Source organism: Candidatus Paceibacterota bacterium, from assembly GCA_035452965.1.
GTDB lineage: Bacteria > Verrucomicrobiota > Verrucomicrobiia > Limisphaerales > UBA8199 > UBA8199.
The window spans coordinates 1-45,000 of record DAOTCE010000040.1 but is presented as its reverse complement, the minus strand read 5'-3'; the positions used below and the strand labels follow the sequence as shown (position 1 = coordinate 45,000).

The following is a 45,000-nucleotide window of genomic DNA, read 5'->3' as shown; positions in this document are numbered from 1 at the left end:
ACATGTCAAGGCCAGGTAAGGTTCTTCGCGTTGCATCGAATTGAGCCACATACTCCACCGCTTGTGCAGGCCCCCGTCAATTTCTTTGAGTTTTAATCTTGCGACCGTACTTCCCAGGCGGCACGTTTAACGCGTTGGCTACGCCACAAAAGGGGTCGAATCCTTTTACAGCAAACGTGCACCGTTTACAGCTAGGACTACCAGGGTATCTAATCCTGTTTGCTCCCCTAGCTTTCGTGCCTCAGTGTCAGGAGTTGTCCAGGGACTCGCCTTCGCCACTGGTGTTCCACTTGATATCTACGCATTTCACTGCTACACCAAGTATTCCAGTCCCCCCTCCAACCCTCGAGCAAGGTAGTTTCCAATGCATTTTCCGAGTTGAGCTCGGAGATTTCACATCCGACTTACCCCGCCACCTACGCACCCTTTACGCCCAGTAAATCCGAACAACGCTTGGGACCTCTGTATTACCGCGGCTGCTGGCACAGAGTTAGCCGTCCCTTCCTCTTTCGCTACTATCAGGTTATCATCTTTTAAATAATAACGGTTGATCGCAAATGACAGGGGTTTACGGGCCGAAGCCATTCATCCCCCACGCGGCGTCGCTCCATCAGGCTTTCGCCCATTGTGAAAAATTCTCGACTGCTGCCACCCGTAGGTGTCTGGACCGTGTCTCAGTTCCAGTGTGGCTGGTCGTCCTCTCAGACCAGCTACCCGTCTTAGCCTTGGTGGGCCGTTACCTCACCAACTAGCTGATAGGCCGCGGGTTCATCATGAAGCGCCAGGCCTTACGGTCCCCAGCTTTAAAAACCAGGAGATGCCTCCCAGTTTTCACATCCGGCATTAGCTCGCCTTTCAGCGAGTTATTCCAAACTTCATGGCAGATTACCCACGTATTACGCACCCTTGCGCCGCTCCAACTACGGAATATTGCTACCCCGTAATCGGCGCTCGACTTGCATGTCTTATCCACGCCGCCAGCGTTCGTTCTGAGCCAGAATCAAACTCTCCGTTAAAAAACGTTAGTTGATTTGACTTATGTCCGGTCGTGAGACCGGACGGTCTTAATTCTTTAAAACTCTCCAAACGAGTCTTACTAACATGACTCGCCTGAAGGGGCTCTTAACTTATCGCACAATTCAATTTTCAATGAGCAGCGGGTGTTGCCACCCGTAAATCTCTATCCCGCCTCTCCGGCTGGGCACTCTTACAGCCCACTTTTTCCCCGGATCTGGGGGACAAAAAACCTGAGTGCCGATTTAATCAATCTTAACTCGGCCTCTCAGACCTTTGTTAAATTCGCAGCCATTCTATTCAGGCTGCGCCGGCTGTCAAAGACTTTTTTTATCTTTTTTTTGCCGGGGTTGCACAGTCGCAACTTCCATCAATTTACCAGTGTCAGCGCGGCTGTCAAAAACTATTTTCCACTTTCTTCCAGCCGCCAAAAATCCGGTCTCACAAAGAACGCAGGGGCGTGACAATACCCAACGCCAATATTCGTGCAAGTGTTTTTTTGATTTTTTTTGACTTTTTTTTCAGGGCTACAAACCGGCCCGGGTTCCGCCCCAGGTAACCAAGGGCGGCAACAGGGTTGGGGGCGAGCAAATCGGCCAGGATCCGGCGGTTGGAACGGCTGGAGAAGCCCCCTCTTCGCGAGGTCATCAGAACGGTCGTGTATCGCTTGATTCCAACATCTTCCAAGGCAGCCGCAGTCAGGAGGGTATGGTTGATGGTACCCAAACGATTGGCGGAGACGACGATGACTTCACAGCCGAGCCGGGCGATCAAGTCCCTCACGGTAAAGCCCTCCCCCAGAGGCACAAGCAACCCCCCGATTCCCTCCACCAGGAGACAGTCGCAGCGGCTGGTCATGCGCCGAATGCAGCGCAAGACTTCCGGCAGGCGAACGGTTCGACGATGCCTTCGCGCGGCCACCAAAGGGGCCAGCGGCTCGGCATAAAAGTAAGGCGTGATCTCACCGGGCGTAAGTTCATTTTCCTGAATCGCGCGCAGAAAGGCCGTGTCGGCTCCGCTGCCGGAGCAGAAGGGTTTCATCGCCAGCGCGTGACAGCCGCTCTGGCGCAAGTGGTGCAAGAGCAGTCCCGTCAATAGCGTTTTTCCGACGCCCGTGTCGGTGCCGGTGATGAAGATGATCCGTTGCGCGCAGGTGCGCCTCACAGCGGAGAGTTAATCACAGCCCCGCCCTCACGAACAGAGAGAAAGGGCAGGCTGCCCGCCACAGCAGCGCGTATGCATGCAGGCGCGCGGGATTGGATTGGGTTGCCGGCGTGTTGTCCCGGTGTTGCTAGCATCATTGGAGCATGATTGGAGCATGATTACTCCATGATTGGGCCTTGATTGCCCTGTCCCGGACCTCCTCAGCCCAGGGGCGCTTCCCGTCCACGCCCGGCTGATATTTATAGTTCAACTCCATCCAATTGTCGAATGAAATGTCCTAAGGCAAGTGACCAGGGATTGCTGCTTTGGAACGGCGATGAGGGCGTCCCTTGGAAGGCCCCGAGGAGGCATTTGTTTCCAAGCGGGATACCCCAGAGATACGCCCCTGAAACACCGGAGAGGTAAGGCAGTGGGATCACAGAGGCAGGCCGGACGCCGGCTCCGGCCGAGGGCCACCATCGGCTACTTCCAGTAGAAGCTGAGTATTTGGACCCTGTTTTGATTCTCGCGGCCCAGGATGGCGAAGAAGGTGCGCTTGTAGCCGGCGACTTCGGCGTCCACCTGCACCTGGAAAGTCTTGCTGCGCACATCGCAGAAAGGCTGGAGCTGCCTGACCATTTCGAGGGGGATGTTGGGAACACGGCGGACCTGGTCCACATTGCGGTAGGGGCCCATTAAGCCACTACCGTCGTCCTCACCCGACCGGCCGGAGACGATCGCTTCGGCGATTAGGTTGTCCACGCCCGGGATGAGTTGGAGCACCTCCGGCGAAGCGGTGTTGATGTTGACCTTGCCGCTGGAAAGGGGCGTGAAGAGATTGGTCAGGCCGACGGCGATGGGAGGCGGGGCGTCGGAATACCGGCCAAAGCGATTCCTCTGCTGGCTGTAGTAGGAAGGCTGGTAGTTGGTCGAAGCCAGGCCGTAGTAGATCTCCGGAGTAATGCCTCTGATGAGGAGGAGTTCGGCAAGGTCGTCAATCGGGCCGTCTTTGGCGAGGTAAGGAGGGTCGAACGCCTGGTAGTCCCGGACCTCGGCGCCCTCGGGGTGGGTCTGGTCGTCGCGGTCAATCCAGTCGAAGATGGAGTTTACGATCGGGGTGGCCTCGCCGGGAGCGACGCCCATCAGGTTGAGGGCCTGGGGCAGGATCTGTTGCAAGACAGGCTCGGGGGAGTTGATGTTGAATCTGCTTTCGAGGTCGGTGATGCTCCAGGTGATCGTGCCGCGCCCGAGCGTCAGGGTCTTCTGGACTTCGCCGATGGGATTGTTGGTGGGGCCGAGAAGGCCATAGCCGGTTGCCCAGGGCTGGTCGCGGGAATCATAGGGTTGCATGGGGTTCAGCAGCGAGTTGCCCAGGACCCAGCGGGCATATTCGACACCAGAACGCCCCAGCCATTCCAGCTCCGCTTCGCAGTTGGAGTTCCGGGCCAGCTTGGTCTCCACCTTCATGGAATAGGCAAAACCCGCCGCCAGAATCGTCAGGACCGTGACGGAGATCATGACAATCACCAGGGCGATGCCGGCCTGCGGACCGAAGCGGTAGCGGGGGATAGGGAGCGCACTCGAAGCGCAACGCGCGGCGCGGGGGTCAAAACCCGCGTCCAGGGCACCATCGCCCCAGCAAATGATGGGAGCGATTCTCATGGCCGTCTGACAGGCGCGGTGCGTGGACCCTCACGACCACCAACTGCTGGGGTGCCACCTTGCACAGGGGGGAGGTCAGAGCGGGCCGGGGCGCCGGGCGGGCTGCTGGATACCTGCCAATTGGGCTGCACGGTCACCGACGGCAGGCTGATGATCCGGGTGATTTCCTCGGTGACCCGCGAGGAGTGAGGGTTGTCCGCCAGCCGCAAGGTAAGCATGACCAGCGCGGGCAGTTGGTTGGTCTTCTGCTCCTCCCATTCGTCCACCCAATCCGGCGGGTTCTTATCTGTGGCCCAGAACTGCATTTCGAAGCCCTTGACGTTCTTGGCCAGCACCAGCGGGTATTCCTTCTCATCCCGGTCAAGGTCCATCACCAGCGGGTTCTGCCGCAGAACCAATTGGTTGCCGCCATCCGGCGACGCTTCGACGGAGAAGGTAACGCGGCGGACATCCAGGTCTCCGAACTTGCCGCTGCGCGGGAAGGACTTGGACAAGCGCGCGACAAAGCTCAGCGAGGCATCAGGCCCGTTTTTGGCGTCAAAGTAGTACAAAGGCAGGTTGGCCGCGAAGGACTGGGCGGAGCCGAGCGAATCCTCCAGCACGCGAATGGTGATGCGCGCCCGCTGCGCCGAGGCGGCTACGGCGAGCCCCGTCTTGGAAGCGCGCAAGATCGCCGTCCAGCTCGAATAGATCGCAGCCAGCACCAGGGCGAAGATCCCAATGGCGATCATGATCTCCACCAGAGTAAAGGCGCTTTTCCGGGACTGGGCGCGGCTCGACCGGTCCCTCCTGGTGGAGGGCAGGCAACGGACTGGGAACCAGAGTTTCATCAGCGGGGCCTCACGGGGCCAATGCGGGACTGGGACTCGGGCCGGAACAGGAAGATGCTCATCTGATCCACCGGCTTCGCTGCGCCGCGCTGGCGCACCACGATGTCCACCTGCCAAAGGCCGTTGGTGGCCGCCTCGTAGGTCTCAGCCTCCCACGAGTAACCCGGGTACAGCTTGCCGAAGTCGCCCGATTGCGAGCCTTCCTCCAGCTTGTTGGTGTTGCCGACTTGCGCGGCGACCATGCCGGCATCCAGCTCGACCAGGCGCAGGCTGCGGGCATTGCGCAGCATGCTGGAAACCATCGCCAGGATGGCGAAGATGGCCATGAAGAATATGCCGGCGGCGATCATAACCTCCAGCAGGGTGAAGGCGGACCGGAGGCGCCGGGCTGGGATCAACGCGGCGGGAGTTGCGGGCCTCGCCTCGCCGCCCGGCTCGGGGCATGTCTCGGTTCTAAAGCAGCTGTTCATCGCCGGCTCCACTCCCGAAGCGGATCAGGCACGACGTTCACCAGGCCCGTGGTTGTCTCCAGTTCGATGCCCACATAGTCGCGCGTGTCGAACAGAATCATGCGCATTTCGTCGGCGACGCCGTTCGGGAAGAACTTCACCCTCGCCTCCTCTGCGTCACGGTACTCCACGCCGGACATGTTGATGTCCAGCAAGTAAATGATCACCTCTTCCGGCAGCGTGGCGGAAGTGCCGGAACCTGAAGCCGGCGGCGTGTTCACCACCGCGATCTCGCCATCCTGCGCGGCCTGGCGCGGCGAGCCGCCGAAGCCGGCTATCCCGACTCGGTTCACTTTCGGATAGAAGACCACCTCGGTCGGGGACCCCTGCATGATCGCGCGGGCGCGGGCATTGCTGCAGATTTCCACCACGTCGGCCACCGCCTTGCGCATCGGGGCCTTGCGCCAGACCTTATAGACAATCGGCACCCCCATGGTCATCACGATGCCCATGATGCCCACCACGATCATGATCTCGATGAGCGTGAAGGCCGGCGACCTTGCACCCCGAACTCTCGACTTCAGGCTCATCCAATCAGCGGGCAATGTTGGCCGTGATCGCAAACATCGCCGAAAGCACGCTCAGGAGGAGAAATCCCACGCCGAGAGCCATGACGATGATCAGCACCGGCTCGATCATGTTGGTCATCACCCGCAAGGCGATGCTGAGTTCGTTTTCGTAAGTGTCGGCGACGTTCTTGAGCGCGCCCGGCACATCGCCGGTGTCCTCGCCGATCTTGACCAGGTCCACCATGAGCTGGGGGAAGATTTTGCTGCGCGCGAGCGGCTGGGCGATGGTCTTGCCGTCGGTGACCTCCTCGCGGGTTTTGGCGATGGCTTCCTTCACGATGGAGTTGGGAATGATCTGCTCGGTGATCTTCAGGGCGGTGAGGACTGGGACGCCGTTTTCGAGCAGGGTGGAGAGGGTGCGCGAGAACTGGCCGAAGATATTGAGTTTGACCACCTTGCCGAAGACTGGGGCGTTCATGCGCCAGTGGTCAATCTTGCGGCGGCCTTCTTCAGTCGCCTGGAAGCGCTTGAAGATGATCACCGCGGCAATGACCACCGCGAGCATGAGCCACCAGTAGCCCGAGAATAAATGGCTGATCCTGACGAGGAGCTGGGTCATCGGCGGCAAAGGAACGTTCATCCCCTCGAAGATGGTCATGAACTTCGGCAGCATGTAGCTCATGAAGAAGAACATGATGCCGATCCCCACCACCGAGACGAAGGCCGGGTACACCAGCGCCGAGGTGAACTTCGACTGCACCTGGGCGAACCGTTCGAAATGGTCGGCCATGCGCCGCAGCACCTCCACCAGCGCGCCGCTGGATTCGCCCGCCCGCACCATGTTGACATACAGATCGGAGAATATCCGGGGCTGCTTGGCCATGGCATCGGACAGGCTCCGCCCCTCCATCACGTCCTGTTTCAGTTCCCGGCTGACGTCCGCCGGGATGCCTTTGGACTCGAGGTGCGTCATGCTGTTCAGGGCGACCGTCAGCGGCATGCCGGAGCTAAGCAGGTTGGCCAACTGCTGCGTGAAGGTGCCGAGTTCCTGGAGCTTCGGTTTGCGCTTCTTGGACATGGCCGCCCGCAGGGTGGGCGGCAGGATCGCGCGCCAATCTGTCTTGCGCCCGGGCTGGCGTTCAGCCGCCGCCGCAATCGCGCCGGCCTTGGCCGCATCTACCGCGACCGGAAAAAGCCCCAGGCGCTCGATCTGAACCAGGGCCGCCGAGCGATCGGCAACCTCCAGCACGCCCTCGACGACTTCCCCCGTCCGGCGCCGCGCTTTGTAAGAGAATTGTGGCATAAGGCGGAACTGCTTCTTTCTTCAACAAGAACTTTAGCCCAAAGTTGCGGTGTTCCAAGCAGCAATTTTCGCGCCGCCGTGGCACCTTTGGGTGGCCGAAACTGCCTCTCTGGGCCCCGGATTGCAGTCCAGCCAGAGCCTTTTACCCTGAAATCCAAAGGAAGCCCGAAACCGCATGTCCTGCCGTTCAGTGGCTAAGCCTTATCGGTGATCCTTGCGGAGTGTGGAATCGGCGCGCTGAAGATCTCATTGGCGCTCCCACGACGGTAGCCTTGGAGGTCGAGGGTGATGTGGGCGTAGCCGAGTTGCCTTAGCACCTCGGCCACTTTGGCTGAAGTCCCGTTCTCCAGGAACTTGCGCATTTCCGCCTGGCCGACCTCGATGCGCGCCAGGTGCAGTGGCGGACGCGCGGACTCGCCTTTGCCCGTACCGCGCAATTCGTGGTGCCTAACCCGCACGTCGTGGAAGCCCAGGTCGCGCAGGACATTCTCGGCCTGCTCGATCATCTGGAGCTTCTCCGGGCTGACGGGCTCGCCGTAGGGGACCCGCGAACTGAGGCAGGCCATCTGGGGTTTGTCGGCAGTAGGCAGGCCAAGCTGGGCGGAGAGGGCGCGAATATCCGCTTTGGTGAGGCCAACCTCTTTCAGAGGGGCGCGCGCCCGGAACTGGGCCGCCGCCTGGGCGCCGGGCCGGTAATCGCCAATGTCACTGGCGTTTTCACCATAAGCGATTACGGCCATCCCCTCGGCTTTGGCCAGCGGCGCGAGCTCGGTGAACAGCTCGTGCTTGCAGAAGTAACACCGGTTGTCGGGGTTGGCCAGGTAGCTGGGATTCTGGAATTCACGGCTGCGGACGACCCGGACCGGGAACCGGAACTGGCGGGCGACGGCCAGGGCCTGCTCGAATTCGCGGCGGGGAAGGCTGGGCGAATCGGCTATGGCGGCGAGAGACTTGTCGCCAAGCTCCTCATGCGCGGCATAGGCAAGAAAGACCGAGTCCACGCCGCCGGAGTAGGCGACCAGACAGGAGCCATAGGAACGCAGGAGCGCGCGCAGTCGTTCGTACTTTACCGATACCACAGGCACAGAATCGCATGTAACTCCGGGGATGTCGAGGCGGTGCGAATGCCGCGTTGCGGTTGGCCTGACGCCTCAGCCGCGGGCGGTGCCTGAATCCTCGGTGCCGCAATCCATGAATAACGCACCCTAATCCTGGGCCCAATGGCCACCCCGGTGTGACAACGCTGTGACACCCGTTATAGCCCGGTGTGGTTCCCATGGGGCCCGACCCCCATGGGAACCACACCGTAGTCCCGCCGGATTGGCACCGTCCAAACGCCGTCGCCGGCTTGGGGTTAGGGCGCCTCAGGCTTGGGAGGGGCGTGAGGCTGCGGGGTGCAGGCCCCTGCCAATTTCATCGCCGGGTGGGTTGGTTCAGCAACTCGCTGAGGATTGAGGGGCCGCGCGAAAAACCAAATCCGGACTTGACGGTTGGGGGGAATGTGGTTGCATAGCAGTAATGAAAACAAAGATCTCTCTAGTTCTGCTCGGGGCGCTCGTGTTGGTGGGGGGCTGCGTGAAGACAGTGAACGACCGGCATGCGTTCGCGTTGTCCCCCGGAAAAGACAAATTCGAGAGCCGTTATGAACGGTCGGTAGACCAGGTATATAACGCCGCGGTCGACGTGATGAAGCGCAATGGCGCGGTCGAGCGGGAAACCGTTATCAGCCCCGGCACAAATTCGGTGAGGGCCATCGAAGGCAAGGTGAACGCCCGAAAAGTCTGGGTGCGAGTCGAGGCGGTAGATTCGAAAGTCACCTCGGTCAAGGTTCAGGTGCGCTCCAAGAGCGGGGGCACGGATCTGAACCTCACGCAGGAACTCCAGAAGCAAATCGCGATTGAGCTAGCGTCGCGGTAAGCCTCGCTTCAGGCCGATATTCTGTTCGTAAGAGCCGAGCTTAATGGCTTGGCTCTTTTCTTTTGGCTTCATTTCCAGCTTGAGCCGAGCGATCCGGTTGCGGGCGATCTCGGCGGCGGCGGCGTTCGGGTCGCGATCCACGATGCGCTGGAGGGTCTGCCGAACCGCTTCCAGTCCGGCCCCATTACGGATCTGCAGGTCCGCCAGCAAGTTGAGCCAGTGCACGACGCGCTTGCCCGGCTGGTTGGGCTGCCCAATCATCTGTTCCAATTCGCCGGCGGCCAGATCGAGCCGCGCGTAATGGTCGGCGTAGATGACCGCCAGCGTCTCCCGCGCCTCGGTGTCGAGCGGGTGCTGCTCCAGGTGCTTGACGCACTCGGCGGCCACCTTCCCAGGGTCCGGCTCCGTCGGCTGCGGCTGTTCTCCGTCGGGCACCAGACCCAGATTACGCACCCCTTCGGTCACGGTGAACTTCCTGCGGTCGTGCGGCGCAAGCAGCATTTCGGTGCTGCCCAAATGGGCAATGCGGTGGGCCGCGCCCAGGGCGAATTCTGATTGCGGAAACAGCGCGATGATCTTCTCGAGGTCCCGCCGGGCCCCCTCGCGATCCTGGGTGATCTGGAGGTGCCAATCCGCCAGCGAGTAGAGGGCAAAGGCGACATTTTGCGGCGCGTGGCCGGGCTGGTCGCAAAAGCGCTGGATGGTCAGTTCCGCCGCAGGCATATCCTTCAGATCTTCCGCGTGGATCTGCGCCAGCAGCAGTTGGCCTTCGACATCGGTGGGGAAACGTTCGAGCTGCTTGTGAATCTCCAGGACGGCCTCCAGGTATTTGCCCTTCTTCTGGAGGGACTGGGCGATGGAATACGCGGGCCGCGGGATCGGTTCCACGGCGCCGCCATCATAGAGGCTGGAAAATGGCTTGGCGATCAGGCCCGCAATGCTGTGCCGCCACATGATGATCAACGCGACCGCACACATCCCCGCCAATGGAAGGAAGAGGATGGCCTGCAACCCGCCTGCCGCGGCCATTGGCCCTACCACCTTGATAATGAACGCCACCACCAGCGCCGTCAGGACCCACTTGAAGACGAGCCGCGCCGGGTCTTCGCTGCGCTTGAGGCACCGGAACAGGAACCACCCGAGCGCGCCGGCGGCGAGCACCAGAGCGATGAGATCGAACGCGGACTTGAAGGTATGAGCGCCCATTATCCGGTTTGGACAAGCCCCAGCGCCAAACCGCATGCGCGAATTGGCGGAAAATGCCTCAATTCTGCTTCGGAATGATGCAATCGGGGTGCCGGGCGCGGCTGACGGCCGTGTCGTAGGTAATCAGGCACTTGCAATAGAGGTCGTAGAGGCAGTTGTCCATCAGCGTCATGCCCTCCTTGCGCCCGGTCTGGATGGTGTTCTCCAACTGGTGGATCTGGCTCTCCCGGATCAGGTTTCGCACGGCGCCGTTGGCCACGATCAGCTCGTAGGCGAGCACCCGCCGTGTGCGGTCGGCAGCCGGCAGCAACTCCTGCGCGATAATGCCCTGCAAGGCGTTGGACAGTTGAAGGATGATCTGCCGCTGGGCGCTGCCCTCGAACACGCCCACGATTCGCTCCAGCGCGTGGGAGACGTTGGGCGAGTGCATCGTCGCCAGCACCAGGTGTCCGGTCTCGGCCGCGGTCAGCGCCGTCGAGATCGCCTCGTAATCCCGCATCTCGCCGACCACCAGCACGTCCGGGTCCTGCCGCAGCACGTGGATCAGCGCCCGGTTGAAGGAGCGCACGTCGCTGAGCACCTCCTGCTGCACGACAATGGCTCGCTTGTTCTCGTGCACGAACTCGATCGGGTCCTCGATGGTGACGATCTTGCACCGGCGTTCGCTGTTGATCAGGTCCACCATGTAATTGAGCGTCGTCGTCTTGCCGGCGCCTGTGGGGCCGGTGACCAGGACCAGCCCGTTCGACTTGCGCGCCAGGTCGTCGATCTTCTCGGGCAGCCCCAACTCCTCGCGCGTGGCGATGCGATCGCCGCAGAAGCGGAAGCTCAGTTCGGGATGTCCGTTGCGCCGATAGAACGTGGCGCGCACCCGCCCGGCGGCGCGATGCAGCAACGAAATGCACAGCTCCCATTCGTCGTCGAACTTCCTTCGCTGCTGCTCGTTGAGCAAGCCCCAGGCGATCTCCGTCACGTCCTGCTCCGTCAGCGCGTCCTCTTCGGCGAGGATGATCTCCCCGTTGACGCGGAAAGCAGGCGGCACCCCCGCCACGAGGTGGAGGTCCGACGCGTCGAATTCGCTGGCTGCCGCAAACAGCCGGTCCAGGTTTGCCGTGCTCATTGGTTGAATAAACGCCGCCACCAGCCACGCAAGCGGGGCCCAACGCCCATGGCGGCGAGGCTGGTTAAGGCCAGTCGTGCCTCGTGACAGATTGGATTGAGTTGCCGCGCCTGCTCGAAGGAGTGCCGGGCCGGACCTGCCAGCCCGAGCGCCTGCTGGCAGCGGCCCATCTCCAGCCACACCAGAAAATGAGTGGCATTGAGTTCCACGGCCTGCTGCAACAGCTTGAGCGCCAGCGCAAATTGTCTGTAGAAGCTGCGAATCCGCGCCCCCAGCCAGGCCACGAACCAATCCCGCGGCGCCGCCTGCAGGGCCTTCTGGAAACAGTAATCCGCCCGCGACTCCCTGCACGCCAGCAACACGTCTCCCCGCGCCAGCCACACGTAGGGGGTGTCGCCGTGCTCTTCGACCGCCGAATCCGAAAACGCCAGCGCCCCTTGCAAATCACCGCTGCGGCCCAGCGCCACGCCTTTGGCCGCGAGCAATTCCGCGTCCCGGGGAAACCGTTCCAGGGCCTTGTCGGCCCAAAGCCCAGCCTCGCGGTACTGGCCCAACTCGATGAGCATCCGCACCTGCCCGCCCCACGCCGCGGCATTGTGGGGATTGAACTCCAGCACCTTCCCATACAGCCGCAGCGCTAGCTCAAATTCCCCGTTCTCGAACGCCGCCTGCGCCTCGGCGCGATAGTGAGCCTCGTCCTTGACCAGCGCCTTTTGCTGCCGCGACTGGTCATCGGACTCGCCGCCCAATTCGAGATTAACAAATCGGCTCATACCGGAACTGCCCTTGCTCGCGAACGTTTCTAACAAACAGCCAACCACTTGACCAATCATTTTCCATTCCATTCGCTTTCTCTCGCGGGCATCACCGCGGGGTAGGCCTTTGCCATCGCCGCAATTATACTCCCGATGTGGTTCGGGGCAGACGCCAGGATGGCCCGCTCCTGAACGCGCGGCTCCTGCTGCGACGAAGGGAACTCCGGCAGCTTGGTCACGGTCAGGAGGGGCGTCCGCGCTCGACAATTCCGTGATCCGCTCCAGCGGCTGCTATTGCGGTAGCGGCTCCGGCACGCCCGGGGCGAGGTCCGCCGCGCTGGCGTTGCGGGCGCGCCCGACGGCCCAACTGCGCTGGGCAGCGATCTTCTCGGCCATCGTTTTGGCCAGGGGCACCGTTTGGCCGAGGGCGGCCAGCACGTGCGCGGTGGCCAGTTCCTGCTGCGCATAGAACGCATCGTAGAGCGCGCTGATAATCGCCTCTTCAATCTCGGCGCCGCTGAACTCCCGACTGGCCGCCGCGAGCGCCCGGAGATCGAAGTCGTCGGGGTTGCGATTGCGCTTGGCCAGGTGGATGCGGAAGATCTCGGTCCGCTCGTCGCGTTGCGGCAGGTCTACGTAGAAGATCTCATCCAGCCGTCCTTTGCGCAGCAGTTCGGGCGGCAGTTGGGAAACATCGTTGGCAGTGGCCACCACGAACACCGGCGCGCTCTTCTCCGAAAGCCAGGTCAGAAACGTGCCAAAGACCCGCGCCGTGGTGCCGCCATCCACCACCGCCGAGCTTTGGGAACCGCTGAACGCCTTGTCAATCTCGTCCACCCAAAGCACCGCGGGGGCGATGGATTCCGCGACGGCGATGGCCCGGCGAACGTTCTCCTCCGACGAGCCGACCAGGCTGCCGAACATGCGGCCCATGTCGAAGCGCAGCAGCGGCAGTTGCCAGAGGCGTGAGACCGCCTTGGCGCACAGGCTCTTGCCGCAACCTTGCACGCCGAGGAGCAACACTCCCTTGGGGGCCGGCAGGCCGAACGCCTGCGCCTCGGCCGTGAACGCCACCGCCCGCTTGTTCACCCAGTCCTTCAACACGCCCAGACCGCCCACGCTGCTGAAGTCCTCTTCGGCCTCGTAATACTCCAGCAGCCCGCTTTTGCGGATGATCTGCTGCTTCTCAGCGATGACTTCGCTGACGGCGTCCCCGCTCAGCCGCTGGTTCTTGACGATGATCTTGGCAAACACGTTTTCCGCTTCGCCCAGCGTCAGGCCCAACGCCGCCTGCAGCAGCCGTTCGCGGCTTGCTCCATCCAGGTCCACCTCCACTTGCTGCGATGCCCGCAAGTCCTCGATGGCCTGGTCCAGTTGCTCCGCCAGCTCTTCTTTGCCCGGCTGGGGGACGACCACCACCGTGATCTCCTTGTCGAGTTCCGCCGGGATCTGCATGACCGGCGAGATGAGCACGATGGTCTTGCGGCTGTTCTTGAGGTGCAGCGCGAGGTCTTTAAGGCGGCGAATAACGGCAAACTCCTTGGGGGCGAGAAATGGATGAAAGTCCTTGAACAGGAAGATGGCGGGCTCGACCTGATCAATCACCAGGTCCAGGGCAACCAACGGCTCTTTGGTGGCAGAAATGCGGCCTTTCTGGGACTGGATGGAGGCGCCCGCGGGCACGATCCCGGTGCTGCAAGTCCACTCAAACACCTTCTTCTTCCGCCGCGCGGCTATCTCCAGCAGGATCTTCTGCACCCGCATCTCCTCACTGGTGATGATATAGAGGATCGGGTAACGGGCGCGGATGAGGGTCTCAATCTCGGTCTGGAAGTTCATAGCAAAAAACGCTTACCCGCCGAAAAAGCGGCGCCACCAGGCGCGACCCGAGGGAGGGGGCAGGTCGCGGGCGGATTCTTCCAGGCGGCGGGCGATGGCCGGCGGCACCGGCGTGTGCAGCGCGTCGTGCCGCAGCATTTCTTCGACGCTGCCGAACTCTTGCGCGGATGACGACTCCTTCTGCTGCTGCTGGGCCGCAAGCTGTTCCTGTGAAGTGAGTTTGGACTGGCGTTTCATCATTCGACCTTACTCGGTTTGCCGGAACAGGACGGTAAAAGCCTTGCGGGCGCGATGCAGCTTGCCGCGCACCGCGTCGGCGGACTGATCGGTAAGCGCGCCAACCTGTTCATAGCTCAATTGTTCGTCGGCCACCAGCAGCAGCAGAAGCCGATATTCCGTGGGCAGCCCATCCAGCGTCTCCTGAATGCGTTCGCCCAACTCCCTGGTTTCCAACACCCGCAGGGGGGAATCAGTTTGGGCGGGTGTGGTTTCCCAAACAGCCTCGTCGGCGTTGCTCAGCATGTGCCGCTCGTGCCACGTGGCCTGGAGATTGCGGCAATGATTGATCGCAATCCGGTAAAGCCAGGTGCGCCAGGAGGATTCCCCGCGGAACTGGCCCAGCTTGCGGAAGGCTCTGAGAAACACGTCGTGGGTGGCGTCCTCAGCTTTGTCCGGATCGCCGAGCAGGCGCAGGCACAAGTAGTAGATGGGGCGGCTGTGCTCGGTGTACAGTTCCGCGAATTCCGGCGATCCCAGCCCGGCCTGCGGCTCGTCCGGACGCGCACGTTCTGCCAGCGGCTCGCTCACGCAACTGTTCACAGGTCATTAGACAGCACCCCACTGCGGTTGTCACGGGGAATAGTGGCCGGGGGTAGCCAGCAAGGGCTGCCCTCAATCCCGCCCCAGGTTAAACTTGATCCATGTCTGGGACCCGGTCTTCCGATTCCGAATTTCCATCTCCTCAACCTGATACTCCCCCTGAACTTTCTCCAGGTTCTTGGGATCGAATCGCTTGAGCAGTGCTCCCTGGGCGTCATACGCGTCCGCATGAACGATCCCGTGCGGGCTCTCGGTCATGATCCACGACACCACCCGCGCATAGCCGTCCGGCGCGGGCTGTGGGTTGATGCTCTCCAGAACCTTGCAGGACTTGCTGTGGCGCATTTCGTACCTCAGCACACGCTGGTGCGGCCAGTGCAAAAACTCGAGGCCCAGGTCGGCCACCCAGAAATCCGAGCCGGCGAAGGGAATCATGGTCTCATGCGGAGCCAACTTTCTGGCGACAGCACCAGCGCTGCCGGCGGCCGTTGGCTCGAACAGCTCGTACCGGTTGGGCTGCTGACCCGCGTGAATTACCGTCAGCCGGATTCCGCCCGACACGTCCGGTGAAGGCAGAGTCTCATATACGCTCACCCAGTTGGTTGGCGTCGCAAAGACCTCGAAACGCGCAGGGATTTCCCGTTGCTTGCCCGCGGCGTCGCGGATTCGCACTGAGCCGGTGTTGGTAACGCTCCGCTCGGGCGTTTGGGCCAGTAACTCGGCCACCAACGCCCGCCCCTCCTGGTCGCCGCGGGCCGGATCCAACTGAGCGGGGCGGGAATCGGAATGCCTTTGGCCAAGCGAGGCCGACGCACAGATTGCCAGCAGCAGGCAGGATCGGAGCAGCAGCACGCAATTTCCGGAACCCATAGGGCGCCGGCTGCCGTCGGGGGCTGCGTGATCGTGAGGCCGCCTCATTTATCGCGCAAGGCCAGTGGCAGGAGCTCGGAAATGTGCCGAATGAAATGCACCGTCATCTTGCGGCGGACTTCCTCCGGCACTTCACTCCAATCCGCCCGGTTCTGCTCCGGCAGGATCACTTGCTTGAGGCCGAAGCGCGCCGCCGCAAGCACCTTTTCCTTGATACCGCCCACCCGCATCACCCGCCCGCGCAAGCTGATCTCTCCGGTCATCGCCACGTCCGACCGCACCCGCCGCCGCGTCAAAAGCGATGCCATCGCCGCCACGACCGTCACCCCGGCGCTAGGTCCGTCCTTGGGGGTAGCCCCCGCGGGCACGTGGATGTGCAGGTCGTAATTGGCGTAGTTTGCCAGGTCAACCCCGAGCGACTTCGCCTGGCTGCGCAAATAGCTCACCGCTGTCTGCGCGCTCTCCTTCATCACTTCTCCCAGCGACCCGGTGAGCAACAGGTTGCCCTTGCCCGGCATCCGCGTCGCCTCGATAAACAGAATCTCACCGCCCACCGGCGTCCAGGCCAAGCCGGTGGCAATCCCGAATTCCTTGATCGCTTCCGCCGTCTCGCTGGCGAATTTCGCCGCGCCCAGGTAGTCCCTAAGCGCCTCCGGCGCCATGACCAGCGGCTTGGCGGCATGGCCGTTGCTGACAATGCGGCGCGTGGCTTTGCGCGTCAGCGCCGCAATCTCCCGTTCCAACTGCCGCACCCCTGCCTCGCGCGTGTAGTCATGGATGACGCGCCGCAAGGTGGCGTCCGGGATCCTCACATCCTTCTTGGTCAAGCCGTGTTCCTCCATCTGGCGCGGCACGAGGTAACGTTTGGCAATCTGCAGCTTCTCGGACTCCGTGTAGCTGGGAAGCTCGATCACCTCCAGCCGATCCCGCAGCGCCGGGTGCACCGGTTCCAGCCAGTTGGCGGTCGTAAGAAACAAGACGCGCGACAGGTCGAACGGCAAATCCAGGTAGTGATCGGTAAAGGTGTTGTTCTGCGCCGGGTCCAGCACCTCCAGCAACGCCGCCGCCGGGTCGCCTCGGAAATCCGCGCCCACCTTGTCCAGCTCATCCAGCATGATGACCGGATTACGGCTGTCCACTCGCTTCAACGTCTGAATGATCCGCCCGGGCAGCGATCCAACGTAGGTGCGCCGATGGCCGCGGATCTCGGCTTCATCCCGCATCCCGCCCAGCGAAATGCGCGCGAACTTCCGCCCCAGGGCGTCCGCCACGCTCCGGCCCAGGGAGGTCTTGCCCACACCGGGCGGCCCCACCAGGCATAGAATGGGCCCCTTGATCTGCTTGCGGCGCTTGATCACCGCTAGAAATTCCAGCAGCCGGTCTTTGACCTTCTTCAGCCCGAAATGCTGCGCATTGAGGATTCGCTCCGCCTCCGCCAGGTCGAGCTTGTCTTCCGTCTCCTTCATCCAAGGCAGGCTGAGAATCCAATCCAGGTAATGGCGGCTGACGCCGTACTCCGCGGCCGCCGGCGGCATTTGCTGGAGCCGATCCAATTCCTGCGTGGCCACGTGCTTCGCCTCGTCCGGCAGCGGGGTATGCTCGATGCGTTCCCGCAGCAGGCGGATTTCGCTCGCGTTGGGATCGGACTCGCCCAGCTCGCGCTGGATCGCCCGCATCTGCTCCCGCAGGAAGAAATCGCGCTGCGTCTTGGAGATCGAAGTGGCCACCTCGCTCTGAATCTTCGAGCTGAGCGTCAGCACCTCATGCTCGCGGTTCAGCATCGGTAGCAGCCGTGTCAGCCGGTCTTTGACCGAGCTGGTCTCGAGCAGCTTCTGCCGTTCTTCCAGGCTCAGGTTGAGGTTGACTGCGACCAGGTCCGCGAAGTGGCTTGGATCATCCGTGTTGAGCGCTGCGATCTTGATCTGCTCGGACAAGGCTGGGGACAGCTTTATGATCTCCTGGAACTGGCCCTGCGCGTTGCGCATCATCGCCGTCAGTTCCATCGAGTCTTCTTTCAAGTCCTTGAGCAGCGTGAACTTCGCGCACAAGTACGGCTCGGTGGTTGGGTACTCCTTGAGCTTGATGCGCCAAAGCCCCTCCACCAGCACGCGCACCGTGTTGTCCGGAAACTTGAGCATCTTCAACACCCGCGCCGCGCATCCCACGTCGTGCATTTCGTGCGGCAGGGGATTCTCGGCCTCCGCGTTGCGCTGCAAGGCGACTCCCAGCAGGCGGTTCCCGCCCACGACATCGTCAATCAGCTTGGTGCTCTGAGCCGTCTCCACCAGCAGCGGCGCCACCATCCCCGGGAAAATGACAATGTCCGACAAGCCCAAAACCGGCAGCACTTCCGGCAAGGAGCTGGAAGAAACGCGCGCGGGCGCCTCCGGGCCCCCGGAAGCTCCCAGAATGCTGATGAATTCGGTATCGGGCGAGGTCATGGTCACGCCGTCTAGCACTTTAGATGCCGCCACCCTCCAAAAAATTCAGCGGGGGGCTTAATTCCCGTCGGCAACGAGAACCTTGGTGTTCTTCGCATGCCGTTGAACCAACGGCACATCAATCCGCAAAAAACCGTTCAGGTATGCCGCTTTGGCCTGGCTCAAGTCATAAGCCGCCGGCAACTCCAGCAAACTCTCGAACGGACCGTAATTAATCTCCATTACCAAAAAGCTGCACTTCGCGGCCCGGCACCCATCCGGACGGTTGCCCGCAATCCGCATCCGTCTCCCTTCCACGGTGATTTCGAGATGCTCGCTGCGCATGCCCGCCAACTCCACCTTCACCACCAACCCGCTGTCTGTCTCATACACATCCGTATTTGGCACCCAGTGCGCCCCCGGCGATTCCACCAGGTTGCCCGCCACAGAGCGGGTCACGAAATGTACCGAAGAACTGACTTTGCACATGGCCATGTTCAGCGTAAGACCTTATATCTCAACCCTGGCGCGGGCACAAGAGCGTTCTCACCTCATCTTTACCAGCACCTCGGGACGCGCCCCTTTGCGCGCGCGAAACACTATGGAACTTTGGGGGGAAGACTCCCGAACAGAGGCACAACCGCAATGCGTATCCCGCTCAAAACTGAACTTGCGCCGCCGAAGTCTGCTCCCGCCCAACAGGACCGTTGCGGAAGCAACGACAACCAGCGACACCAACTGCTGCCAATCCATGTGGTGAACATAACCTCAAACCGTACGCGTGCAACAAATGATTCGACGGGGAATCTCCATGTTTCTTGCGCTGCGCCCGGCAATATCTGCACACCCCCCCAATCGGACCTCCCCGGCTGCGGCTTGCGCGGCTAGGATTCAGCTCGCGATTCCGCCAGAAATTCCATCCCGCCCCGGTTGGCCAGGTCCTGCAGATAAATCTCAATTGGTCCTGGGGCTTCTTCCAGCACGGAATCCAGCAGGACCAGGAGCACTGGCTTGCGAATCGCCGATGGCCGCGACCAGAGGTCCATCCAGCCCTTCACTTCGTCAGGCAGGCTCTCGGCGTTATGCACTGCCATGACGATCAGGTCCACGGTGGCGGCTTCCTCCGCGGCAATTTCCCGCAATTCGCGCAGCCGGAGCATGCTGAACGGCCAAACATGCTCGACAATCTGGCAGTGCTGGCCAAGCCTTCGCGACAGGTCCTGGCAAAACTCCTTGATCCGCGTGCCCGTAGCCGAATCTTCAAAGGTCGCCAACAGCGCCAGCCGCTTGGCCTCTCTCCACCGCCCCCATACTCGGGGGTCTGAGACGGTCGTTTGCATGGCAATGTGCGCTTATAAGAATACTTATACTCATAATCAGTCTATGTCAAACTAGATTTCACTGGAAGGCCTCGGTCTTGGGCGGGGCCGCGTCCCGTTCTCGGCCCGGCGCCCTGTCCACGTTCTCAGCCCGCCTGTCCGCCAGCCTTGTCATTCGTGCGGGCTGTTTCCATACTCCCGCCCGCAGATGAGCACGTCATTTCGATCGTCGCACTTGATGCTCCAGGCAGTTCTTCCCTGGGTGTTTCTGTCCAGTCTATGGGTCAGCTCGCTGGCCGCCAGTGATCTCCTTCCACCCGGCTTCCGCCCTTTGCCGCTCGGCGTCCATGCCTTGGTCGGCGGCAAAGTTATTTCGAAGCCGGGGGAGGTTCTGGAGGGCGGCACCATCTTAATTCGCGACGGTTTCATCGGCGCAGTGGGCAAGGAGGTGGCACCGCCAGCCGACGCGCGCATCTGGGACATGCAAGGCACGACGATTTACGCCGGCTTCATTGACCCATACGTTGTGCTCGCCGCCAGCAATCCGCCGGTTGCCACCTCGTTCGTTGAGCCCGTTTCCGCGGCCAGTCTTACCGCCGGCGGCCTCAAGTATTACGGGGTGCCGGGCGGCCAAACGGATTTGGGCAATCCAGGCCCCGGCTACGCGGTGGCCCGAATCACACCCGAACGCCGGGCCGTGCGGGACTATTCGCCCAGGGACAAGGCCCTGGCGCCATTGCGCGCCTTGGGTTTCACCGCCTGTGTTATTGCCCCGGCCAGGGGAATAGTTCGCGGCACCAGCGCCCTGGTTGCGCTGTCCGAGGAGAATCCCAACCAAAGCGTCATCAAGCCCGACGTCTTCCAGCACATCGCCTTTGAAACCCATTCCCGCGACGAGAACCCGTTCCCTGCGTCGCTCATGGGCGCGATCGCCGCAGTACGGCAGAGTATCTTTGATGCCCGCCATTACGCGTTTAGTCGGAAGGGCTACCAGCAACATCCGCAAGGCCGCAAGCGTCCCGAGTTCAATCCATCGCTCGAGGCCCTTGCCCCCGCCGCTGAGCGGCAGATGCGCGTTGTCTTCGAGCCCGGTAGTGCCTTGATGGTGGATCGCGCCGCCCGAGTTGCTCGCGAGCTTGACCTCAACTACTGCCTTTTGTCCAGCGGACAGGAGTGGCGACGGCCCGATCTCGCCAAAGCCACTGGCGCGGCGTTCATCGTGCCGCTGGACTACCCGGCCCTGCCGAAACTGCCCGACGAGGGCGATTGGGAGCAAGTCACGCTCGATCAGCTGCGCGCGTGGGATTGGGCGCCCGGGAATCCGGCGTTGCTGAGCCAGCAGGGGCTGGAAGTGGCGCTGACCACATATGGACTCAGCGACCCCAAGAAGTTCCGCCAGAACCTGCGGATGGCCCTGAACCGCGGCCTCAGTGAAACCAACGCCCTGGCCGCCCTGACCACCGTGCCCGCCAGGTTGTGTGGCGTCGAAGGCCAGCTTGGCACGATCGAGCCCGGCAAGCTGGCCAACCTGACCGTGATCCAGGGCGGCAGCTACTTCGACCCCGAGGCAAAGGTTCGCGAGGTTTGGATTGACGGCAGATTTCACCGTGTCCCGGGGGAGGAATCCAGAACGGCCAAAGCCGGGCCGGAGACAACCAACGGGCAGAAACCAGCGCCGAAGGCTACCGAGAGGAAGCAACAGCAACTGCGGGAGCTGCAGCAGGCCCGGGTGGCACGCTCGCCGCTGGCCGGGCGCGGGCCGCTCGCGGAACCCAAGGCGGTTCTGATCGAGCATGCGACAGTGTGGACCAGTGGGCCGGATGGACGTCTGGAAGACGCCGATGTCTTGCTCGCCGGCGGCAAGGTCAAAGCGGTCGGTCGGGGCCTCTCGACCCGAGCAGATAACGACGGCCCGCTGCTCACAATTGATGGCCGCGGCCTTCACGTCACTCCGGGCCTCATTGACGCCCACAGCCACACGGCGGTTCTCGGCGCGGTGAATGAATCAACGCTCCCCTCCTCGGCCATGGTCCGCATCAGCGATGTGGTGAATTCCGATACGGACAATCTTCATCAGCAACTGGCCGGCGGTGTTACCACCGTGAACTTGTTTCACGGCTCAGCCAATCCCATCGGCGGCCAGAGCTGCGTGATCAAGCTGCGGGACGGCGCCGGCCCGGATGGCCTTGTTTTCGAGGCGGCCCCGCCCGGCATCAAGTTTGCCCTGGGCGAAAACGTCAAACAGGCCAACTGGGGCGACAAATACGTGAAGCGATTCCCTCAAACCCGCATGGGAGTGCGCACCTTCATCGCCAACCGCTTCACCGCCGCCCGCGATTACCTGGCCAGCGTGGAAAAAGCCTCACGTCAACCCACCGCGGCCCCAAGGCGCGACCTCGAACTGGAAGCCCTTGGCGAAGTCCTCCAGGGCCGGCGCTGGATTTATTGTCACGCCTATCGCCAGGACGAGATGCTCATGCTCATCCGGCTGATGGAGAGTTTTGGCGTCAAGATCGGCAGCTTCGAGCATGGCCTCGAAAGCTACAAAGTGGCTGATGAGATTGCCCAACATGGCGCGGCCACCTCCACGTTCTCCGATTGGTGGGCCTACAAATTCGAGGTCTACGACGCGATTCCCTACAACGGCAGCCTGACGCACGACCGCGGCGCGCTCGTCTCGTTCAGTTCGGACTCGTCCGACCTCGCCCGCCGGCTCTACACGGAGGCCGCGAAAGCGGTCAAGTATGGCGGTACGAGCGAAATCGACGCGCTCAAGTTTGTGACGATCAACCCTGCCCGCCAGCTTCGAATTGACTCGCGCGTCGGTTCGCTGGAGCCGGGCAAAGACGCGGACGTTGCGATTTGGTCGAGGTCGCCCCTCGATTCCCGCACCGTCTGCCTCCAAACCTGGATTGAAGGGAGGAAATACTTCGACCGCTCGCTCAATGCCGAGCGCGCCGCCAGCCTCAAGGCGGAACGCGCCGCGCTGCTCGCCAAGGCAAGGCAAATCGCGAAGCTGTCCGGGAGCGGGGACCGCAGTGGCGGGACCGGTGATGATGGCGGCAACTCATTCTTCCGCGTTGCCCTTGAGCACCAATACGACGGCGACGACCGCCGTTGCCTGCAGGAGGAATAATCTCATATGCGACGTGCCAATTCCCATAGTCAGATCTCAATTGCGCCAGCGTTTCATCTTTTGCTCCTGGCGGGCGCTATTTCAGCCGCCTCCCTGAACGCCGCCGCGGAAACGCTGCTCCTCACCGGCGCCACCGTGCACACCATTTCGGGTGAGACTTTTCGCCCGGGCCAGGTCCTCATCCGCAACGGCAAGATCGCTGCCGTCGGAAAAACTGTATCCGCCGACGGGGCGGGCCCCATTGACCTCCCCGGCCACCACCTTTACCCGGGGATCATCGCGTTAAACGCCGTTCTTGGCCTGACAGAAATCAGCGGGGTACGCTCCACCCAGGACACGACCGAGGTGGGCGACGACTTCACACCCGACGTCGAATCATGGATCGCGGTCAATCCCGACTCGGAACTCATCCCGGTCACCCGCGCCAACGGCATTGCCTGCTTCGAGCCCGTGCCACACGGCCACATCATCTCCGGCCAGTCCGCGCTGCTCGCCGTCGCCGGCTGGACCACCGAGCAGATGGTGATCAGGAAGCCTATCGCGCTCCACCTGTTCTGGCCGGCTATGGAGCTGAACACCACGCCGAAGGACAAGGCGCAGGATAAGGCCAGGTGGAAGTCCCTCGAGGATCAGGCCAAAGAGCGCAGCGAGCGCCTGCGGGCCATCGGGGACTTCTTCGAAGAAGCGAAGGCCTATGCCAAAGCGAAAGAGGCGGCGGCCAAAGGCCAGGCCCCGGCCCCGGAAACGATTCCCGCCTGGGAAGCCATGGTCCCGTTCGTGCGCGGTGAACTCCCCATCGCCATTCATGCCGACGAGATCCGCCAAATCCGGGCAGCCGTTCAATGGGCCGACACCAACCAACACAAGATCATCCTGGCCGGCGGCCGCGATGCCTGGATGGCCGCCGAACTTCTGGCCGCCAGGAAAGTCCCCGTGGTCTATGAACACACCTTTACCCAGCCGGCCCGGGGCACCGACTCGTATGACGTTCATTTCCGGGCGCCCACCGTCTTACACCAGGCTGGCGTGCAAGTCGCCTTCAGCCTCGGCTCGGACAGCTTCGACGCCGCGCTCATCCGAAATCTCCCCTACTCCGCGGCTCAGGCCGTCGCCTTCGGTCTGCCTGAGGCCGAAGCTCTCAAAGGGCTGACACTTTACCCTGCCCAACTTGCCGGCGTCGCCGATCGCCTCGGCTCTCTCGAAACCGGCAAGGACGCAACCCTGTTCGCCGCCGACGGCGACATCCTCGACATCCGGAGCCACGTGAAACGCCTGTGGGTTGCGGGCAAGGAAGTCAGCCTCGAAAGCCGCCACACCCGGCTCTACGAGAAACACAAAAACCGCCCGCGGCCCAAGTAAAGCCAAGCCCGGCCATGAGCGTAGAATACGACCTGATCATCCGCAACGGCACGATCTACGACGGCAGCGGCGGGCCGCCATTCGCGGGCGACCTGGCGGTCAAAGGCCGGACCATCGCGGCCATCGGCCCGCTTCCCAACACCCGCGCCCGCGCCGAGCTGGACGCCCAGGGCCTGGCCGTCGCCCCGGGGTTCATTAACATGCTCAGTTGGGCCAACCGCTCGCTCATTGAAGATGGCCGTTCCCAGAGCGACATCCGTCAGGGTGTCACGCTGGAAGTGCTCGGGGAAGGCTCATCCATGGGACCGCTCACCAGCACGATGAAGCGGCAGCTTCGCGAGCGACAGGGGGACATAAAGTACGACATCGAATGGACTACCCTGGGCGAATACCTGGAGCATCTCGTAAAGCGTGGCATCTCCTGCAATGTAGCTTCCTTCGTCGGGGCTACCACGGTGCGCGTGCACGAAATCGGCTACACCGACCGGCCGCCCACCCCGGAGGAAATGGGGCGCATGCGGCAACTGGTCCGCGAGGCAATGGCCGAAGGTGCGTTGGGGGTTTCCTCCTCCCTGATCTACGCCCCGGCCTGTTACGCGAGCACCGAAGAGCTGATCGCCCTGTGCCAGGTCGCCGCGGAATTCAACGGCCTCTACATCTCCCACCTTCGCAGCGAGAGCACCCAACTGCTCGAAGCCGCCGACGAGCTGATCCGCATCGCCCGGGAGGCCCATATCCCAGCCGAAATCTATCACCTCAAAGTCGCCGGCCAGCACAACTGGCACAAGCTCGGCGCACTGATCCAGAAAATCGAAGCCGCCCGCGCGGAAGGGCTCGCCATCACCGCGGACATGTACAACTACACCGCCGCCGGCACGGGTTTGGACGCCTCGATGCCGCCCTGGGTTCAGGAAGGCGGGTCGGAGGAATGGGTCAAACGCCTCCGGGACCCCGCCACGCGCCAGCGGCTGAAACTCGAAATGGCCGCCCCCGCGGACGACTGGGAAAACTTCTTCGTGGCCGCGGGCTCCCCGGACAAGATCATCCTCGCCGGCTTCAAGACTGACAAGCTCAAGCCCTTCACCGGCAAGACGCTGGCCGAGGTCGCAACTATGCGCGGCACCTCGCCCGAAGAAGCCGCCATGGACCTCGTCGCCGAAGACAAAGGCCGCGTGGATGCCATCTACTTCATCATGTCCGAGGACAATGTGCGCCGGCAGCTCAAGCTGCCCTGGGTGAGCTTCGGCTCGGACGAAGGCTCATTCGCGCCCGAGGGGGTCTTCCTCCTGTCCAACCCGCATCCGCGCGCCTACGGCAACGTCGCCCGGCTGCTCGGCAAGTATGTCCGCGACGAAAAACTGATCCCCCTCGAAGCTGCCATTCATCGCCTGAGCGCCCTGCCCGCCGCCAACCTCAAGCTGGACCACCGCGGGTCACTCTCGCCCGGTTGCTTCGCCGACATTGTTATCTTCGACCCAGCCGCGATTCAGGACCATGCTACTTTCGAGCAGCCGCAGCAATTTGCCACCGGCGTGCGCGACGTATTCGTCAACGGCGTCCAGGTCCTCAAGGACAGCGAGCACACCGGCGCCAAACCCGGCCTGGTCGTCCGCGGTCCGGGTTGGGGAAAATCCCCACTTTGAGCATAATCGCCCGTTGCCGATTGCGTTGGGCCGGCCCGTGTGCCGGGGCGATAGCCGCTTGAGCATCGGAGGGCGGTGTGCGAAATACTGTGTGGGAATATCACGCTATGAAATGTCCAGCCTGCTTCAATGAGTTAATTGAGCTGCATGTAGGCAAGCTCGCGGTTGATGCCTGCCAGGGCGGTTGTGGTGGCATTTGGTTTGACGCCTTCGAGCTGCAGAAGGTGGATCAGGAAAGTGAGGCCGCCGGAGAGCCTTTGCTCAACGTCCCGCGCGCTCCGGGCGTGGTCCCGGACCCGGCCCGCAAGCGCGAATGTCCCCGCTGCGAGGACGTGAAGCTCCACCGCCATTTCTTCAGCGCCAAACGCCGTGTCCAGGTAGATCACTGTCCCAACTGCGGCGGCTACTGGCTCGACGCGGGCGAACTCGCCCTCATCCGCAAGGAGAAGAGCCGTGCCGTGCACGCGAGCCACGCCGGGCAGTCAACCGTTTCGATCGAGGTCATTCGCTACCTCTACCGCTTGCACACCGAGGAGCGGACGCCCTGAGCCAGGCCGCTGACAAGGCCAGCGGTTGCCAATACCTGGCCGTGCGGGCATTAAGCATTGCCCCCGCCCTCGGCGTCGCGTAAAACCTCGGCCGTGAAAAAGAAAGCTGCCCCCGCGCTCGAGCCCGCCCTCTCGCGCCCCTTGCGCCGCTATCTGTACTTCACCGCGGCGGTCACGGGCGCGGCGATCATGATCGTGGAGATTCTGGGCGCCAAGATGCTCTCGCCATTTGTCGGGCTCTCGCATTTCGTTTGGACGGCGCAGATCGCGGTAACGCTCGTGGCGCTGGCCAGCGGCTATTATGCGGGCGGGCGGCTGGCCGACCGGTCGCAGCGCCTGGCGCGGCTTTACTGGGCCATCCTGGGCGCGGCGATCTACCTGGTCCTGACGGTGCGCCTCTGCGAGCCCGTCGCTTATTGGGGGCTCGATTTCAACCTCGCCGTCGGTTCCCTGCTGGCGTCGGCGATCCTGTTCTTTGTCCCGTTGGCGCTGCTGGCGATGACTGGCCCCTATCTGGTGCGCGTCATTACTTCGTCGGTCGCCGGCGTGGGCGGCAACGTTGGCCGGCTTACCTCCATCGGCACCCTGGGGAGCCTGGGCGGCACGCTGCTCATCGGCTACCTCCTGATTCCGCTGCTGCCCAACTCGCTGACGATGTACTTCACCGCGCTGGCACTGATGCTGGTTTGCGCGGGCTACTTCCTCTTCGCCCGCCGCGTGGGAGCGGCGGCGGTAATCCTGCTCCTGGGTCTCGGTTTGGCGATCGGCGGGCGGGGTTACCTTGCGCCGGCGCACAGCTACGCCCATGCGACCGAGCTGTTCCGGGGCAACTCGCACTTCGGCCTGCTCCAGGTGGTGGACGCCCGCGGGGCCAACTACCGCTTGTACCTCAACGACAGTCTCGTCCAGAATACCTACGACCCGGAACGAAAGCTGAGCGTCTCCCATTTCACCTACGCCCTGTCGGGCCTGGCGCGAGCCTACACCACCAACATCGCCGACGCCCTCTGCATCGGCCTGGGCGTTGGCATCGTGCCGATGGAGTTCGCCCGCCAGGGCGCGCGCGTGGACGTGGTGGAAATCAACCCCGCCGTCGTGCCGGTGGCGGTGCGCTTCTTCGACCTCCAAACCAACCAAATCCACCTGACGCTCGACGACGGGCGCCACTTCCTGAACCGCTGCCGCAAACACTATGACACCGTCATCCTCGACGCCTTCCTGGGCGACTCGTCCCCCTCGCACCTGTTCACGCGGCAGGCCTTCGCCGCCATCCGGCGCGTGCTGCGCCCCGGCGGGACGCTCGTCATCAACAGCTTTGGCAGCCTGGAAGCCGGCCGCGACTTCTTCGCCGCCTCTCTGAACAACACCCTGAAAGCCGTGTTTCCCTCCGTGCGGGCGCACGCCACGGGGGACGGCGCCATCTTCTTCGTCGCCGGCAACCGTTCTGATCTGGCTCTTGTTCATGCGCCCGACCTGTCAAACGTGCATCCCTATGTCCTGCGCGAGGCGGAAGCCACCTATGCCAGCCTGGTGGATCCGTCGCCCGAGCGCGGCCGCGTCCTCACCGACGACTTCAACCCCGCCGAATTCTACGACGCCCGCAACCGCGAAGACTTCCGCCGCAAGCTGGCTCTGGCAGCGAAGGAGATGTAACCACAGATGGACACAGATGAACACAGATCAGAAACAACCGGACTTACAGCGAGCGAACAACATGGAGTTTCTGCTCAAGCAGGAGACTCACACGATCATTGGGTGCGCGTTTGAAGTGCTGAACGCGCTGGGGCACGGGCTGAATGAGAAATGCTACGAAAATGCCCTGGTGGTCGAGTTCCGCTTGCGGGGCATCGGCTTCACCCAGCAACGCCAGTTCGAGGTGCTCTACAAGCAAGAGCGCGTGGGGCTTTTCGTCCCCGACCTGATTGCCTACGACCAAGTCATCGTGGATACCAAGGTCATTGACCGGATCACCGACGCCGAGCGTGGCCAGATGCTCAATTACCTGCGCATCACAAAGCTCAGGGTGGGACTGATCTTGAACTTCAAGCACCCGCGCCTCGAATGGGAGCGCATCGTCCTCTGAACACCCCTGCAAGTATCTGTGTTCATCTGTGTCCATCTGTGGTTAATTTATCCCTATGCAAGACGATCGGAAAACGCTCGACGACCGCAATAAGATGACCGACCTGGAACGGCTGCGCCACTCCTGCGCCCACGTGATGGCCACGGCCATCCTGCGGCTGTGGCCCGATGCCCAGTTCGCCGCCGGCCCCGCCGTCGAGAACGGCTTCTACTACGACGTGGAGCTCCAGCACCGCATCACGCCGGAGGATTTCCCCGCCATCGAGGCCGAGATGAAGAAGGAGGTCAAGGCCAACCACCTCTTTGAGAAGGTCGTCGTCTCCCGCGAGCAGGCGATCAAGGATTCGGAGAGCGGCCGGCTGGGCGGGCTGAGCGAGCGGCCGGGCAACCCGAGCAAGTTTAAGCTCGGCAACCTCGCTGAAATCCCCGACGGCGAGCCCATCAGCTACTACAAGACCGGCGACTTCATTGACCTGTGCGCCGGCCCGCACGTGATGCGCACCGGCAACATCGGCGCCTTCAAGCTCACCACCGTGGCCAGCGCTTACTACAAGGGTGACGAGAAGAACCCGCAGCTCCAGCGCATCTACGGCACCGCCTTCAAGAACAAGACCCAGCTTGAGGAGTACTTCAAGATGGTCGAGGAGGCCAAGCGCCGCGACCACCGCAAGATCGGCGCCGAGATGGGCCTCTACACCATTGACGCCGAGTTCACCGGCCCCGGCTTGCCCCTCTGGCTGCCCAAGGGCGGCGCAATCGTCGAAGAACTGGAGAAGCTGGCCAAGGAAACCGAGTTCCAGGCCGGCTACGTGCGGGTCAAGACACCGCACATTGCCAAGGAGAAGATGTATCTAACCTCCGGGCACCTGCCGCTGCTCTACGCCGACTCGATGTATCCGCCCATGGAGCTCAAGGAGAGCACAGACGCGCCGGCGGCGGAGAAGTATTATCTGAAGGCCATGAACTGCCCGCACCACCACCGCATCTTTGCAGCGGAGCCGCGCAGCTACCGCGACCTGCCCTTGCGCCTGGCCGAATACGGCACCTGTTACCGCTACGAGCAGTCCGGCGAGCTGTTCGGCCTCATGCGCGTGCGCTCGCTCAACATGAACGACTCGCACATCTACTGCCAGCCGGAGAAGTTTGCGGAGGAGTTCAACGCCGTGAACGAGATGTACCTCAAATACTTCAAGATCTTCGGCATCGAAAAGTATGTCATGCGCTTCAGCACTTCCGCGCCCGAAGGCATGGGGAAGAAATATGTCAACGAACCCGCGCTGTGGAAGCAAACCGAGGACATGGTTCGTCAGGTCTTGAAGGACTCCGGCATCAATTACCTCGAGGTGGCCAACGAAGCCGCCTTCTACGGGCCGAAAATTGACGTGCAGGTCTGGAGCGTCATTGGCCGCGAGTTCACCCTGGCGACCAACCAGGTGGACTTCGCCGTCCCGCGCAAGTTCGGCCTGGTGTACCGGGACAAGGACAACACCGAGAAAACCCCGCTCTGCATCCACCGCGCCCCGCTGGGCACTCATGAGCGGTTCATCGGCTTCCTCATCGAGCATTACGCCGGCAACTTCCCGCTGTGGCTCGCGCCCGAGCAGGTACGCATCCTGACTATCGGCGAGGAGGAGCCGCTGGTCGCCTACGCCAAAGCCCTCGTGCGGGAACTGCGCGCCAACCTGGTCCGCGCCGAGGGCGACTACTCCAACGACAAGATCAACGGCAAGATCCAGCAAGCCGAGCTGGCCAAGGTCCACACCATGCTGGTCATCGGCCCGCGCGATATGGCCGCCAACGCCGTCAGCGTCCGCGTCCACGGCAAGGGCAGCCTCGGCGCCAGGCCAAAGGCAGAAGTCGTCGCAGACATCCTCGCGGCCATCCGCGAGCGGCGGAGTTAGAGTAGGGCAGGCGTCTCGCCTGCCTCGAAGAACGGCAGGTGAGACGCCTGCCGTGCTTTGAGCAGACCCTTAGAAGGATCTATGACCTCCGTGCCTGCTGACACCGCGGTGCTGGTCATCGACGTTCAGCACGGCCTGTTCCATGCCCTCCCGCCGCCGTGGGAGGCCGATGCGGTCGTGCAGAGAATCAACAGTGTCATCCGCAAGGCGCGTAGCGTAAATGTGCCGATCTTCTTCATCCAGCACGATGGCCAGCCGGGTGGGGAAGACGTAGTGCCTTTCACCGAAGGCTGGAAGCTCCACCCGGAGCTCGAGGTTCGCGCCACCGATCCCGTAATCCGCAAGACGACCTGCGATGCCTTCTACGGCACCGCGCTCGAATCTGAGCTTCGCTCCCGAGGCATCACGACGCTCCTGCTGATGGGCTTCGCCACGGAGTTTTGCGTGGACTCAACCCTCCGCAGCGCCGCCAGCAAGGACTTCGCTGTGATCGTCGTGGCCGATGCGCACACCACGGCCGACAATCCCGTGCTTGAAGCCCGGCTCGTGCGCGAACACCACAACTGGGCCTGGGCAAACCTGAGCACCAGCCGCGGTGTGACCATCCGGAAGACCGTGGAAGTGTGCTTTCCGCCGACCACTGCGGTCTGACTCCGAGGGGGGGAGAAAATGGCCTTTAGCGCGGGCGAGGGGTTACAGGGGCAAAGCGTGAGCCGACAGTTCGGGAAGTTATCTCCCCAACGCCAGCAGCGCGCCCTGGCCGGCGGTGAGCCAGAGGCCGTCCTTCTGGTCGAAGGGAGACAGGGAGCCGTCCACGGAGGAGACGATCTGGATGGTCTTCCGCGGCTGCGTGGTCTGGAAAGTGAACCTGGCTGATCGCTCCAGGCTGAGGTTGACGACCATAATGTAGTCGTCCCCGTTGGCGTGCCGGAATTCTCCAATCATCACCGGCGTGGGGCAGGAGACAGCTTCCACCAGTCCACCCGGCAGCAGCGGCAAGCCGTTCACTGGCGCGGGCGCGGTGAAAAAGACACCGGTCGAAGTCAGCCGGCTCATAACAGGCGCCAGCGCCGCCACTTGCGAGTTTACGTCCCGCAAATAGACCCAGGTCAGTGTCTTCCGCCCGGCCGGGTCAATCGGTGTGTATTTGTAGCCCGGCCCGAAGTAGTTGTACCAAGTCACGCCGCGGTAGCCGGCGGCCAGCGTGGTGTAGGCCTGGAACTGCAGGTTGGCGGGCGAGGGAATGGGAGTAACGGGCCGGATCTGGTTGGCACTCACGATGTTCAGGTAGGGCAAGCCGTGCGCCAGCGCCACGCGCCGCACCTCGAGCAGGTTCCGGTAGTAGCTCGCCGCCTTGGCCGGGTCTTTCAGGTCCTCCGAGTATTGCACCATGTAATTGTCGTAGCTGATCACCTGGGGCTGGACCTCGGCGACGAAGCGCTCCAGGTATTCGGTGTAGTTGGGGGTGCCGAGCTGGGACATGTTGGGCGCGCCGAGGGTGGCGTAATTGGGGAACAGGTTGATGTAGGCCAGCTTGCCCGGGGCATGCTTTTTCACCGCCGCCACCGCCTTGCCCAGGGCCGGGAAATCCGTCACCCCGGGTTCGTCCATGATATAGTAGCCCTTGACCGCGCGGTTGCGGCCCGCGGCACGGACGATCTCCCGGACGCGGCGGTCAATCTCCTCGTCCGACAGCTTCTTCCACTCGCGCCGGTAGCCGGGCGAGATCACGTCTTCGGCGGCCGGCAGCAGGATGGCGCCCAGGCCGAGCTTCTCGCAGCGGCGCAGGTCCTCGGGCCAGACGAAGCCCGCCATGTTGAACTGGCAGTCCGCGATGCTCTCGAGGCCGTTGGTGCGCTGCAGGACGAAAGGCTTCCACCAGCCGTGATACGGGCTCCAGGGCAGGATGGGGAAGAAGTCGGGCTTGGTGATGTCGCTCACGTCCAGCCGGCTGCCCGCCGCGCCGAAGGCGCTGGCCGCCAGCAACAGACTTAAGACGCAAGAGAGGCGGCCGGCTCGCCGCCAAGGGGTGAGAGGCTGGTTCATAGGACGCAAGGCTTGTTCAAGGCTCACGGCGGCAGTTTCACTGCGCTCTCGCCGGGAAGTCAAGGGTGAGAATAACGCGTGCGGAAAGCGCCGTCGCCGTTGACGCTCTGCCGACGCACTCCAAAACCCCGCGCGTCTTCGCGCGCGTCCCTAGCTTTGGTTCTTGCATGCAGGTAGATTTGCTCTAAAAGAACTGAAATGTTTGGTCGTAATTCGCTTCTCTCCCGCCGGGGACCGGCTTTGGTTGCCTGCGCGTTCCTCGTCTCCAGCACCGGCCATGCCGGCGCCAAAGAGCGCATCGCGCCGGCGGAGTTGCGGCCGCAGATTGGTTCGGCCATTGCCAAGGTCAAACCGGCCCTGGTGCGGATTCGTGTTGTATCCACGGATTACAGCGAGGGGCGCGAGACCAAGACGCAAGTGGTCGGCAGCGGGGCGATCATCACCCGCGACGGCTATCTGATCACCAACCACCATGTGGCCGGCCACGCCGCCCGCATCTTCTGCACACTGTGGAACCGGGAGGAAATCGAGGCGGAACTGGTCGGCACGGACCCGCTGACGGATATTGCGGTCGTCAAACTCAAGCCGGACCAACCAGTCGAATTCACGACGGCCGCCTTCGGGGATTCCGCGAAGATCCAGGTGGGCGAATATGTGCTGGCGATGGGCAGCCCCATGGCGCTCTCCCAGTCCGTGACGCTGGGCATCATCAGCAACCCGGAGATGACCATGCCCCGGCACCGCGGTTCGTCGCGACGTCTTCAACTGGATGGCGAAGATGTCGGCTCACTGGTCCGCTGGATCGGGCACGATGCGGCGATTTACGGCGGCAACTCCGGCGGCCCGCTGGTGAACCTGCGCGGCGAGATCATCGGCATCAACGAAATCAGCTACGGCCTGGGCGGCGCCATTCCCGGCAACCTGGCCCGCGGTGTCGCCGAGCAGATCATGGCCAATGGCGAAGTCCGGCGGAGCTGGCTGGGCGTGGACGTGCAGCCGCGCTTCAAACGCTCTCAAGCCCGGCACGGGGTTCTCATTAGCGGCGTGCAGGCGGGCTCGCCGGCTGAAAAAGCGGGGTTCAAACCCGGCGACCTGCTCCTGCGCCTGGATGACGCCCCAACCGACGTCCGCTTCGAGGAGCAACTGCCGGACTTCATGCTGCGGACGACCGCCCTGCCCATCGGCCGTGAGGTTAAGGCGGTCGTTGAGCGCGACGGCAAGAAAGTCACCCTGCGCCCAATCCCGATCGAGCGCGGAGAGGTATATCCCCGGGAGCAGGAACTGAAGGCGTGGGGGCTCACGGTGCGGAATTTCTCGCGCCTGCTGGCCAAGGAAATGAAACGGCCGGCTCAGGACGGTGTGCTGGTGACTTCCGTGCGCCCGGGAGGTCCGGCGGGCAGCGCCAAGCCCTCGCTCCAGCCCGATGACGCCATCGTCGAAGTTAACCACCAGCCGGTGAAGAACACGGCGGACCTTGTGGCCGCTACGCGCCGGCTGACCGAGGGCCGGACGGAGCCCGTGCCGGCCATGGTCACCTTCGAGCGGAAGGCCGCGCGCTACCTGGCCGTGGTGCGGGTCGGCCTCGAGGAACTGAAGGACCCCGGCCTGGAAGTCACCAAGGCCTGGCTGCCGGTCGAAACGCAGGTCATCAGCCGTGAGGTCGCCAGGCAGCTTGGGCAACCGGCGTTGAAGGGCTTCTACATCACGCGCGTTTACCCAGGCACCACCGCGGCGAAGGCGGGGCTCAAACCCGGGGACTTCATTACCGCGGTGGACGGCGGCAAGCTGTCGGCCTCCGACTCCGAGTATGAGGACGAGCTGTCTTCCCTGATCCGGCAATACGACATTGGCAAGACGGCGGAGCTGACCGTATTGCGCGACAAGACGGAGTTGAAGATCCCGGTGGAACTGGCCCGCTCGCCGCACCTGCAGCGCGAGATGAAGAAATACCGCAACGACGATTTTGAGTTCACCGCCCGCGACGTGTCGTTCTTCGACGCGGTCGAGCAGCAATGGGCCGGCGACCAGCAAGGCGCGCTGGTGGAGAACGTCAAAGGCGGCAGTTGGGCTGAACTGGGCTCGCTCATGGAGGGCGATTTGATCCTCGAAGTGGACGGCCGAACGGTGGACAAGCTGGATGCGCTGCGGCGCGAGCTGGAACGGGTCGCCGCCAGCAAAGAGAAGGTGGTCGTGATAAAAGTGCTTCGCGGCATCCACACCGCCTACCTGGAAATTGAACCGAACTGGAAGAATTGACCTCTAAATACATGATTCGTATGCGTTGCCTATCCAAGCTGCTCCTTGCCGCCTTGTTGCTCGTGCTGGCCGGCCCGGGTTTTCCCGGCCGCGCTGATGAACTCGCCCAGAAGGGCCGCGATATTTTCAAGAAGAACCAGCATGCGGTCGTCACGGTGCAGGTGGTGCTGAAGATGTCCTACTCGGGCGCCGGCAAATCGAGCGAGAACCGGCAGGAGATCACCGGCACGGTAGTGGATGGCTCGGGCTTGACCGTGCTGGCGCTCTCGGCGTGCGACCCGAGCGAGATGTACCAGCGCATGTTGGCCGAGCAATCCTCCCAGTACAAGCTGGAGACCGAGGTGACGGATTTGAAGATCCTGCTGGAGGACGGCACGGAGCTGCCGGCGGAGATTGTGCTGCGGGACAAGGACCTAGACCTGGCGTTCATCCGCCCCAAGACCAAGCCCGCCAGCCCGATGGCCGCGGTGGATTTCGCCAAGTCTTCCCCGGCCCAGTTGCTCGACCAGGTGGTCACCCTCAACCGCCTCAACAGCGCCGCGGGCCGCGCCTACGCGGCCTCGGTCGAGCGTGTCAGCGCCGTCCTGCAGAGACCCCGCACGTTCTACATCCCTGATAGCACGATGACCTCCACTACGCTCGGCTCGCCGGCCTTTGCCCTCGACGGCAACATCGTCGGGGTGATGGTCATGCGCGCCATCAACGCGAAGGCCGGCAGTGGCCGCAACTACCGCGATAACATGACCACAATCATTCTTCCCGCGGAGGACATCCTGAAAGCCGCCCGGCAGGCCCCCGAAGCCAAAGGCGAACCGGAGAAGAAGGACTCTCCCGGGGAGTCCAAGGAGTCGAAGTAGCCGGCGGCTTCCAAGGCAGCGTCATAGCGGTTTGCCAAGTCTCTCTCGGACTGATTTGGTTGTTCGAGTCTTGCTCCGGCGGAAGGCTGCGCGGGTTTGTCGCGTGCATTAGTGCTCCCGTCTGTTATACACTCGTCCGGTGGAATTCAGTGCCCCGCAACTGCTGCCGCTGCTGAAGGAGTACTTCGGCTTCAGGTCCTTCCGCCCGTTGCAGGAGGAGATCATCCGCGATGTGTTGGCGGGCAAGGACGTGTTTGCGCTGTTGCCGACGGGTGGCGGGAAGTCGCTCTGCTTTCAGTTGCCGGCGATGGCGCGGCCGGGGCTGACGGTGGTGGTGTCGCCGCTGATCGCGCTGATGAAGGACCAGGTGGACGCGCTGCAGGCGAGCGGGGTGCCGGCAACGTTCCTCAACTCGTCGCTGGCGGCAGGGGAATCGCGGGCCCGCCTGTGCGGGCTGCATGCCGGGCAGTACCGGCTGCTCTACGTCGCGCCGGAGCGGCTCATGCTGTCCGGGTGCCTGGCCGATTTGCGGCAGTGGGGGGTGAACCTGCTGGCCGTTGACGAGGCGCATTGCATCAGCGAGTGGGGGCATGATTTCCGGCCCGAATACCGCCAGCTTGCCGGGTTGCGCCAGTTGTTCCCCGCGGTGCCGATGATGGCGCTTACAGCGACGGCAACGGAACGCGTGCGCAAGGACATCGTCACCCTGCTCAAGCTGCGCGAGCCGGGCTGCTACGTGGCCAGCTTCAACCGCCCGAACCTGACCTACCGGGTTATCGCGAAGCAAAAGCCATTGCAGCAGGTGCTGGGGTTTCTGCGCGGGCGGCCCGGTGAAAGCGGCATTGTCTATTGCCAATCGCGCAAGACCTCCGAGAGCGTCGCGCGCCGGCTCGAGGAGCGCGGGGTGAAGGCCCGGCCTTACCACGCCGGGTTAACCACCAAGGAGCGCACGGAGCATCAGGAGCTTTTCCTGCGGGACGAGGTGCGGGTGATCTGCGCGACGATCGCGTTCGGCATGGGCATCAACAAGCCAAACGTGCGTTTCGTGGTGCACTACGATTTGCCGAAGAATATCGAGGGATACTACCAGGAAACGGGCCGCGCCGGGCGGGACGGACTGCCGAGCGAGTGTGTGCTGTTGTTCAGCGCCGGCGACGTAATAAAGCTGCGGCGGTTCATTGACGAGAAACCCGACCCGAAAGAGCGGAACATTGCGCACGAGCAGTTGCGGCAGATGGTCCATTACGCCGAGTCGGGCGGCTGCCGGCGCGGGGAGCTGCTGGGATATTTCGGCGAGAAGCCGGTCGGGGAAAGTTGCGGGGGATGCGACAATTGCCTGTCGCCGCGCGACACGTATGACGGAACCCTGGCGGCGCAGAAGTTCCTTTCGTGCATCTACCGCATTCGGCAGCAGAATGGGTTTGAGTTCGGGATCAACCAGATCGTCGAGGTGCTGACGGGTGCCGAAACCGAAGCCATCCGGAAGTGGGGCCATGAGCGGCTCTCGACTTACGGCATAGGCCGGGAACACAGCCGGCCGGAATGGAAGGCGATCGGGCGGGAGTTGATCCGGCTGGGGCTGGTGCGCGAGGCGGCGCTGGACAAGTTCGGCGTACTGGGCCTCACCGATGAGGGCCTGGCGGTGTTGAAGCAGCGCAAGCCCGTCAAGTTGACCCGTCCGGTCGCCACGCCCGGGCCCGAAACGGCCCGGGTGGGAGAGATCGCCTGCGACGAGTTGCTGTTCGAGCGGCTGGTGCGGCTGCGCAAGCAGCTTGCGGATGAACGGGGCGTGCCACCGCATATCCTGTTCTCGGATGTCTCGTTGCGGCAGATGGCGCGAGACTACCCGGATAACGAGCGGAAGCTGGGGCGCATCAGCGGCATGAGCGCGAGGAAGCTCCAGGAGTTCGGGCGGGTGTTCCTGGCGGTGATCGCCGGCCACCTGGAGACCCAGCCGCGCCAGATCTTTGCAGCGACCTCCTTCGATAGACCGGACGCAGCGCCAGCAAAGCCCAGACGCGGCTCCGCCGCGGATGATGGGCCTTACGACACTGAGTTATTTGAGCGGCTGCGGGCGGTGCGCCGACGATTGGCGGAGGAACGCAGTGTCCCCGCCTACATCATCTTGCACGATGCGGCTCTCCGCGAAATGGCGCGGACCTGCCCGCAGACCGAGGAGGAGTTGGCCGGGATATCCCGTGTGGGCGCAAAGCGGGCAAGCAACTTCGGGGGGCAGTTCCTGGCAGCGATTGCAGAGTATGCCCAGGCCAAGCCCGAAGGCGCTGGCTGAGCCGGGATGGGACCATATCCCGACCTGGCACTGGCTCCTGCCAGTCCATGAAGCTAATCGGCCACAAGGTCGCGCAGCCGAAGTCCTGACTGAAAAGCAAACGCCCGTCGGGTGTTTCTCCCAACGGGCGCGCAAGTCAGAGGCTCTGTGAGCCGTTTACTTCTCTTCGGGAATGCGCATGGAGTAGAAGGACCGGTAAACGAAGATCAGCGCCACGAGGAAGAAGAATGCGCCGATGCCGGTCTTGAGGCTTTGGCTCGACATGGTCACTGCAATCTCCACCGCCAGCAGACCGAAAAGGGTGGTAAACTTGATGACCGGGTTCATCGCCACGGAGGACGTGTCTTTGAAGGGATCGCCCACGGTGTCACCGACGACGGTGGCGGCGTGGAGGTCGGTGCCCTTCTGGCGGAGGTCCACTTCGACGATCTTCTTGGCATTGTCCCAGGCGCCGCCGGCGTTGGCCATGAAGATGGCTTGGAACAGCCCGAAGAACGCGATGGCAATAAGGTAGCCGATGAAGAAGTAGGGGTTAAAGAACGGCAGGGCCAGCGCCAGGCAGAAGATGACAATGAAGATGTTCCACATGCCCTTTTGCGCATACACAGTGCAGATGCGGACAACCTCCTTGCTGTCCTTCTCGGACGCGGTCGAAGCGTCAAGCTTCATGTGCTCTTTGATGTAGACCACCGCACGGTAGGCCCCCGTGACAACGGCCTGGCAGGAAGCGCCGGTGAACCAGTAGATCACCGCGCCGCCCATAATGAGGCCGAGGATGATCTCGGGCTGCACAATGCTCAGCGCTTCCACCACCGGCTTGAAGACGCCGGAGGCGGGGTTGGCCTCGAACATGTGCTGCAGGAGGATGATGATGCCGAACACCATCGTCGTCGCACCGACAACCGCGGTGCCGATGAGCACGGGTTTCGCGGTGGCCTTGAAGGTGTTGCCCGCGCCGTCTCCCTTTTCAAGCTGGTACTTGGCGTTCTCAAAGTCTGCGTCAAAGCCGAAATCTTTCTTGATCTCCGCCTTGATGCCCTTGCGTCCTTCGATCTGGCTCAGTTCATAGACAGACTGGGCGTTGTCGGTCACCGGGCCGTAGCTGTCCACGGCGATGGTCACCGGCCCCATCCCCAGGAAGCCGAAAGCCACCAACCCGAACGCGAAGATGGGCGCGGCGAAGGCGAATTGCTTGGGCATGATGGACAGCAGCGCGGCGTTCTGAGAGAAGTAATAGGCCACGAACATCAGCAGCAGGATGCACAGGCCCATCCAGAAGGCGGAGAAATTGCCCGCCACGAAGCCCGACAGAATGTTGAGCGAGGCGCCGCCGTGTTTCGAACAGTTGGTAACTTCCTTCACGTGCCGCGACGTCGTGCTAACAAAAACCTTGGTGAACTCGGGAATCAGCGCGCCCGCCACCGTGCCGCAACTGATGATGATCGAGAGCACCCACCAGAGATCGGGAAGCGCCTTGCCCTCGGCGTCCGTGAAGTCGCCCAGAAGCAGTTTGCTCGCGATGAAAGTGACGCCGATCGAGACCGCCGAGGTGATCCAGACCAGGTGCGTGAGCGGGGCTTCAAAGTCGAAGTCCTTTTGGCTGCCGTACTTGGCCTTGCTGAAGGCCTGGTTGGCAAAGTAGGAGGCCAGCGAAGTCGCGATCATCAGCGCACGCATGGCGAAGATCCAGACGATGAGAGTCGCCACGATGCCGGGCGTCGCCGCCAGCGCCAGGGCGAGAAACGCAATCAGCGCCACGCCGGTCACGCCGTAGGTTTCGAAGCCGTCGGCCGTCGGCCCGACCGAGTCGCCGGCGTTGTCGCCGGTGCAATCCGCGATCACGCCGGGGTTCTTGGGGTCGTCTTCGGGCAGCTTGAAGACGATCTTCATCAAGTCGGAGCCGATGTCGGCGATCTTGGTGAAGATGCCGCCGCAGATACGCAGCACCGACGCGCCCAGGGACTCGCCGATCGCGAACCCGATGAAGCACGGGCCGACGAGATCGCGAGGCAGGAAAACCAGGATGCAGATCATGAAGAACAGCTCGACGGCCACCAGTAACAGGCCAACGCTCATGCCGGAACGGAGGGGAATGCCCAAGGTGGCGAAGGGGTTGCCTTTGAGCGCGGAGAAGGCGGCGCGGGAGTTGGCCACCGTGTTGATGCGGATGCCAAACCAGGCGACGCCGTACGAACCAAGGATACCCAGCACCGACGCCAGCAGAATGACGATCACATTGAAGGCGCTCATGTGCGAGAGGAAGCCGAAGTAGTAAATCATGCAGGCGGCTATCAACCCCCAGAGAATGGCGAGGAACTTGCCCTGGGTGAACAGGTAGGTCTTGCAGGTCTCCCAGATCATGTTGGACACGTTGCGCATGGACTCGTGCACCGGGAGGGCCTTGGTCTGGCTGTACTGCACGATGCCGAACACGGCGCCGACGAGACAGATCACGAGTCCGATATACATCAGCGCGGTGCCGGTGATCCCGGCCAGCCCGTTGAATTTCACCGTGTCCAGCGGCGGGATTTTTATATCAGCCTCACTTGCGTAAACGCCTGTGGATGCCAGTAGCGCCACAAACAATAAAACAAACCAAAAGCAATATTTGTGATGTCTCATAGATTTAAGCGGGGGAATATGGCAGAAATGGCCCTCCTTGCGCCACCACTTTTTTCGGGCCAGCAAATATTCGGGCGCAGATCGGTTTCTGCGTGCTGTCCAGTCGCGTCTCATTAACTTCCCGCTTGACCAGTCTTGCCACCACGCCAAACCTCACACCCCGGTGGGGGGAATGAGGGCTTTGCAGAGCCGAGGGCTGCCTCAGCAGATTCGGAGACTGGCACCACCGGGCGCCCAGCCTCAGGGGCGCCAAACTTTACCAAAACTTTACCAAACCTTTACCGAATTTCAATTCTCCGCTGCGCGCTCCGCACGCACAGATGACAAATTGTGACTTCTGATGACTTCTTGTGACCTGGAATTGAATCTTGCCCTCTGATCACCTCCCGGACTGAGGCAGAAGTGAGGCAGAAACAGTGCAGAAACCCGAGCCCGCTCCAAGCACCGGGCTTGAGCCGATAACCAACAATTTCTCATTTGTTCTGCCTTTCTTCATGGGGACAGATTCGAATCCGTCCTTACCCATTAACCGCCCGGCCCCCAGCACCAACCCGTGGTTCAACTGAACCGCTATCGACGCGCACGGGCGCGTTTGCCATCCTTCCTTCCTCACCGAGAAAGGCCCGGGAAGACCGGGTGCCATTTCACATCCCTTCGGGATGTTTTTGGCCGGCCAATCGGACGCGACACCGCCGCGCTGATTGACGGGAGAAGGTAAGCGCACGCGTGGCGGAACGGCCACTAGTCTTTTCCTGGGGCTTACGTGTTTTCTTCGCTTCCGCGCTCAGCCAGCAACCGGTCCACCCGCACCCATCCAGGTCGAGGCTCGGGGGCGGCCATATACCCGCCCAAACTGCTCCCGGGGCGGGAGCATCCGGGCCCGGACCGGATTGAGGTGCACGTAGCCACCGCCGGTTGCCCCGGGACATAACGTGTTACACGGCGCCGGGATATTGAATGCGTAGTTGGCGAGGCATGTGCCCAACCTGCCGGAACGCTGGGCGGGTCAGCGACCCAGAAAATGAACCGATCTATGGTTTGGTTTGTATAATGGCTGACCCCTTGTATGGCGCCTTTGCGTGCGGCCCTCCCTTTTCGCTCGACACGCCACCCGACCCTGCCATAATCGCCGCAACGCTAGTGCAAACGGACCCCGCGCGTATGCCCGCAACCGTTCAGAAGCCCGCTCTGACCTGGCCACTGTTGATCTTCCTCCTGTGCCCCTCCCTGGCCCGCGCCGAAACCGCCGTCCAAGCCTGGGTCCAGCGCTACAACGGACCGGGGAATTTCGACGATTACGCCTCCGCCGTGGCGGTGGACGGCAGCAACAACGTGGTCGTGACAGGCACTTCGGATGTCAGCGAGGGCGCAAGCAATCCTGGTTACGTGACGATCAAGTATTCGAGCGCGGGTGTGCCGCTCTGGACCAACCGCTACAATGGCCCGGGCAACGGCGAAGACCACGCCCGCGATGTGGCGCCGGACGGCAGCGACAACGTGATCGTCACCGGGAATTCCAGGGGCAGCGGAGGCGTTTCCGACTACGCGACGATTAAGTACTCGAGCGAGGGCGTGCCGCTCTGGACCAACCGCTACAACGGGCCGGGGAACTTCACTGACGGCGCCCAAGCCGTGGCGGTGGACGGCAGCAACAACGTGATTGTGACAGGGGTTTCCACTGGCAGCGGTAGCGCTTCCGATTACGCGACGATCAAGTATTCGGGCGAGGGCGTACCGCTCTGGACCAACCGCTACAACGGGCCGGCGAACGACTATGACGGTGCCCTGGCCGTGGCGGTGGACGGCAGCAACAATGTGATCGTGACAGGGGCATCGAGGACGACGACCGTCTGGCCTCGCCCTTCCGCTTATGCGACGATCAAGTATTCGAGCGCGGGCGTCCCGCTCTGGACCAACCGTTACCACGGGCCGGTAAACGACGACAGCCAAGCCGTCGCCGTGGCGGTGGATGGCAGCAGCAATGTGATTGTGACGGGCTATTCGCTTGGCGACGGAAGCTCCTATGATTATGCGACCATCAAATACTCGAGCGCGGGCATGCCGCTCTGGACCAACCGCTACAACGGGCCGGGGAACTATCAGGACAAGCCCTACGCCGTGGGGGTGGACGCCGGCAACAACGTGATCGTAACGGGGTGTTCGACTGGCACTGGGGCCGATCCCGACGGCTTGAGTTACGCGACCATCAAGTATTCGAGCGCGGGCGTGCCGCTCTGGACCAACCGCTACCACGGGCCGGGCAACGGCGAAGACTACGCCTACGATGTGGCGGTGGATGGCAGCGACAACGTGATCGTTACGGGGCGTTCGACTGGCACTGGGGCCGATCCCGACGGCTTGAGTTACGCGACCATCAAGTATTCGAGCGCGGGCGTGCCGCTCTGGACCAACCGCTACAACGGGCCTGGGAGCTCCGAAGACCAAGCCCGCAAAGTGACCGTGGACCACAGCGGCAACGTGATCGTCACGGGCCGATCGCTTGGCGCCGGGAGCCGCGATGATTTTGCCACAATCAAGTACGCCTTCCCGCTGGTAATCACCGACTTCAGACTGACCAATGACACCTTCCAAATGTTGCTCGACAACCTCCAGCCCGGCACGCTGGTAATCGAGGCCGCCACCAGCCCCGCCGCGACCCCGCCGGACTGGTCGCCCGTTTTCACCAACACCACCCCCACCAACGTCCTCTTCTACACCGACTCGGAAGCCGCCACCAGCCCCACCCGCTTCTACCGCGCCTTCCAATCCCCCTAATCCCGTTCGAATCCCAACCCGCCGGCGGCGCATTTCCTGCCTCGTAGCAGCCGACGTGAGGAGGCTCTGATAGGCTCGGCTCGTAATCTGTTGCGAGTCGCCGCTTTTCGGTTTGCTCCGTCCTTTCTGTCGTCCTTCCGCTGGCCAGCTCCCACCATCAACCATCCTCAATCCTCAATCCTCGATCCTCCTTTTCAGGCTTACCGGTGGCTTACTGGTGGCTTGGCGGTGGCTACCCCGTGCGGGCAAGCAGCGTGTCCTGTTGTTGGACACTTCGTCCCCGCTGTATCTGTCCAGCCCCGCCGCTGGAACCCAGTTCCCTCGATTGCCGGCATGAACTCCCCGGAATTCAGAGTGAATTCAGAGTTGACATCCCCCTCTGTCCTGTTACCATTCTCTCTCCAGAAGCCCAGATTCAACTTTCAGCCGCCTATGAAGACGTCCGTCCTTGCCAAGTTGTCCGTCGGCGCGGCGCTGGCCGCAGTTCTCCTTGTCGCACTGGCCGACCGCAGCTCCGCCCGCTGAGTAGTCCGGGGCGTGTTGCCCGAGCCGGGTAGGGCGCGGTGTCCCCACCGCGCCGGTCTCAACCGGCCCGCCTGCGCAGCCGAAACCGGTTGCATTTGCCCCATCACTGGGGCAAAACAAGCCCCATGTTTCACCATGCGCGCTGTCTGCTCCTGCTGCTCCTCTTGAGCGCCGCGGGCAATGAGTGATAGATGGCATGAATGCTGGCGGACGCGCAACCAAGTTGCTACGTCCACCAGCACATGAATACTCACAAACGAAGGTCTAACGCTCAAGCCTGCGGAGCGCAAGTCGCAAGCAAAGCCACAACGGGACCTCAGTATCAGCAGATCAAACTGGCCTTGGATGTCCACGCGGCCAGTATTGTGGTGGGGCGCATGATTGACGGAGCCAAGCCGCAGCCGCCGCAGACCTTTAAGCCGGCCGATTTTCTGGCGTGGGCGAAGAAGCAGGTGGCGCTGGCCAAAGAGGTTATCAGTTGCTACGAGGCGGGGCCGACTGGTTTTTGGCTGCACCGCCAGTTGACCGCCCTGGGGGTGCGCAATTACGTGGTCTGCCCGACCTCTCTGGACGAACGGCGCCACGGCGTGGCCAATGACCGGACCGACGCCTTGGAGCTGGCCACCCGGCTGGACCGCTATGTGGCCGGCAACGACCGGGCCCTGGCGGTGGTGCGAGTGCCCACCGAGGCGGAGGAGCAGAAGCGCGCGCACAAACGCCAACGGCAGCAACTGCGGGAGCAGCGTCTGAGCTTGGCGGCCCAGGGCCGCAGCCTGATGCTTCTCCATGGCCGGCGGGAAAGCAACCACTGGTGGAAGGCGGACCGCTGGAAGCGCCTGGAGCCGGAATTGGCCCCATGGCTGGTGGAACGGCTCCCAGTGTTTCGCGACCTGATTGTGACGGTGGACCAGGCGGTTCGGCAGTTGACCGGGCAGCTGGAAGCCCAAGCCCCCAAGGGGCTGCCCAAGGGGATGGGGCGCTTGACCTATCACGCCGTCGAGACGGAGGTAGCGGCTTGGGACCGGTTTAAGAACCGCCGCCAGGCGGGCAGCTACGCCGGCTGACCGGTGGAGTGAGCGCCTCCGGCCAAAGCTCGGCCGACCTGAGCCTCACCAAGGCGGGCAACCGGCGCTTGCGCACCGACCTGGTCGAGCTGGCCTGGCGGCTGCTCCTCTACCAGCCCAACTACTATCTGGTGAAGAAGTGGAAGTCCGTCCTGTTGAATCCCAAAGCCCATGCTCGCGCCCGCAAACGAGCCATCATCGCTTTTGCCCGCCAACTGCTCATTGACCTGTGGCGCTGGCAGACGGGCCGGCGCACCCCCGAACAGCTCGGGTGGGTGATGACCCAGAAAATGAACCGATCTATAGGTTGACCCTTTGTACAGGCTTCGCGCCTTCGCGTCTTCGCTGTTAGCCCTCTCCACCCCATGAGCCGGCTCTTCACCCTGGCAGACCTGGAGCGGCTGGCCGTTGAGCTCAAGTTCGACCTCGACGGGTTGGCCGCTCGCTGCGGCGTGTCCCTGCGGCAGTTTCAGCGGCTATTTAAAGCACAGCACAGCCAGTGTCCCAGGGATTGGATGCGGGAGATGAAGTGTCGCATAGCTGCCGAGTTGATCCGGCAGGGCTACCGCACCAGCGAAGCGGCGAGGGAAGCCGGGTTTGCTAGCCCAGCCCTTCCCCCGAAAAAGTGGACACCGGATCTTGGGTCTGAGAGAAAGGCAAC

35 protein-coding genes and 1 rRNA gene (1 of these 36 only partly in view) are annotated in these 45,000 nt (G+C 62.7%); 16 read left to right on the top strand and 20 right to left on the bottom strand.

Annotation, left to right across the window (positions count from 1 at the left end):
* The 8 genes from P5205_19950 to larE all read right to left on the bottom strand — a co-directional run.
* Positions 1–1,016 (bottom strand): 16S ribosomal RNA (locus P5205_19950); it reaches 553 nt to the left of the window's first position.
* Positions 1,017–1,455: 439 nt separating this feature from the next.
* Positions 1,456–2,178 (bottom strand): dethiobiotin synthase, encoded by a 723-nt coding sequence (bioD, locus tag P5205_19945; protein ID HSA12640.1) that lies wholly within the window; start codon positions 2,176–2,178, stop codon positions 1,456–1,458.
* Positions 2,179–2,640: 462 nt separating this feature from the next.
* Entirely contained in the window at positions 2,641–3,819 is a 1,179-nt protein-coding gene (locus P5205_19940) for a type II secretion system protein GspK (GenBank protein ID HSA12639.1), read from the bottom strand.
* Entirely contained in the window at positions 3,816–4,649 is an 834-nt protein-coding gene (locus tag P5205_19935; protein HSA12638.1) for a type II secretion system protein GspJ, read from the bottom strand. The genes P5205_19940 and P5205_19935 overlap by 4 nt, the downstream gene beginning before the upstream one ends.
* On the bottom strand, positions 4,649–4,999 hold the full coding sequence (locus tag P5205_19930; GenBank protein HSA12637.1) for a hypothetical protein: 351 nt from the start codon (positions 4,997–4,999) through the stop codon (positions 4,649–4,651). Before P5205_19930 ends, P5205_19935 begins: the two co-directional genes overlap by 1 nt.
* Before the next feature lie 116 nt (positions 5,000–5,115).
* Entirely contained in the window at positions 5,116–5,688 is a 573-nt protein-coding gene (locus P5205_19925; GenBank protein ID HSA12636.1) for a prepilin-type N-terminal cleavage/methylation domain-containing protein, read from the bottom strand.
* Positions 5,689–5,692: 4 nt separating this feature from the next.
* Positions 5,693–6,970: a type II secretion system F family protein gene (locus P5205_19920; protein ID HSA12635.1), complete on the bottom strand. Its 1,278-nt coding sequence runs from the start codon at positions 6,968–6,970 to the stop codon at positions 5,693–5,695.
* A 194-nt stretch (positions 6,971–7,164) separates the two neighbouring features.
* Entirely contained in the window at positions 7,165–8,055 is an 891-nt protein-coding gene (gene larE, locus P5205_19915) for an ATP-dependent sacrificial sulfur transferase LarE (GenBank protein ID HSA12634.1), read from the bottom strand.
* A 433-nt stretch (positions 8,056–8,488) separates the two neighbouring features.
* Between larE and P5205_19910 the strand changes: the two genes are divergently transcribed.
* Complete coding sequence (locus tag P5205_19910) at positions 8,489–8,887, top strand: DUF3568 family protein (GenBank protein HSA12633.1); 399 nt, start codon at positions 8,489–8,491, stop codon at positions 8,885–8,887.
* Here P5205_19910 and P5205_19905 read toward each other — a convergent pair.
* The 10 genes from P5205_19905 to P5205_19860 form a co-directional block, all read right to left on the bottom strand.
* Complete coding sequence (locus P5205_19905) at positions 8,873–10,093, bottom strand: hypothetical protein (GenBank protein HSA12632.1); 1,221 nt, start codon at positions 10,091–10,093, stop codon at positions 8,873–8,875. The two genes, P5205_19910 and P5205_19905, sit on opposite strands and share 15 nt — an antisense overlap.
* Before the next feature lie 58 nt (positions 10,094–10,151).
* On the bottom strand, positions 10,152–11,213 hold the full coding sequence (locus P5205_19900; protein ID HSA12631.1) for a PilT/PilU family type 4a pilus ATPase: 1,062 nt from the start codon (positions 11,211–11,213) through the stop codon (positions 10,152–10,154).
* Positions 11,210–11,986 carry a tetratricopeptide repeat protein gene (locus tag P5205_19895; GenBank protein ID HSA12630.1) on the bottom strand — a complete coding sequence of 259 codons (777 nt, stop codon included), beginning with the start codon at positions 11,984–11,986 and terminating at the stop codon, positions 11,210–11,212. The genes P5205_19900 and P5205_19895 overlap by 4 nt, the downstream gene beginning before the upstream one ends.
* 273 nt (positions 11,987–12,259) lie before the next feature.
* Positions 12,260–13,807: an AAA family ATPase gene (locus tag P5205_19890; protein ID HSA12629.1), complete on the bottom strand. Its 1,548-nt coding sequence runs from the start codon at positions 13,805–13,807 to the stop codon at positions 12,260–12,262.
* 12 nt (positions 13,808–13,819) lie between these two features.
* Entirely contained in the window at positions 13,820–14,047 is a 228-nt protein-coding gene (locus P5205_19885; protein ID HSA12628.1) for a hypothetical protein, read from the bottom strand.
* 6 nt (positions 14,048–14,053) lie between these two features.
* The gene (locus tag P5205_19880) at positions 14,054–14,626 is read right to left on the bottom strand and encodes an RNA polymerase sigma factor (GenBank protein HSA12627.1); all 573 of its coding nucleotides are present in this window, start codon (positions 14,624–14,626) and stop codon (positions 14,054–14,056) included.
* Between the two features lie 72 nt (positions 14,627–14,698).
* Positions 14,699–15,496, bottom strand: coding sequence for an outer membrane lipoprotein-sorting protein (locus P5205_19875; GenBank protein HSA12626.1), 798 nt, complete (start codon positions 15,494–15,496; stop codon positions 14,699–14,701).
* A 44-nt stretch (positions 15,497–15,540) separates the two neighbouring features.
* Positions 15,541–17,937: an endopeptidase La gene (gene lon / locus P5205_19870; GenBank protein ID HSA12625.1), complete on the bottom strand. Its 2,397-nt coding sequence runs from the start codon at positions 17,935–17,937 to the stop codon at positions 15,541–15,543.
* A gap of 57 nt (positions 17,938–17,994) precedes the next feature.
* The gene (locus P5205_19865; protein ID HSA12624.1) at positions 17,995–18,375 is read right to left on the bottom strand and encodes an Hsp20/alpha crystallin family protein; all 381 of its coding nucleotides are present in this window, start codon (positions 18,373–18,375) and stop codon (positions 17,995–17,997) included.
* A gap of 425 nt (positions 18,376–18,800) precedes the next feature.
* Positions 18,801–19,256: a hypothetical protein gene (locus tag P5205_19860; GenBank protein ID HSA12623.1), complete on the bottom strand. Its 456-nt coding sequence runs from the start codon at positions 19,254–19,256 to the stop codon at positions 18,801–18,803.
* A gap of 187 nt (positions 19,257–19,443) precedes the next feature.
* Between P5205_19860 and P5205_19855 the strand changes: the two genes are divergently transcribed.
* The 8 genes from P5205_19855 to P5205_19820 all read left to right on the top strand — a co-directional run bounded on the left by P5205_19855 (position 19,444) and on the right by P5205_19820 (position 30,555).
* Positions 19,444–22,371 (top strand): amidohydrolase family protein, encoded by a 2,928-nt coding sequence (locus P5205_19855; protein ID HSA12622.1) that lies wholly within the window; start codon positions 19,444–19,446, stop codon positions 22,369–22,371.
* 6 nt (positions 22,372–22,377) lie between these two features.
* Positions 22,378–23,730 carry an amidohydrolase family protein gene (locus P5205_19850; GenBank protein ID HSA12621.1) on the top strand — a complete coding sequence of 451 codons (1,353 nt, stop codon included), beginning with the start codon at positions 22,378–22,380 and terminating at the stop codon, positions 23,728–23,730.
* A 14-nt stretch (positions 23,731–23,744) separates the two neighbouring features.
* The gene (locus tag P5205_19845; protein ID HSA12620.1) at positions 23,745–25,373 is read left to right on the top strand and encodes a D-aminoacylase; all 1,629 of its coding nucleotides are present in this window, start codon (positions 23,745–23,747) and stop codon (positions 25,371–25,373) included.
* A 107-nt stretch (positions 25,374–25,480) separates the two neighbouring features.
* Positions 25,481–25,921, top strand: coding sequence for a zf-TFIIB domain-containing protein (locus P5205_19840; protein HSA12619.1), 441 nt, complete (start codon positions 25,481–25,483; stop codon positions 25,919–25,921).
* A 93-nt stretch (positions 25,922–26,014) separates the two neighbouring features.
* Positions 26,015–27,574, top strand: coding sequence for a fused MFS/spermidine synthase (locus tag P5205_19835; GenBank protein HSA12618.1), 1,560 nt, complete (start codon positions 26,015–26,017; stop codon positions 27,572–27,574).
* A gap of 16 nt (positions 27,575–27,590) precedes the next feature.
* Entirely contained in the window at positions 27,591–28,004 is a 414-nt protein-coding gene (locus tag P5205_19830; protein HSA12617.1) for a GxxExxY protein, read from the top strand.
* Positions 28,005–28,059: 55 nt separating this feature from the next.
* Positions 28,060–29,904: a threonine--tRNA ligase gene (thrS, locus tag P5205_19825; GenBank protein ID HSA12616.1), complete on the top strand. Its 1,845-nt coding sequence runs from the start codon at positions 28,060–28,062 to the stop codon at positions 29,902–29,904.
* An 81-nt stretch (positions 29,905–29,985) separates the two neighbouring features.
* On the top strand, positions 29,986–30,555 hold the full coding sequence (locus P5205_19820; protein ID HSA12615.1) for a cysteine hydrolase family protein: 570 nt from the start codon (positions 29,986–29,988) through the stop codon (positions 30,553–30,555).
* 78 nt (positions 30,556–30,633) lie between these two features.
* Here P5205_19820 and P5205_19815 read toward each other — a convergent pair whose 3' ends face one another.
* Positions 30,634–31,950, bottom strand: a complete 1,317-nt coding sequence (locus P5205_19815; GenBank protein HSA12614.1) for a hypothetical protein — start codon at positions 31,948–31,950, stop codon at positions 30,634–30,636.
* A gap of 198 nt (positions 31,951–32,148) precedes the next feature.
* On the opposite strand from P5205_19815, the gene P5205_19810 reads away from it, so the two are divergent.
* The 3 genes from P5205_19810 (at position 32,149) to recQ (ending at position 37,353) form a co-directional block, all read left to right on the top strand.
* Entirely contained in the window at positions 32,149–34,206 is a 2,058-nt protein-coding gene (locus P5205_19810) for a PDZ domain-containing protein (protein ID HSA12613.1), read from the top strand.
* Between the two features lie 20 nt (positions 34,207–34,226).
* Positions 34,227–35,063 carry a serine protease gene (locus tag P5205_19805; GenBank protein HSA12612.1) on the top strand — a complete coding sequence of 279 codons (837 nt, stop codon included), beginning with the start codon at positions 34,227–34,229 and terminating at the stop codon, positions 35,061–35,063.
* 139 nt (positions 35,064–35,202) lie between these two features.
* Positions 35,203–37,353, top strand: coding sequence for a DNA helicase RecQ (gene recQ, locus P5205_19800; GenBank protein ID HSA12611.1), 2,151 nt, complete (start codon positions 35,203–35,205; stop codon positions 37,351–37,353).
* A gap of 156 nt (positions 37,354–37,509) precedes the next feature.
* Here the strand turns inward: recQ and P5205_19795 are convergent, their stop codons facing one another.
* Positions 37,510–39,975: a sodium-translocating pyrophosphatase gene (locus P5205_19795; GenBank protein ID HSA12610.1), complete on the bottom strand. Its 2,466-nt coding sequence runs from the start codon at positions 39,973–39,975 to the stop codon at positions 37,510–37,512.
* Positions 39,976–41,136: 1,161 nt separating this feature from the next.
* Here P5205_19795 and P5205_19790 point away from each other — a divergent pair.
* From P5205_19790 to P5205_19775, 4 genes are all read left to right on the top strand, one after another.
* A complete protein-coding gene (locus tag P5205_19790) occupies positions 41,137–42,750 on the top strand; it encodes a hypothetical protein (protein ID HSA12609.1) in 1,614 nt (537 codons plus the stop codon).
* Positions 42,751–43,517: 767 nt separating this feature from the next.
* Positions 43,518–44,339 (top strand): hypothetical protein, encoded by an 822-nt coding sequence (locus P5205_19785; GenBank protein ID HSA12608.1) that lies wholly within the window; start codon positions 43,518–43,520, stop codon positions 44,337–44,339.
* An 8-nt stretch (positions 44,340–44,347) separates the two neighbouring features.
* Positions 44,348–44,650, top strand: a complete 303-nt coding sequence (locus tag P5205_19780) for a hypothetical protein (protein ID HSA12607.1) — start codon at positions 44,348–44,350, stop codon at positions 44,648–44,650.
* 54 nt (positions 44,651–44,704) lie between these two features.
* Positions 44,705–45,000: helix-turn-helix domain-containing protein (locus tag P5205_19775; GenBank protein HSA12606.1), on the top strand; the 296-nt coding region annotated here is incomplete at its 3' end.

Excerpts from the sequence above, each read along its gene's own strand:
- P5205_19805 (HSA12612.1), top strand. The coding sequence starts at position 34,227 with ATGCGTTGCCTATCCAAGCTGCTCCTTGCCGCCTTGTTGCTCGTGCTG.
- P5205_19875 (HSA12626.1), bottom strand. The coding sequence starts at position 15,496 with ATGGGTTCCGGAAATTGCGTGCTGCTGCTCCGATCCTGCCTGCTGCTG.
- P5205_19820 (HSA12615.1), top strand. The coding sequence starts at position 29,986 with ATGACCTCCGTGCCTGCTGACACCGCGGTGCTGGTCATCGACGTTCAG.
- P5205_19940 (HSA12639.1), bottom strand. The coding sequence starts at position 3,819 with ATGAGAATCGCTCCCATCATTTGCTGGGGCGATGGTGCCCTGGACGCG.
- P5205_19890 (HSA12629.1), bottom strand. The coding sequence starts at position 13,807 with ATGAACTTCCAGACCGAGATTGAGACCCTCATCCGCGCCCGTTACCCG.
- P5205_19830 (HSA12617.1), top strand. The coding sequence starts at position 27,591 with ATGAACACAGATCAGAAACAACCGGACTTACAGCGAGCGAACAACATG.
- P5205_19790 (HSA12609.1), top strand. The coding sequence starts at position 41,137 with ATGCCCGCAACCGTTCAGAAGCCCGCTCTGACCTGGCCACTGTTGATC.
- P5205_19845 (HSA12620.1), top strand. The coding sequence starts at position 23,745 with ATGAGCGTAGAATACGACCTGATCATCCGCAACGGCACGATCTACGAC.
- P5205_19910 (HSA12633.1), top strand. The coding sequence starts at position 8,489 with ATGAAAACAAAGATCTCTCTAGTTCTGCTCGGGGCGCTCGTGTTGGTG.
- P5205_19930 (HSA12637.1), bottom strand. The coding sequence starts at position 4,999 with ATGATCGCCGCCGGCATATTCTTCATGGCCATCTTCGCCATCCTGGCG.
- P5205_19935 (HSA12638.1), bottom strand. The coding sequence starts at position 4,649 with ATGAAACTCTGGTTCCCAGTCCGTTGCCTGCCCTCCACCAGGAGGGAC.
- P5205_19795 (HSA12610.1), bottom strand. The coding sequence starts at position 39,975 with ATGAGACATCACAAATATTGCTTTTGGTTTGTTTTATTGTTTGTGGCG.
- lon (HSA12625.1), bottom strand. The coding sequence starts at position 17,937 with ATGACCTCGCCCGATACCGAATTCATCAGCATTCTGGGAGCTTCCGGG.
- P5205_19855 (HSA12622.1), top strand. The coding sequence starts at position 19,444 with ATGAGCACGTCATTTCGATCGTCGCACTTGATGCTCCAGGCAGTTCTT.
- P5205_19895 (HSA12630.1), bottom strand. The coding sequence starts at position 11,986 with ATGAGCCGATTTGTTAATCTCGAATTGGGCGGCGAGTCCGATGACCAG.
- P5205_19905 (HSA12632.1), bottom strand. The coding sequence starts at position 10,093 with ATGGGCGCTCATACCTTCAAGTCCGCGTTCGATCTCATCGCTCTGGTG.
- P5205_19885 (HSA12628.1), bottom strand. The coding sequence starts at position 14,047 with ATGATGAAACGCCAGTCCAAACTCACTTCACAGGAACAGCTTGCGGCC.
- P5205_19925 (HSA12636.1), bottom strand. The coding sequence starts at position 5,688 with ATGAGCCTGAAGTCGAGAGTTCGGGGTGCAAGGTCGCCGGCCTTCACG.
- P5205_19850 (HSA12621.1), top strand. The coding sequence starts at position 22,378 with ATGCGACGTGCCAATTCCCATAGTCAGATCTCAATTGCGCCAGCGTTT.
- P5205_19815 (HSA12614.1), bottom strand. The coding sequence starts at position 31,950 with ATGAACCAGCCTCTCACCCCTTGGCGGCGAGCCGGCCGCCTCTCTTGC.
- P5205_19860 (HSA12623.1), bottom strand. The coding sequence starts at position 19,256 with ATGCAAACGACCGTCTCAGACCCCCGAGTATGGGGGCGGTGGAGAGAG.
- P5205_19900 (HSA12631.1), bottom strand. The coding sequence starts at position 11,213 with ATGAGCACGGCAAACCTGGACCGGCTGTTTGCGGCAGCCAGCGAATTC.
- P5205_19810 (HSA12613.1), top strand. The coding sequence starts at position 32,149 with ATGTTTGGTCGTAATTCGCTTCTCTCCCGCCGGGGACCGGCTTTGGTT.
- P5205_19840 (HSA12619.1), top strand. The coding sequence starts at position 25,481 with ATGAAATGTCCAGCCTGCTTCAATGAGTTAATTGAGCTGCATGTAGGC.
- P5205_19785 (HSA12608.1), top strand. The coding sequence starts at position 43,518 with ATGAATACTCACAAACGAAGGTCTAACGCTCAAGCCTGCGGAGCGCAA.
- thrS (HSA12616.1), top strand. The coding sequence starts at position 28,060 with ATGCAAGACGATCGGAAAACGCTCGACGACCGCAATAAGATGACCGAC.
- P5205_19920 (HSA12635.1), bottom strand. The coding sequence starts at position 6,970 with ATGCCACAATTCTCTTACAAAGCGCGGCGCCGGACGGGGGAAGTCGTC.